This window comes from Hungatella effluvii, assembly GCF_003201875.1.
GTDB lineage: Bacteria > Bacillota > Clostridia > Lachnospirales > Lachnospiraceae > Hungatella > Hungatella effluvii.
In genome coordinates, this window is record NZ_QJKD01000003.1 from 288,357 (window position 1) to 346,027 (window position 57,671).

At 48.0% G+C, this 57,671-nt stretch carries 53 protein-coding genes and 1 riboswitch (2 of these 54 cut by a window edge); of the genes, 7 read left to right on the forward strand and 46 right to left on the reverse strand.

Annotation, left to right across the window (positions count from 1 at the left end; all coding sequences use genetic code 11):
* The 8 genes from DFR60_RS07215 to DFR60_RS07245 form a co-directional block, all read right to left on the reverse strand.
* On the reverse strand, positions 1 to 1,230 hold the 5' portion of the coding sequence (locus DFR60_RS07215; protein ID WP_110322288.1) for a glycogen/starch/alpha-glucan phosphorylase. Its footprint begins 1,236 nt before the window's first position; 1,230 of the gene's 2,466 nt are visible here — the first part of the coding sequence; the start codon lies at positions 1,228 to 1,230; its stop codon lies off the left edge, out of view.
* A 52-nt stretch (positions 1,231 to 1,282) separates the two neighbouring features.
* The gene (gene ileS, locus DFR60_RS07220; RefSeq protein ID WP_110322289.1) at positions 1,283 to 4,396 is read right to left on the reverse strand and encodes an isoleucine--tRNA ligase; all 3,114 of its coding nucleotides are present in this window, start codon (positions 4,394 to 4,396) and stop codon (positions 1,283 to 1,285) included.
* Between the two features lie 86 nt (positions 4,397 to 4,482).
* A complete protein-coding gene (locus DFR60_RS30295) occupies positions 4,483 to 4,638 on the reverse strand; it encodes a hypothetical protein (protein ID WP_167437540.1) in 156 nt (51 codons plus the stop codon).
* 138 nt (positions 4,639 to 4,776) lie between these two features.
* Positions 4,777 to 6,213: a 6-phospho-beta-glucosidase gene (locus tag DFR60_RS07225; protein WP_110322290.1), complete on the reverse strand. Its 1,437-nt coding sequence runs from the start codon at positions 6,211 to 6,213 to the stop codon at positions 4,777 to 4,779.
* A gap of 19 nt (positions 6,214 to 6,232) precedes the next feature.
* Positions 6,233 to 8,185, reverse strand: a complete 1,953-nt coding sequence (locus tag DFR60_RS07230) for a beta-glucoside-specific PTS transporter subunit IIABC (RefSeq protein ID WP_110322291.1) — start codon at positions 8,183 to 8,185, stop codon at positions 6,233 to 6,235.
* Between the two features lie 122 nt (positions 8,186 to 8,307).
* Positions 8,308 to 9,159 (reverse strand): BglG family transcription antiterminator LicT, encoded by an 852-nt coding sequence (gene licT / locus DFR60_RS07235; RefSeq protein WP_110322292.1) that lies wholly within the window; start codon positions 9,157 to 9,159, stop codon positions 8,308 to 8,310.
* A gap of 190 nt (positions 9,160 to 9,349) precedes the next feature.
* Positions 9,350 to 10,726, reverse strand: a complete 1,377-nt coding sequence (locus tag DFR60_RS07240) for an FAD-dependent oxidoreductase (protein WP_110322531.1) — start codon at positions 10,724 to 10,726, stop codon at positions 9,350 to 9,352.
* A 28-nt stretch (positions 10,727 to 10,754) separates the two neighbouring features.
* Complete coding sequence (locus DFR60_RS07245) at positions 10,755 to 11,228, reverse strand: rhodanese-like domain-containing protein (RefSeq protein WP_110322293.1); 474 nt, start codon at positions 11,226 to 11,228, stop codon at positions 10,755 to 10,757.
* 1,006 nt (positions 11,229 to 12,234) lie between these two features.
* Between DFR60_RS07245 and DFR60_RS07250 the strand changes: the two genes are divergently transcribed.
* Positions 12,235 to 13,695 carry a nicotinate phosphoribosyltransferase gene (locus DFR60_RS07250; protein ID WP_110322294.1) on the forward strand — a complete coding sequence of 487 codons (1,461 nt, stop codon included), beginning with the start codon at positions 12,235 to 12,237 and terminating at the stop codon, positions 13,693 to 13,695.
* Between the two features lie 82 nt (positions 13,696 to 13,777).
* The gene (locus DFR60_RS07255) at positions 13,778 to 14,497 is read left to right on the forward strand and encodes a type I phosphoribosyltransferase (protein ID WP_002602927.1); all 720 of its coding nucleotides are present in this window, start codon (positions 13,778 to 13,780) and stop codon (positions 14,495 to 14,497) included.
* 80 nt (positions 14,498 to 14,577) lie between these two features.
* On the opposite strand, the gene DFR60_RS07260 is transcribed toward DFR60_RS07255, so the two are convergent.
* The 4 genes from DFR60_RS07260 to DFR60_RS07275 form a co-directional block, all read right to left on the reverse strand.
* Positions 14,578 to 15,981 carry an anti-sigma-I factor RsgI family protein gene (locus tag DFR60_RS07260; RefSeq protein ID WP_110322295.1) on the reverse strand — a complete coding sequence of 468 codons (1,404 nt, stop codon included), beginning with the start codon at positions 15,979 to 15,981 and terminating at the stop codon, positions 14,578 to 14,580.
* Positions 15,982 to 15,986: 5 nt separating this feature from the next.
* Complete coding sequence (locus DFR60_RS07265; RefSeq protein WP_110322296.1) at positions 15,987 to 16,562, reverse strand: RNA polymerase sigma factor; 576 nt, start codon at positions 16,560 to 16,562, stop codon at positions 15,987 to 15,989.
* 493 nt (positions 16,563 to 17,055) lie between these two features.
* Entirely contained in the window at positions 17,056 to 18,045 is a 990-nt protein-coding gene (locus tag DFR60_RS07270; RefSeq protein WP_110322297.1) for an anti-sigma-I factor RsgI family protein, read from the reverse strand.
* A gap of 106 nt (positions 18,046 to 18,151) precedes the next feature.
* Positions 18,152 to 19,633, reverse strand: coding sequence for a GntR family transcriptional regulator (locus tag DFR60_RS07275; RefSeq protein ID WP_110322298.1), 1,482 nt, complete (start codon positions 19,631 to 19,633; stop codon positions 18,152 to 18,154).
* Positions 19,634 to 19,845: 212 nt separating this feature from the next.
* Between DFR60_RS07275 and DFR60_RS07280 the strand changes: the two genes are divergently transcribed.
* On the forward strand, positions 19,846 to 22,116 hold the full coding sequence (locus DFR60_RS07280; protein ID WP_110322299.1) for a bifunctional diguanylate cyclase/phosphodiesterase: 2,271 nt from the start codon (positions 19,846 to 19,848) through the stop codon (positions 22,114 to 22,116).
* A gap of 246 nt (positions 22,117 to 22,362) precedes the next feature.
* Here the strand turns inward: DFR60_RS07280 and DFR60_RS07285 are convergent, their stop codons facing one another.
* From DFR60_RS07285 to DFR60_RS07375, 20 genes are all read right to left on the reverse strand, one after another.
* Entirely contained in the window at positions 22,363 to 22,542 is a 180-nt protein-coding gene (locus tag DFR60_RS07285; RefSeq protein WP_110322300.1) for a DUF6472 family protein, read from the reverse strand.
* Between the two features lie 82 nt (positions 22,543 to 22,624).
* Entirely contained in the window at positions 22,625 to 23,662 is a 1,038-nt protein-coding gene (locus DFR60_RS07290) for an acyltransferase (protein WP_110322301.1), read from the reverse strand.
* Positions 23,663 to 23,827: 165 nt separating this feature from the next.
* Positions 23,828 to 24,250, reverse strand: a complete 423-nt coding sequence (locus DFR60_RS07295; protein WP_110322302.1) for a hypothetical protein — start codon at positions 24,248 to 24,250, stop codon at positions 23,828 to 23,830.
* Between the two features lie 241 nt (positions 24,251 to 24,491).
* Positions 24,492 to 24,974, reverse strand: a complete 483-nt coding sequence (locus DFR60_RS07300) for a GNAT family N-acetyltransferase (protein WP_110322303.1) — start codon at positions 24,972 to 24,974, stop codon at positions 24,492 to 24,494.
* A 101-nt stretch (positions 24,975 to 25,075) separates the two neighbouring features.
* Positions 25,076 to 25,558 carry an amidase domain-containing protein gene (locus DFR60_RS07305; RefSeq protein WP_055658250.1) on the reverse strand — a complete coding sequence of 161 codons (483 nt, stop codon included), beginning with the start codon at positions 25,556 to 25,558 and terminating at the stop codon, positions 25,076 to 25,078.
* Between the two features lie 165 nt (positions 25,559 to 25,723).
* The gene (locus tag DFR60_RS07310; RefSeq protein ID WP_110322304.1) at positions 25,724 to 26,140 is read right to left on the reverse strand and encodes a YjdF family protein; all 417 of its coding nucleotides are present in this window, start codon (positions 26,138 to 26,140) and stop codon (positions 25,724 to 25,726) included.
* Positions 26,141 to 26,292: 152 nt separating this feature from the next.
* Complete coding sequence (locus DFR60_RS30830; protein ID WP_243004998.1) at positions 26,293 to 26,457, reverse strand: hypothetical protein; 165 nt, start codon at positions 26,455 to 26,457, stop codon at positions 26,293 to 26,295.
* 67 nt (positions 26,458 to 26,524) lie between these two features.
* On the reverse strand, positions 26,525 to 26,788 hold the full coding sequence (locus DFR60_RS31390) for a glycosyltransferase (protein ID WP_432764103.1): 264 nt from the start codon (positions 26,786 to 26,788) through the stop codon (positions 26,525 to 26,527).
* A gap of 65 nt (positions 26,789 to 26,853) precedes the next feature.
* On the reverse strand, positions 26,854 to 28,143 hold the full coding sequence (locus DFR60_RS07320) for a patatin-like phospholipase family protein (protein WP_110322305.1): 1,290 nt from the start codon (positions 28,141 to 28,143) through the stop codon (positions 26,854 to 26,856).
* A 42-nt stretch (positions 28,144 to 28,185) separates the two neighbouring features.
* Positions 28,186 to 28,701, reverse strand: a complete 516-nt coding sequence (locus tag DFR60_RS07325; protein ID WP_243004999.1) for a MarR family winged helix-turn-helix transcriptional regulator — start codon at positions 28,699 to 28,701, stop codon at positions 28,186 to 28,188.
* Between the two features lie 256 nt (positions 28,702 to 28,957).
* Positions 28,958 to 30,388, reverse strand: coding sequence for an NCS2 family permease (locus DFR60_RS07330; RefSeq protein ID WP_333562852.1), 1,431 nt, complete (start codon positions 30,386 to 30,388; stop codon positions 28,958 to 28,960).
* Positions 30,389 to 30,505: 117 nt separating this feature from the next.
* Positions 30,506 to 30,602, reverse strand: a riboswitch (purine riboswitch).
* A gap of 129 nt (positions 30,603 to 30,731) precedes the next feature.
* Complete coding sequence (locus DFR60_RS07335; protein WP_110322307.1) at positions 30,732 to 31,145, reverse strand: DUF3795 domain-containing protein; 414 nt, start codon at positions 31,143 to 31,145, stop codon at positions 30,732 to 30,734.
* A 166-nt stretch (positions 31,146 to 31,311) separates the two neighbouring features.
* On the reverse strand, positions 31,312 to 32,160 hold the full coding sequence (locus DFR60_RS07340) for a DUF6179 domain-containing protein (protein ID WP_110322308.1): 849 nt from the start codon (positions 32,158 to 32,160) through the stop codon (positions 31,312 to 31,314).
* Between the two features lie 9 nt (positions 32,161 to 32,169).
* On the reverse strand, positions 32,170 to 32,709 hold the full coding sequence (locus DFR60_RS07345; RefSeq protein WP_110322309.1) for a DUF6323 family protein: 540 nt from the start codon (positions 32,707 to 32,709) through the stop codon (positions 32,170 to 32,172).
* Between the two features lie 165 nt (positions 32,710 to 32,874).
* Positions 32,875 to 33,576, reverse strand: a complete 702-nt coding sequence (locus DFR60_RS07350) for a DinB family protein (protein ID WP_110322310.1) — start codon at positions 33,574 to 33,576, stop codon at positions 32,875 to 32,877.
* Between the two features lie 69 nt (positions 33,577 to 33,645).
* Positions 33,646 to 34,398, reverse strand: coding sequence for a GNAT family N-acetyltransferase (locus DFR60_RS07355; protein WP_110322533.1), 753 nt, complete (start codon positions 34,396 to 34,398; stop codon positions 33,646 to 33,648).
* 24 nt (positions 34,399 to 34,422) lie between these two features.
* Positions 34,423 to 34,884 (reverse strand): GyrI-like domain-containing protein, encoded by a 462-nt coding sequence (locus DFR60_RS07360; protein WP_110322311.1) that lies wholly within the window; start codon positions 34,882 to 34,884, stop codon positions 34,423 to 34,425.
* 87 nt (positions 34,885 to 34,971) lie between these two features.
* Positions 34,972 to 35,877 carry a helix-turn-helix transcriptional regulator gene (locus tag DFR60_RS07365; RefSeq protein ID WP_002602907.1) on the reverse strand — a complete coding sequence of 302 codons (906 nt, stop codon included), beginning with the start codon at positions 35,875 to 35,877 and terminating at the stop codon, positions 34,972 to 34,974.
* Positions 35,878 to 35,922: 45 nt separating this feature from the next.
* Positions 35,923 to 36,321, reverse strand: coding sequence for an SRPBCC family protein (locus tag DFR60_RS07370; protein ID WP_110322312.1), 399 nt, complete (start codon positions 36,319 to 36,321; stop codon positions 35,923 to 35,925).
* Between the two features lie 102 nt (positions 36,322 to 36,423).
* On the reverse strand, positions 36,424 to 37,260 hold the full coding sequence (locus DFR60_RS07375) for a LysR family transcriptional regulator (RefSeq protein ID WP_167437541.1): 837 nt from the start codon (positions 37,258 to 37,260) through the stop codon (positions 36,424 to 36,426).
* A gap of 138 nt (positions 37,261 to 37,398) precedes the next feature.
* Between DFR60_RS07375 and DFR60_RS07380 the strand changes: the two genes are divergently transcribed.
* Both DFR60_RS07380 and DFR60_RS07385 read left to right on the forward strand, forming a co-directional pair.
* Positions 37,399 to 37,923: a DUF4865 family protein gene (locus DFR60_RS07380; RefSeq protein ID WP_110322314.1), complete on the forward strand. Its 525-nt coding sequence runs from the start codon at positions 37,399 to 37,401 to the stop codon at positions 37,921 to 37,923.
* A 105-nt stretch (positions 37,924 to 38,028) separates the two neighbouring features.
* The gene (locus tag DFR60_RS07385; protein ID WP_110322315.1) at positions 38,029 to 38,538 is read left to right on the forward strand and encodes a P-loop NTPase family protein; all 510 of its coding nucleotides are present in this window, start codon (positions 38,029 to 38,031) and stop codon (positions 38,536 to 38,538) included.
* A gap of 96 nt (positions 38,539 to 38,634) precedes the next feature.
* Here the strand turns inward: DFR60_RS07385 and DFR60_RS07390 are convergent, their stop codons facing one another.
* The 8 genes from DFR60_RS07390 to mobB all read right to left on the reverse strand — a co-directional run bounded on the left by DFR60_RS07390 (position 38,635) and on the right by mobB (position 48,282).
* Entirely contained in the window at positions 38,635 to 40,152 is a 1,518-nt protein-coding gene (locus tag DFR60_RS07390; protein WP_110322316.1) for a Na+/H+ antiporter NhaC family protein, read from the reverse strand.
* A gap of 150 nt (positions 40,153 to 40,302) precedes the next feature.
* Positions 40,303 to 41,553, reverse strand: a complete 1,251-nt coding sequence (locus tag DFR60_RS07395) for a molybdopterin molybdotransferase MoeA (protein WP_110322317.1) — start codon at positions 41,551 to 41,553, stop codon at positions 40,303 to 40,305.
* 86 nt (positions 41,554 to 41,639) lie between these two features.
* Positions 41,640 to 42,578 (reverse strand): TDT family transporter, encoded by a 939-nt coding sequence (locus tag DFR60_RS07400; protein WP_110322318.1) that lies wholly within the window; start codon positions 42,576 to 42,578, stop codon positions 41,640 to 41,642.
* Positions 42,579 to 42,581: 3 nt separating this feature from the next.
* On the reverse strand, positions 42,582 to 43,814 hold the full coding sequence (locus DFR60_RS07405) for an NAD(P)/FAD-dependent oxidoreductase (RefSeq protein ID WP_110322319.1): 1,233 nt from the start codon (positions 43,812 to 43,814) through the stop codon (positions 42,582 to 42,584).
* A complete protein-coding gene (locus DFR60_RS07410; RefSeq protein WP_110322320.1) occupies positions 43,811 to 44,233 on the reverse strand; it encodes a 4Fe-4S dicluster domain-containing protein in 423 nt (140 codons plus the stop codon). Before DFR60_RS07410 ends, DFR60_RS07405 begins: the two co-directional genes overlap by 4 nt.
* Positions 44,214 to 46,319, reverse strand: coding sequence for a molybdopterin oxidoreductase family protein (locus tag DFR60_RS07415; protein WP_110322321.1), 2,106 nt, complete (start codon positions 46,317 to 46,319; stop codon positions 44,214 to 44,216). The genes DFR60_RS07410 and DFR60_RS07415 overlap by 20 nt, the downstream gene beginning before the upstream one ends.
* A 77-nt stretch (positions 46,320 to 46,396) precedes the next feature.
* Positions 46,397 to 47,083, reverse strand: coding sequence for a Crp/Fnr family transcriptional regulator (locus tag DFR60_RS07420; RefSeq protein WP_110322322.1), 687 nt, complete (start codon positions 47,081 to 47,083; stop codon positions 46,397 to 46,399).
* The gene (mobB, locus tag DFR60_RS07425) at positions 47,080 to 48,282 is read right to left on the reverse strand and encodes a molybdopterin-guanine dinucleotide biosynthesis protein B (protein WP_110322323.1); all 1,203 of its coding nucleotides are present in this window, start codon (positions 48,280 to 48,282) and stop codon (positions 47,080 to 47,082) included. The genes DFR60_RS07420 and mobB overlap by 4 nt, the downstream gene beginning before the upstream one ends.
* Positions 48,283 to 48,361: 79 nt before the next feature.
* On the opposite strand from mobB, the gene DFR60_RS30840 reads away from it, so the two are divergent.
* Positions 48,362 to 48,481, forward strand: a complete 120-nt coding sequence (locus tag DFR60_RS30840; RefSeq protein ID WP_243005000.1) for a 4Fe-4S binding protein — start codon at positions 48,362 to 48,364, stop codon at positions 48,479 to 48,481.
* A 209-nt stretch (positions 48,482 to 48,690) separates the two neighbouring features.
* On the opposite strand, the gene DFR60_RS07435 is transcribed toward DFR60_RS30840, so the two are convergent.
* The 5 genes from DFR60_RS07435 to DFR60_RS07455 form a co-directional block, all read right to left on the reverse strand.
* Complete coding sequence (locus DFR60_RS07435; RefSeq protein ID WP_110322324.1) at positions 48,691 to 50,628, reverse strand: glycoside hydrolase family 127 protein; 1,938 nt, start codon at positions 50,626 to 50,628, stop codon at positions 48,691 to 48,693.
* 15 nt (positions 50,629 to 50,643) lie between these two features.
* The gene (locus DFR60_RS07440) at positions 50,644 to 52,308 is read right to left on the reverse strand and encodes a hypothetical protein (protein ID WP_110322325.1); all 1,665 of its coding nucleotides are present in this window, start codon (positions 52,306 to 52,308) and stop codon (positions 50,644 to 50,646) included.
* 65 nt (positions 52,309 to 52,373) lie between these two features.
* The gene (locus tag DFR60_RS07445) at positions 52,374 to 53,231 is read right to left on the reverse strand and encodes a carbohydrate ABC transporter permease (RefSeq protein WP_110322326.1); all 858 of its coding nucleotides are present in this window, start codon (positions 53,229 to 53,231) and stop codon (positions 52,374 to 52,376) included.
* A gap of 2 nt (positions 53,232 to 53,233) precedes the next feature.
* Entirely contained in the window at positions 53,234 to 54,139 is a 906-nt protein-coding gene (locus DFR60_RS07450; RefSeq protein ID WP_110322327.1) for a carbohydrate ABC transporter permease, read from the reverse strand.
* Positions 54,140 to 54,273: 134 nt separating this feature from the next.
* Complete coding sequence (locus DFR60_RS07455) at positions 54,274 to 55,632, reverse strand: ABC transporter substrate-binding protein (RefSeq protein WP_110322328.1); 1,359 nt, start codon at positions 55,630 to 55,632, stop codon at positions 54,274 to 54,276.
* 285 nt (positions 55,633 to 55,917) lie between these two features.
* On the opposite strand from DFR60_RS07455, the gene DFR60_RS07460 reads away from it, so the two are divergent.
* Positions 55,918 to 56,781 carry a helix-turn-helix transcriptional regulator gene (locus DFR60_RS07460; RefSeq protein WP_110322329.1) on the forward strand — a complete coding sequence of 288 codons (864 nt, stop codon included), beginning with the start codon at positions 55,918 to 55,920 and terminating at the stop codon, positions 56,779 to 56,781.
* Between the two features lie 160 nt (positions 56,782 to 56,941).
* Here DFR60_RS07460 and DFR60_RS07465 read toward each other — a convergent pair whose 3' ends face one another.
* Positions 56,942 to 57,671 carry the final stretch of a hypothetical protein gene (locus DFR60_RS07465; RefSeq protein ID WP_110322330.1) on the reverse strand. It continues 1,718 nt past the right edge of the window, so only the last 730 of its 2,448 coding nucleotides appear in the window; its start codon lies off the right edge, out of view — the gene reads right to left on this strand; the stop codon is at positions 56,942 to 56,944.

Below are 57,671 nucleotides of genomic sequence, written 5' to 3' on the forward strand. Positions count from 1 at the left end.
AATGATGGCCATCTTGCGGATCTTATCCTGGTTGCCCGGATACATCTGCTGAATCTGCTCCACAAAGCGGCGGTTGATCTCCTCCACGATCTGGTAGATTCTCGGCAGCAGTCTGGAGAACAGCTCGATCGGCCATTTTTCCAGAGCCTCGGACATGATGGTGTGATTCGTGTAGGCACACGTCTTCGTCGTCACTGCCCATGCCTCATCCCAGGTCAGGTTAAACTCATCCAACAGGATACGCATTAATTCCGGCACAGCCACGGTGGGATGGGTATCGTTTAACTGGAACACTGTCTTCTCGAAGAATTTATGAATATCCTCATGCTTTTCCATATACTTCTTAACCGCTCTCTGAACGCTGGCAGAAATGAAAAAGTACTGCTGTTTTAATCGGAGTTCCTTTCCTGCGTAGTGGTTGTCGTTAGGATACAGAACCTCGACAATGGTTTTCGCCAAGTTTTCCTGCTCCACTGCCTTCTGGTAGTCTCCCTTGTCGAAGGAATCCAGACTGAAGGTATTGATTGCCTCCGCATCCCAGATTCGCAGCGTATTCACCACATTGTTGCCGTAGCCGACGATCGGCATGTCGTAGGGAACGGCGCGGACGGACTGATATCCCTCCTGAACGAAATGCTCTCTGCCGTTCTCCCAGACAGTTCTCACGTAACCGCCGAATTTTACCTCCGTCGCATACTCGGCACGGCGTACCTCGAACGGATAGCCGTTCTTTAACCAGTCATCCGGAACTTCCATCTGATATCCATTTTCAATCTTCTGCTTGAACATACCGTAACGGTAACGGATGCCGCAGCCGTATGCCGGATAGCCCAGCGTCGCCAGGGAATCTAAGAAGCAGGCGGCAAGACGGCCGAGGCCGCCGTTGCCGAGAGCCGGATCCGGCTCCTGATCCTCGATGGCGTTTAAATCGAAGCCAAGTTCATCTAAAACTTCCTTCACTTCCGGCAGCGCCATGATATTGATGATATTGTTTCCAAGGGCACGGCCCATTAAAAACTCCATGGAGAGATAGTACAGGGTTTTCGCATCCTGCTTCTCATACTCCTTGTGGGTTGCAATCCACTCATCGATGATGACATCCTTTACTGCGTAGGCAACTGCCTGGAACGCCTGCTCCGGGGTAGCCTCATCGATCGTCTTGCGGAATACGTTTTTTACGTTATAAATAACGCTTTTCTTAAAGGTTTCTTTATCAAATCCCATACTCATTGTGAATGACCTCCTATCGGTTATTTCAATCTGAGAGAATCCTAGCCTCGTATTACTGAACTTTTTCAACGCCCAGAGTGACATTCTCACCATTGATGTTCCATTCCTTCGTATATCCCGCTGCCTTACCCGGTGTGATGCCTTCTGCGAGGACCTCGCTCTTTATTTCTTCGCCGTGCGCGCCAAAGATTCCGGCAATCTTCTCATTGCCTTCGCTGGTGATGAGGATATGGTCCATAACCTCAAAGCCGGCTTCCTTACGCATCGTCTGAATCTTGCTGATCAACTCGCGGACAAAGCCTTCCTCGATCAGTTTTGGTGTCAGGTTCGTGTCAAGCACAACCGTAACGGTATTATCACCTTCCGATACGTAGCCCTCCATCTGAGCCGTATCGATCAGTAAATCTTCCTTCGTCAGAACCACCTCGCTGCCGTCAAAGTCGAACGTGAGGGCGCCCTTTTCATTCAAAGTATCCATGGCGGTGTTGCCGTCCACCTCGGAAAGGGCCTTTCTGATGTTGTTTAACTGTTTTCCATATTTTGGTCCGACAGTCTTTAACTGCGGCTTAAAGCTGTAGCTGGTGAAGTCGCGGACATCGTCTGTAAAGACAACTGTCTTTACATTCAGTTCATCCTCGATGATCTCCTGATAGAATACGGAGAGCTCATGAGGCGCCTTCACGAACATCCGGCCGATCGGCTGGCGGTTCTTGATATTCGCCGTATTTCTGGCCGCACGGCCCATAACTACGATCTTTAAGACCTCGTCCATGTTGTCTTCCAGCTTCTCATCGATGCAGGATTCATCCGCTGCCGGATAATCGCATAAATGGATGCTCTCCGGCGCTGTCTTATCGATATTGCACACCAGATTCTGATAGATCTGTTCCGTCATAAACGGAATCATCGGCGCTGCCACCTTGCTGACGGTCACAAGCGCGGTATAAAGGGTCATATAGGCATTGATCTTATCCTGTTCCATGCCCTTTGCCCAGAAACGCTCACGGCTTCTTCTCACATACCAGTTGCTCATGTCATCCACAAACTCCTGAAGTGCTCTGGCCGCCTCCGGGATCTGGTAATTACCCAGATTGGCGTCCACGGTCTTGATTAAAGTATTTAACTTCGACAGAAGCCATTTATCCATAACCGGAAGCTTATCGTATTCCAGTTTGTATTTTGCTGCATCAAATTCGTCAATATTTGCATAGAGAACAAAGAAAGCGTACGTATTCCATAAAGTACCCATAAACTTGCGCTGGCCTTCCATTACGGCCTTGCCATGAAAGCGGTTCGGCAGCCACGGCGCACTGTTGATATAAAAATACCAGCGGATGGCGTCTGCGCCGAATTCATCCAGAGCCTGGAACGGATCAACCGCGTTGCCCTTGGACTTCGACATCTTCTGTCCATTCTCATCCTGTACGTGGCCCAGAACGATAACGTTCTTATATGGCGCCTTGTTAAAGATCAGCGTTGAGATAGCCAGCAGAGAATAGAACCATCCTCTCGTCTGATCCACAGCTTCGGAGATGAAATCCGCCGGGAACTGCTGCTCAAACAGCTCTTTATTCTCAAATGGATAGTGGTGCTGCGCAAATGGCATGGAACCGGAATCGAACCAGCAGTCGATTACCTCCGGAACTCTCTTCATCTGCTTCCCGCACTTCGGGCAGGTGATGGTCACCGCGTCGATGTATGGGCGGTGAAGTTCGATTGTCTCGGGGCAGTCAGGAGACATGGACTTTAATTCCTCGATGCTTCCGATAGAATGCTGGTGGCCGCACTCACACTCCCATACGTTTAAAGGAGTACCCCAGTAACGGTTCCGGCTGATGCCCCAGTCCTGAACATTCTCCAGCCAGTCGCCGAAGCGTCCCTTACCGATGCTCTCCGGGATCCAGTTGATGGTGTTATTGTTGCGGATTAAGTCTTCCTTCACCTCGGTCATCTTGATGAACCAGGATTCTCTCGCATAATAGATGAGAGGCGTGTCACATCTCCAGCAATGCGGATAGCTGTGCTCAAATACCGATGCAGAGAACAGTAAGCCCCGCTCTTCCAGATCCTTTAAAACCAGCGGATCGGCCTTCTTACAGAAGGTGCCCTCCCATTTCGTCTCCTTCGTCATCTCGCCCTTGGAATCCACCAGCTGAACGAAAGGAAGATCGTATTTCTTACCAACCTTGGAGTCGTCTTCACCGAATGCCGGAGCGATATGAACGACGCCGGTACCGTCTGTCAGCGTTACGTACGTATCGCAGGTCACATAGAATGCCTTCTTCGCCGGATGTACGAAATCAAACAGCGGCTCGTACTCCTTGAACTCCAGATCCTTTCCGGTGTAGCGCTCCAGTACAGTGTATTCACTATTCAGAACCGTATCACACAAAGCTTCCGCAAGATAGTACGTATATTCTCCGTTTTTCACCTTCACATAGGACTCGTTCGGATTCACACAGAGCGCCACGTTGGAAGGAAGCGTCCACGGTGTGGTCGTCCACGCCAGTATATAAGCGTCCTCGCCCTTCACCTTGAATCTGGCGATAGCGGAGCGTTCTTTCACATCCTTGTAGCCCTGTGCCACCTCGTGGCTGGACAGCGGCGTTCCGCAGCGCGGACAGTAGGGAACGATCTTAAAGCCTTTGTATAACAGGCCCTTTTCCCAGATCTGCTTAAGAGCCCACCACTCGGACTCGATATAGTAGTTCTCATAGGTAACGTACGGATCATCCATATCAGCCCAGAAGCCGACGGTCTTGGAGAAATCCTCCCACATGCCCTTGTACTTCCATACGCTTTCCTTGCAGTGCTTGATAAATGGCTCGAGACCGTATTCCTCGATCTGCTCCTTGCCGTCGAGCCCCAGCATCTTCTCCACTTCCAGTTCGACTGGAAGTCCGTGGGTATCCCATCCGGCCTTTCTCGGCACGTCGCATCCCTTCATGGTACGGTATCTCGGGATCATATCCTTGATGACACGGGTAAGGACATGGCCGATATGAGGTTTTCCGTTGGCGGTTGGAGGGCCGTCATAGAAGGTATAGGTTTCAGCCTTTTTTCTGTTATCGATGCTCTTCTGGAAAATCTCGTGATCTTCCCAGAATTTTTCAACTTCTTTTTCTCTCGCTACAAAATTTAGATCTGTAGGAACTTTGTTATACATCTCTTTTGACCTCCTTTATGAATAGTAAAAAAAGAAGGCCTTCGTCCCGTAATCAGGACGAAGGCCGTGCTTCGCTAAACCACCTATTACAGCATACTGACATATGCGTTCCCTGTAACGTAGGAATCACGTCCTGGCTTACTGCTTACACAGCTTTCAGCCGGAGACTCCAGAGTGATATTCGGTCCCATGACTACTCTCACCAGGCTTTCACCCTCCCTGGCTCGCTTTGGATTTCCCACGGTCCTACTGTCTCTTTCATCGTCTTTTTTCCTATAATATAATGGCAGGTTATGCCTTATATGTCCTCTCATTATAGATATTATGGGAGGAAATGTCAAGTAAAAGACGAAATTTCGGGCATCTGTGGCGTATTTTCGTCATTCTGCCCCGTAACGGGCCCACTCCCCATTGGTCCCTATTACTTTTTGATACCATTCGAACGACTTCTTCCTCATCCTCTTTCCCGTTCCATTGCCTTCGTCGTCCAGATCCACATGGATGAAGCCGTATCGCTTCTTCATCTGTCCGCTGCCGGCGCTCACCAAATCGATGGGCGCCCACGCCGTGTAGCCGAGTAAATCCACGCCGTCCAGCTCCACGGCATCCATCATGGCGCATATATGCCGCTTTAAATAATCGATCCGGCAGTCGTCTGCAACGTTTCCGTTTTCGTCTGGAAAATCCTGTGCTCCCAGACCATTTTCCACGATAAACAGCGGTTTCTCATACCTGTCATAGATCTGGTTTAAGGTGATCCGAAGTCCCAGGGGATCGATCGGCCAGCCCCATTCGCTGTACGTCAGATACGGATTTTTCGCAGAGGCAAAAAGATTGCCCTCCGCCGATTCCGCGCTGTCTGCCGTAGAGACACAGCGGCTGTTATAATAGGAAAAGGAGATAAAGTCCACCGTCCCCGTCTTCAATATCCTCTTGTCCCCGTCTTCCATCACAGGCATAAGTCCCTCCCGTTCAAGCGCTCTCGCTGCATAGGCCGGATACTCCCCTCTGGCCTGCACATCGACGAAGAAATAGTTCTCGCGGTCCTTTTTCAGTGCTTCCCACACATCCTCCGGCCTGCAGCTGTACGGATAGACGCTCCCCGCCGCAAACATACAGCCGACTCTGTTCTCCGGATTAATTTCGTGTGCCATCTGCACCGCCAGGGCGCTGGCAATCAGTTCATGATGAGCGGCCTGGTATTTCAGTTTTTCCCTCTCGTCCCCGTCCTGAAACAGAAGTCCCGCGCCCAGGAACGGAGCGTGCAGAATCATATTGATCTCGTTAAAGGTCAGCCAGTATCGCACCAGCTCCCGGTAGCGGACAAACAGCGTGCGGCAGAGTTTCAAATAGAAGCCGATCATCTCCCTGCTCCGCCATCCGCCGTACTTCTCGATTAAATGCACTGGACAGTCAAAGTGACAGATGGTCACCAGCGGCTCAATGCCGTATTCGTGACACGTCCGGAACACCTCCTCATAGAACCGCAGCCCCGCCTCGTTTGGCTCCTCTTCCTCCCCTCCGGGAAATATCCTCGTCCACGCAATACTCATGCGGTAGACTTTAAAGCCCATCTCGCCGAAGAGGCGTATGTCCTCCCGGAAATGGTGAAACATGTCAATGGCCTCGTGAGAGGGATACCGGTGCTCCCCGTCGCAGACAAGCGATACGTGCTCTCCCCGTATCACTGCTTCACGGTCCGGTCCTGCCGGGCACACGTCCACATTGGAGAGTCCTCTTCCGTCCTCCTGCCAGCCGCCCTCGCACTGGTTTGCCGCAGTGGCGCCTCCCCAGAGGAAATCTTTACTCAGTCCCATTTTCCGATCTCCTTTCCGGTTATTTAACGATCCGCAAAAGCGGTTCCTGATACTCCACCGCGTCATCGGCCTTCACAATGGCTTCCACCGACTGGTAATTCCCATAATTGCTGATCAGAACCGGCGTCTCCAGCAGGAACCCGGCCTCCCGGATCAGCTCCATATCGAACCGCATCAGCGGCTGTCCTGCCTTCACATGGTCGCCCTGCTTCGCTGCAGCCTCAAAGCCCTTTCCATCCAGCTGCACCGTATCCAGTCCGATGTGGATCAGAATCTCCGTCCCTTCGTCCGACAGAATTCCAAGCGCATGGAGCGTCGGGAAAATGGTCACAACCGTTCCGTCCACCGGTGACACCACCAGACCTTCCTCTGGAAGAACAGCAATCCCCTTTCCAAGGATTCCGGAGGCGAACGCGCTGTCTTTTACATCTTTTAAATCAATAACAGCACCCTTCATGGGACTCATAATGGTCAGGAACTCGTTAGATGCGAATTCTGGGATGTTGTCAGCCGTTCCCTGGTCTGCACTGTCACTGTAGATTCTGCTGGCCTCAGCAGAATCCTCTTTCTTCTTATCTTTATAGACAATCATCGTCATAACGAACGCGATCACCATGGTCAGAAGGGCCCCGGTCACAGCCACGATCAGGTTACCCATGGAACCGTCCGGCTCCACCATCGCCGGAAACTCAAAGATTCCCATTCCGCCCATCATAAATTTTCTAAAATTGAAGAAACCGTAGAAGCCTCCGCCGATTCCGCCTGCAATACAGCTGATGATAAATGGCTTCTTAAGCGGCAGTGTAATTCCGTAGATCGCAGGCTCCGTCACCCCGAAAATACCGGAAATAAAGTTGGGCAGTGCCATTTCCTTCAGTTTTCTGTCCTTTGTCTTGATGAAGATAGCCAGAACCACGGCCGATGTCGCAAAGGTACAGGCAAAGAACGGCATCATCACGTTGTCGTAGCCCATGGTCATGATATTGTTGATATAGACCGGAATAAATCCCCAGTGCAGGCCGAAGATAACCAGGATCTGCCAGGTAAATCCAACGATGGCTCCTGCCAGCATAGGTGAAAAGCTTCTGATTGTAAGTACTGTCTCCGCGATAATCGTGGATGCAAAGGTGGCAACCGGACCGATAACCAGAAATCCCGCCGGAAGCGCCACTAAAAGCGTCAGCATCGGCACAAAGAAAAACTTGACCAGATCGGGTACAAACTTATTGAACAGCTTCTCACATTTCGACGCAAAGTATACGATAAAAATAACAGGAATCACCGTGGAGGTATAATCCATGGAGATTACCGGAAGCCCAAAGAATGTGATATACACAGGAGATTCAAACAGCGTCCCCTCAAACAGCGTGTAGAGCGGAGCCATGGAAGCGGAAATACTTCCCCCCTGAATCGCCGGATAGCACATGATTGCGCCGATTGCCAGCCCCAGCATAGGCTTTAAGCCAAACTTCTTTGCGGAGGTATAACCCAGGAACAGCGGAAGGAAGGTAAACAGCGCGTCCCCTACCGCATTGATGATTAAGTATCCGCCGCACGTGTCGGGATATAATCCCAGCACCGCAAACAGCGTGTTCAGCCCCTTCACCATACCACAAGCCGCCATAATTCCCAGAATCGGCTGGAAAATACCGGAGATCGTATCCACAAACCGGTCAAACAGTTTCTCTTTCTTCTCCGGCTTTGCCGTCTCCTCCCGTTTCTCCAGATCGAGAAGCGGGCAGACATCCTCGTAGACCTCTCCCACGTGATTTCCGATCACCACCTGATACTGGCCGCCGCTCTTCATGACTGTGACCACGCCTTCCATGTTCTTTAACGCTTCATCATTGGCCGCAGCTTCGTCCGCCAGCTTAAAACGCAGTCTTGTGATGCAGTGGGTAAGTCCGGTAACATTGTCTCTGCCTCCCACGTGTTTGACAATCTCTCTTGCCAGTTCTTCATATTTTCCCATTACATTTCCTCCATCTTTCTATTTTTTTGTTTGAAATCTGAAGGTCGAGCCAACTGAATGTAACTGCCCTTAATGAAATATCACGCTATGTCTTATGGGCTTTCCTCCCTTCCTTTTATGAATCATACCCGCGGTTTCCGCGAGACAGAAACAATCCTTGCAATGTGAATACTCAGATAAAGAATCTCTTCTTCACTCAGCGTATAATGGTATTTATCCCCCATAAAATCGGCAATCTTCCTGCCGCACTGGTAAGCTTCCTGATACTGCGCCCGGATCACCTCCGCCAGCGCCGCCGCCTCCTGGTCCTCATACGTTTTTCCGGAAAACATCCGCTCCGCGAAAAATTTCAAATGCGTAATGAAGCGGTGGTAATAGACAGATTCCGCGTCCAGCTTGATTTTACAGGTCATGCGGACGATTGTCTCGATTTCCTGCATGACGGTGGTGATCTCATGGACCGACTTCTGCTTTAAATTCATCTGCGCGTTCACAATATGAAGGGCAATAAAGCCCGCTTCATCTTCCTCCAGCTTTACATGAAACCGCTCCTTCACACAGCGCAGCGCATAGAGTCCTGTATCATACTCCGCGGGATAATACCGCCTGATATCCCACAACAGAACATTTTTCACATCGATCCCCTGTTTCTTCCGTTCCACTGCCATGTAAATATGGTCGCACAGCGGAATGATGACGTTCGTGCTGATCTTACTGTTCACATGAACTCTTGCATAGGAGAGCACATCGTCCGCCAACTTCACGTGTTCCACAGGAATCTCCTGCAGCAGCTCCTTCAGCTGCTCCCTCTGCCCGGCGTCCTCCAGAGAAAAAATCTTTTCGATCTTCTGCTCCTCCACCTCGGAGCCTTCCTTTTTCTGAAACCCAAGCCCGCATCCCACCAGTATCTTCTCGCGCCCTTTTTCGTCCTCCGCAATGACTGCATTGTTGTTCAGTCTCTTCTTAAAGATCATCGAAATCCCCCTTCCGATTCATTTTAGAAATAAAAAAGACCTTGCATCATCAATAAGAATGGCGGCTGCCACTCAAATCCGATCATACAAGGTCAAGCTTGCCCGAAGCAATAACTATCCTTAACTCAAAGATATATGAAAAAACATAATTTGTCAAGCGCTTTTTTCAGTTTCGTCAGACCAGTTTTTGTCAGACCGCAAACAAGTCATTAAGCGCCTCGCTCATCGTCGGATGCGTATAAATCTGATCCCTCAGTACCGTGTAGTCCGCATCGAGATCCATGGCCAGCTTCACGATATTGATCATCTCATAAGATTCCTCACAGAACAGCATCGCGCCTAATATCTTATTCGTCTTTGCATCAATCACTGCCTTTAAGAGACCTTTGGTTCTGTTTAAGACAGCAGCCTTCGGAATCGCGGCCGCCGGCAGTTTGGCGATCTTCACATCCAGACCGGCCCCCCGCGCTTCCTGCTCATTCATACCGACCCTTGAGAAGGATGGTTCAATGAAAACGCTGTACGGAATATGGCTTCTCTTGCCCGCATTGGCATTATATGCCCCGCCGTGAAGACTGGACCACACGATCCTGAAATCATCCAGGGAAACGTAGGTGAACTGAAGTCCTCCGGCCACATCTCCCATGGCCCAGATATTCGGAGCCGTCGTCTTATAGCCGTCGTCTACCTTGACGCCGCCGCGGGCCGTCAATTCCACGCCTGCCGCTTCCAGATTTAATCCCGCCGTATTAGGTCTTCTTCCTGTAGCGACCAGAATCGCGTCCGCCTCCAGATCTCCCTCTTTTCCATCGACGGAGTAATGGACGTAAGACCAGTCCCCTTCTTTTCGGATCCCGGAAACAGCCGCGCCAATCACAAATTTAACGCCCTTTTCTTCCAGAACCTTCTGAATCTCGGCCGCGATATCTTCATCCTCTCTCGGAATCAGGCGTGCCTCGTTCTGAATGACCGTCACCTCAGAGCCAAATCCGGAATACATGGACGAAAACTCCAGTCCTATATAGCCGCCGCCAATGATAACCAGCTTCTTCGGAAGCTTCTCCAGATCCATAAAAGTCTCACTTAAATAAACCTGGGGATTGCCTTCTATTCCCTCAATCGGCGGTACAAACGGAGCACTTCCCGTATTGATAAAGATCTGATCTCCCTCTAAAGTAAACGCCTCCGAACCGTCTGCCGGCACTACACTTACCTGTGTATTGGAAAGGAAGCTGGCAGTTCCGTTATAAATGGTCACCGCTTCCAGATTATTCAGCTTGTCAAAATTCTTTTTTCGAAGCAGGGAAGTAACGCGTTTCTTTTCCTCAACAGCTGTCTTGTATAATTCCGCCTTTTCCTCAAAAGAGATCTCTCCCTTTGCTTCCGTCATCTGGGAACTTCTCACCAGAGACTTGGAGGGAATACATCCCACATTGATGCAGGTACCGCCATACATTTTATCCGATTTCTCAATCAGCGCTACCGCCTTTCCCTCACCAGCCAGCTTTCCCGCCAGAGTCTTACCGCCTTTGCCAAATCCTATAATAACCGCATCATACTTTTTCATCTCGAAACTTCCTTTCTTATCTCCATTTTTATTTTTCATCACCAGACACGGTCTCATAGGGCCAGTCCTTAATACCGCCTATATCAATAATATTCTTATAACCAAGGCCCAGCAGCTTCTCCGCCGCGTTTTTACTTCTCACGCCGCTTCGGCAGTAGACCATAATCTTCGCATCCGGATCCGGAAGCTCCTCCGGCATCTCCTCTCCGATGTCTTCCACCGGAATGTTAATCGCATCACCAATCCGGCTGTCCGCATACTCCTCCGGAGTTCTTACATCCACCACGATGAGTGCATCGTCCGAATCCATAACTTCCTTTGCCTCTTCCGGCTTAAACTTAACATACTGTGAAGTCTGGGCCTCCGCACCAGCCTCCGCTTTCTGCGCCGTCGTCTTCTGTGTCTCCTTGCCGGAAGCACTCCCCTGGCCGCCCGAACACGCCGTCAGTGCTAAAACCGCAGCTGCGATTCCCGCCGTAATCAAATATTTCCCTGTTATCATCTCGTCCGCTCCATTCTGTAACTTTTTTTGTTTCAGTTCTTATACTGTAATAATATCAGTTACAGTTAATTCTGTCAAGCGTTTTTCATATTTTTCCTCAATCTTTTTTTCATAACAGCGCAGTCCCACTGCGGCAGCCGTCTGCACGCAAATAGAAACGGGTACCGACTCATTCACATGAACTTCGATACCCGTTCCTAGACTACTTCATCCATTGGACTTTACCCTCACTTTTTGTTTTGTCACTGATACTTGTGTACCTGGATGCTCTATATGAAATTTTTTACCTTCGCCACTCCATTACCGGGCCTCATCTATCATCTGGTTTATCTCTGCATCGTCATTTTCATTCTTCTATATGTTAGTAAGCTACATATGTGGAAACCTTTGTTCGGACGAATCATACTTTCTCGTCATACGACTCATACGATGAATTTTCCTTTGCAGTTTATAACGAAATATAGGCATATGTAAAAGATATATAGATTTTTTCCTGCTACTTCATCCATGCTTTCGCATTTATTCATCATAGAAGGAATGGCTTTTCACTGTGGCCGAATGGTTTTTCCTATTGTCTGCTTCCTAATTGGAAATCAGACGAGACTTATGTTTTCGGTGGAATCTACCTCCTTTTCTTTCTATTTTTTATCCTTCCCGCTTCCTGTTCCCGGGAGGATTTTCTATATCTTGTATCTCTTTCTTTTGATAGCTTTATTATATAGTATCTCTCCCCATTTTGCAAGACTCTTTAGAAAAAATTAATAAATTATTTCGTAATTGTCTAATTGTATATAATTATTCGAAATATTTATTAATTTATTTGTCTTACTCCATTTGTTATGCTTATTCTTCTCCATTATTCTGATATTAAAGATTGTTATTTTTTTATCAATCACGTTGCGTTTTTGTAAAGTTATGGTATAATGTCCAAAAAGGACAGAGTCCCCGGGCCTTACGGTCCCAATTGCTCCGCCCCCCACATTAAACGTTCAGAAGGAGAACACATATGAGCCAGCGCAATTTAACCTTATTAACGGATCTATACGAGTTAACCATGATGCAGGGCTATTTTAAAGAAAAGGATGCCAATGAGACCGTAATCTTCGACGCATTTTACCGCACAAATCCGGGCGGCAACGGTTATGCGATCTGTGCCGGTCTGGAGCAGGTAATTGAATATATCAAAGATCTTCATTTCGAAGAGGACGATGTGGATTATCTGCGTTCCACGGGACTGTTCGGCGAAGACTTTCTGGAGTATTTACGCCACTTTAAATTCTCAGGCGACATTTACGCCATACCGGAAGGCACTGTCGTCTTCCCGCGTGAACCGCTGGTAAAAGTGATTGCTCCTATTATGGAAGCGCAGCTCGTTGAGACAGCGCTGTTAAACATCATCAATCATCAAAGCCTGATCGCCACAAAAGCCGCGCGCGTCGTATATGCGGCCGGCGGCGACGGTGTCATGGAATTCGGACTTCGCCGGGCTCAGGGGCCGGATGCAGGTATCTACGGCGCAAGGGCGGCCATGATTGCAGGCTGTATCGGGACCTCCAACGTTCTGTGCGGCAAGATGTTTGGCGTTCCGGTCAAGGGAACTCACGCCCACAGCTGGATCATGAGTTTTCCGGATGAGCTGACCGCATTCCGCACCTATGCCAGGCTGTATCCTTCCGCCTGCATCCTGCTGGTGGACACCTACGACACGCTGAAATCTGGTGTTCCTAACGCCATCAAGGTATTTCAGGAAATGAAGGAGGCGAAAATCCCGCTGACCTTCTATGGAATTCGTCTTGACAGCGGCGATCTGGCCTATTTATCGAAGAAAGCGAAAAAAATGCTGGATGATGCCGGATTCCCAGACGCAGTTATTTCCGCCTCCAACGATCTGGACGAGTCTCTTATCAATAGCTTAAAGATTCAGGGCGCTGCTATCAACTCCTGGGGAGTCGGCACGAATCTGATTACCTCCAAGGACTGCCCGTCCTTCGGCGGTGTATATAAGCTGGCAGCCATTTTAGATAAGAAGAGCGGAAAATTTGTGCCGAAGATCAAGTTATCCGAAAATGCCGAGAAGATTACCAACCCGGGCAATAAATGCATCAAGCGTATTTACAGCAGGGAAACCGGAAAAATCATTGCCGATTTGATCTGCCTGGAAGGCGAGAAATATGATGAAAATAATTCACTGCTGCTCTTCGATCCCATCGAGACCTGGAAAAAGACACACCTGGCTCCCAACACCTATCATCTCCGTGATCTGATGGTTCCGGTATTTAAAGATGGAAAATGCGTTTACGAATCCCCCGCAGTCATGGACATTCAGGCGTACTGCAAGAAAGAACTGGATACGCTCTGGGATGAATCCCGCCGTCTTGTGAACCCTCACGAGGTGCATGTAGACCTCTCCAATGAGCTGTGGCACATGAAAAATCAGCTTCTGGACAGCTATCATTTTTCAGAATAACGAAAAAAGTTAACCTTTGTTATAGTTTCTGTGGTTGACATCGGTTATAATAGAAGTAATATGACAAAGGAGGTTGTTTTTTATGAGTATGGGGCAGGAAACCAAAATTCGCGCCAGAGACAATGATAAGCTGGCTTTAAAAGTAACAAAAGGACATTTTTCATCCGACCGTTTTCACATTAACTACTACATTGACATGACCACATTGAAGATGCGTCAGGAGGAAGCTGAGCAGGTTGCCAAATCCATGGTGAAGAGATACGTAAACCGTGTTGATTTATCAGGGCTGATCGGCGTAGGAGCGGAAGAGCTCAAGCATTATTCCAAAGCGTTTGCTTCCAAGACTCCAATCGATACCATCATCTGTATGGATGGCTGTGAGGTAATCGGCGCCTATGTAGCAAAGGAATTATCCGAGCTCGGCGTTACCACCACGAATATCCACAAGACTACTTATATCGTGACTCCGGAATTCGATTCCGCCGGACAGATGGTCGTTCGTGACAACATCAAGCATATGCTGAAGGATAAACACGTATTAGTCGTTCTCGCTACCGCGATGTCCGGCCGTACTATTTTAAAGAGCATTCGCTGCATCGAATCCTACGGCGGCATTCTGGAGGGCATCTCCGTTATCTTCGCCGCAGTCAATGAGATCGACGGATATCCGGTTAATGCGGTATTCGATTCTTCCGATCTTCCCGACTTCCGTCTCTCCGAGCCGGAGAACTGTCCGGATTGTAAGAACGGAATCAAGCTGGATGCGATTGTAAACAGCTACGGTTATACAAAACTGGATTAATTGAAGTGAAATGAGTTAAAATAGCCCCGGGCCACGGCAGGAATATCTGCCGTGGCCCGGGGTGTTTATGGAGTGAATTCTTAATCGTCATCGCGTTCATCTTCATAATTTTGGTGTTCATCGTCATCGTCGCTGTCTTCATCATCTTTCGATTTGGAATCATCGTCGTCCGAGTCCCAATCATTTGATTTTCGGTCTTCCGAATCTTTGTCGTCGGAATTCCTATTGGCCGAATCCCCGTGGTCGGAATCTTTACCTGCTGAATTCTTATCAACGGAAGCCCGGGCATCCGAATCTTTGTCGTCGGAATCCTTATCATCTGTATCTCGGGTGTTCTTATTCTTATTGCGTGAATCTTTATTATCTGAATCATGGTCATCCGAATGTTGATCAGCCGGACTCTTATCATCTGAATCATGGTCATCCGAGTCTTTATCAGCCAAATCCTCATCGTCTGAATCATGGTCATCCGAATCTTTATCGGTCAAATCCCCATCGTCTGAATCATGGTCATCCGAGTCTTTATCGGCCAAATCCCCATCGTCTGAATCATGGTCATCCGAATCTTTATCGGTCAAATCATTATCGTCCGAATCATGATCATCTGTATCTCCATCATCAGAATCTCGATCGCCGTATTTCTCTTTTCTCATTTCTTCTTTATACTCATTCCAGTCTTCCTCGTCCATCTGGAGCCATGCCGGTTTTTCCTTTTCACGATCAAAGATAATGCGGTAAAGTTCTTCCATGGACATCTTTGACAAAGTTTTTTCATCGAGATCCGGATAAGCCGCTGTCATCATACGGATAAACTGTAGTTTACCACTGGAAATGTGATAATTTTGGGCTGTCTGATTCAATGCCTGATCCTTTTTCTTTTCCTGTGTCACTATACGGACCGTTTTTTTACTCTCCTCGGCTGTTTTTCTGATACAGTCGCTTAACTGGCTCTGGAGCTGGCTTACACGGTTCGGATTCCTATTTTCTACTGAAATTAAAACAGTTCTCCGATCATCTGTCAGATACTCTTTTTCTTCCATAATCCGGTATAAATCCTTAACCGCATCTTCAACGTTCCAATCCTTGTACGTATGTCCTTCTGCCGCCTGAGCTGCGTCCTCGTTCAGGGGGGTAAAGGAAAGGACTCTGTCTTTTTTATTTATTTTCAATTCAAAGCTTGGATTCACGTCCATGTCTACAATACTGTCTACCAGTATGTTTTCATAGGAGTATACGCCGCCGATACCCGCTGCAAAAAAGAATAGCAGGCAGCCACATACAGCTGCCACATGCCGCACCTGTGCCGGACTGCACAATTTGTGGAACCAGCTGTTTTTCAATGGCTCCTGCCTGGTGGCGGTGTCCATCTGTTTCATTTTTACCACTGGTGTATCCATTATTTTTTGCAGGGAAGGCTGAGGAAGCTGGTCTACTGCCCGGTTCAGCGATTTTTTGATTTGTGGTGTCTCCATTTTTTTACTCATCGCCCTTACTCCTTTCCTTCCAGATATCGTCTCAATTTTTTTAGCGTCCGCTGGTAGCAGGACAAGACCGTGGACAGCGGAAGCCCCAGATTTGCAGCAATCTCTCTATGTCGGATTCCCCCCACCAGGTGAAGCAAAAGAATCTGCCGCTCCCGCTCTGTTAAAATATTCATGGCTGTCTCTAAAACCAGTCTGTCTGTGATTTCTGTCACATAAGAATATTCCATCGTGTCTTCCATCTCAAATGCTTCTTCTGATAAAAAGCGGGAATTCCGCCTGAATAAGTCCATGGCGAGATTTCGGGCGATCGTAAAAAGCCACGCCATCGGCTTCCCCTGTTTCTGATACAGATGCGCGGATGCCCGTACTTTTAAATAGGTGTCCTGTACAACATCCTGAGTATCATACGGATTTTTAACGATCGCCAGGACGTAACTGTACAGTACACGCTCCGTCAGGGTATAGAATTCCTCAAGCGCGGACCGGTCATCCTGCCCAATCCGCACGATCAGATTTTCATCTATAATAAGCCGTTGTATGTGTGTCTCCGGCTCCCCTCCCACTACCATGAAAAATATCATACTCACTTCTCCTCACCGCACACCAGTATTGCAATCATGGAATACTATATCAGCCATCTGCTATTCTTAGGCTATTCCCGCGCTCCCTTTATCAGACTTTTCTGATCAAAATTGTGTCACTATTTATTTTTGAGGCCGTTGCTGCCTTCGATCTATATCACCTTTCACGAAGGTAACAGCGGTTTCTTTATCATGGCAGCTTCGCTATTATAATGGTCGTCATAAGTCTTAATAGTCATCGTCATCATATTGGTCGCTTTCAGCCTTTACGGCCAGCGTCTTCATATTGATTGCCATCAGCCTTTACGGCCAGCATTATCATATTGATTGCCATCAGCCTTTACGGCCAGCGTTTTCATAGTGATTGCCATCAACCTTCACGGCCAGCGTTTTCATAGTGATTGCCATCAACCTTTACGGCCAGCGTCTTCATAGTGATTGCCATCAACCTTTACGGCCAGCGTTATCATATTGGTCATTATCATGGTCGTCATCAACCTTCACGGCCAGTGTCTTCATGTTGGTCATGGTCGTCATCACGATCATCGTCATCTTCATGATCATCGTCATCATCACGATCATCGTCATCTTCACGATCATCATCATCGTAACGATCATCATCATCGTAACGATCATCGTCTTCTTCACGACCATCATCATCGTAACGATCATCGTCATCGTAACGATCATCGTCATCGTAACGATCATCATCATCGTAACGATCATCTTCATCGTAATGATCATCTTCATCGTAACGATCATCATCTTCATCGTAACGATCATCATACTTCCCGCCTGCCGCCTCACTCTCCGCCATCCGATCCAGCTCATCCTCCAGCCGTTCAAGCCTATCGCTTCGGTACCAGTCATTGGCGTGGTCAAGCTTATCTTCCAGAGCATCCAGAGAGATTCCCTCATCCTTTGCGTAAGCCACCAGATCGCTGATCCGCATATTCGCCAGCTGATTGGCCGTCACACTGTCATCCTTTGCCAGAATCTTTTCAATCAGGGCCATACGTCCGGCGGATATGTGGTGTTCCTCCGCCAGCTTCTTTAATTCCTTCGTCAGGCTTACATGCTGATCCAGAACACGGCCTTCGATCTGACATTCCTCCAGATAGTCTGCAAGATGGTGGTTCACATTTTTAACCGTGGTTTCTGAGGCCGAACCGGACTTTACGGTCAGCAGAATATCATTTTTGTCCTTGTTGGTAAAATATCCCGCCTGGTCCAGCAGATCGACCACGTCTTCCAGGACGTAATCGAGGTTCCTGTCCTCCATGCGATACCCCTGTAACAGTTTTTTTCCGTCTTCGTTCGTTCCCTTTAAAGAAACGACCTGATTCAGCCTGTTCGCATTCAATTCGATGCTCGGGTTAATATCAAATGCCAGATACTGGCTGGGAGCCCCCAGATAAAGCCCCAATCCTCCTAAAGTTACCGTTGCCGCTGCCGCTATGGCCGCCATAAAATTTTTCTTCATGTCCTTACTCCTTTCGTGTAAAGCTGGTTTTTTCTTCCTTTTCATCCTTACAACGGAGCAGACTTACATTTTATCGCAGCCATATGAAAAACTTTTTAAATATTTTTTATTCCCCAGTCTCTTCCCAATCTTCCGGGTTTGGCGTGACCAGATTTTTCGTTTCATAAAGTCCGCACTGAACCATGTGCTCCCGGACCACCTCCAGCACATGGCAGTAGCAAAGCGAAAGCTGACGGGCAAATGCCTCTGCCTGCCCCTCAAGCAGACAATCCATTGCCTTCCGGCACCGCCGGTTCAGTTCATTGGATTGTGTGGAACCATCGCTGTAAAAACTATAGTAATATCCCCAGTGTAGCAGCCCGCTCACCTCCTGTAATATCACCTGAAATGGTCTCAGAGAAAGGTGCTCCGTCATGGAATGCATAATCAGATCGAGTGGAACCGCTCCTGGCTGCTCTATTTTTTCCAGCAGGCCCCTGGCTTCCCCTTTCATCGATTCAGCAGTTAGCATGGCAGCAGGCCAGACCGCGACAGCCATAAACTGAAGCCCGCTCAAATAAAGCAGCGTGTCATTTTTAAAAACCTTGTCCTTCATGCACTGCACGGTTGCATCGTCATTGAACAGCGTCACCTGTGTTCCCTTGACGTTGTATGTATGGCAGAATCCACATTTGTTCAGCATGGCCACCGCTTTCCTGATCGTAGAGACAGAGACTTTGTACTCTTCGGCCAGTGCAGCCTCAGAAGGCAGAAACGTCCCTTCCCGGTAGGTGCCCACTCCAATCTTATCAATCAAATCACGGGTAATCTGCATGTAATAATGGTCTCGTCCCTTTTCCGGACTCCAGTAATAATAGCTTTTCCCCTCTTCCGCCGGAAATGGAACCATAACCGCCAGTTCTTCCATATACTGTTTAACATCGCCTGCGATCGCGTGATACATTGTCTGAAAACACCGGCGCACTTCCTTCGGATCACCTGTATTGACCGCCTCCAGCATCCACAGCGGATCCTTATACGCCCTGTATGAAGCCGAAAATGCCGGAGACTTCCGGAATTCAAGGAAAAACGGGACCCTCGCGCAGATCTCAAGGCTCGTAAACACATCCCGAAACAACAGGTTGTCCGAAGCATCCAAAAGATTATGCAGCGCCGCCGATGAAGCCTTCCAACGGACAGCAATCTCTTTTTTGCTGCTTTGTTTTAGCTGCCGAAAGCTCAGGCTCACCTTCTCCCCGCCGCAGGATACCATGGAAAATGCGAAAAGCCGCGGCATAATCAGCTCCATCGTCCTATAGACCTCCAGAATCGTATGTCTCCGCTCCAGCACGGATATTATGGCATGTTCCTTCTGCACCTCACGGTCCGGCTGATACGCCACGATTGAGGGCCGCCTCTCTTCGGTATAGATAAGCCCCTCTTTTTTCAACGCGGCCAGAACATCCTTTACCGTCCTAATCCCCACATGGTAATTTTCGCAGAGCTGACTCATGGATGGCAGCGGATCTCCATATTTTAAATATCCTGTTATGATCTGCTCTCTGAGATTTTTATATAAATATTCAAATAGTGTCCTCTTCTCTTCCATCTTATCTACCTTTCAAAATGCCTCTTCCCAGAACCGTTTTTCTTCTCCCTGGCCTTCCTCATAATTCAAAAAAACACCTTCATTATATCACATTTTCTCTCTATACTATATGCTAACGTACACAAATATTATATTGATTTCTCAAATAGGGTAAATTAAAATAAAACGGAGTATAACTATCACAATGTTCTTTATAAATGGAGACAATATAGATGAAAATACGAGAACAGAAAAAACCTGATTTTCACAATCCCTTTTTCAGGAAAGGCCTGCAAATCGGAGTCCTGTCCGTAGGGATTCTTCTGGTTTTTACAATTTTGATCGGAAATGCAGCAGATCTGCGCATAGCCTTAAATCAAAGCACACAAAAATACTTAGACGACGTAACCGTACAGACCGCCCGCGATATCCACGACGCCCTGACCAATAAAATGACGAGCCTCGTCACAATATCCGATACGGCTTCCCATCTGGATGAGGAGTGTACCGGGGAAGAACAACTGGTGGAATTTTTACACAGAAAAGCACAGATCCTGGAGTTTGACCCGTTGATTCTGCTGCACAGGGATGGCACCATCATTTCCTCTGACGGCGACTCCGCTCCTCCCTGGATCGCTTCCGCAGACTTCCTTCAGATTGACGGCGTCCTCGCCTCTTTTGAGGGGGAGGTAAAGGCGAATTACATAGGGGGACAAAGTATTTTTTACTCGGTCCCAATATCCAGGAAAGGCCAGATCGACGAAGTTCTCATCGGTGTGAGAAGCAAGGAGAATATGCAGGCCATGATTTCCACTAAGAACTTTGACGGCGAGATGCTCAGCTGCATCATCAACAGCACTGGACAGGTGGTAATTTCACCCACAGACTTAAAGCCATTTCTGCGGCTGGATGATATTTTCAGGGAGAATAAGGATAAGAAGGTCATAGATGAAATTCACCGAATGCAGGAAAACATGAAAAGCAACCAAAACGGGATCTTGAAATTTACGGCGGTTACGAAGGAGAATCTGATCCTGTCCTACAATTCACTCGGTGTGAATGACTGGTTTCTGCTGACGCTCATACCTGCGAATTTTCTGTCCAGCGGAGCGGAGCGCTATATTTTGCAGTCATTTGTCATCATTGGACTGACCATACTGCTCTTCTCCCTGTTCCTGTTTTCGGTATACCGTTTCTACCACATTCACAGGAAACAGCTGGAACGTCTGGCCTTTGTGGACCCGCTTACCGGAGGTCCCAACAATGCGGCATTTCAACTGAAATACACGGAACTGGCTAAAACTATGACTCCCGATACGTATTCCATCCTGCTGGTAAATGTCAATGGCTTTAAGCTCATCAACGAACGCCTGGGCATACCGACCGGAAACCGGATTCTGGCCTACTTATACCAGGTCCTGGAACGCCAGCTCCGGCCTGCGGACGATGAATTTGCCGCCCGTGTGGAATCAGATCACTTCTTCCTGTGTCTGAAAGAACACGAACCGAAGGAACTTCAGAACCGTCTCGATGAGATGATCCGGGAAATCAACGCCTTTCGCAGCACGGATCTGCCCGCCTGCCACATGACGTTTCGGCAGGGAGCCTGCGTGGTGGATGACCCCAGTCTGGAGATCACGCTTCTGCAGGACCGCGCCAGACTGGCATGCCAGAGTCAGACTGCCGAACACAGGGAAAAATGCGCCTTTTACGACAACAGCCTGACCGAGCGCATGAAGATGGAACAGGAACTAAATGATTTATTTGACAGTTCCATCAAAAATCATGATTTTAAAGTGTATTTACAGCCGAAGATCCGGCTGGAGACTAACCGGGCGGAAGGCGCCGAGGCGCTGGTGCGCTGGATTCATCCGGAAAAGGGTGTGATCTATCCCTCGGATTTCATACCTCTGTTCGAGATGAACGGAAAAATATGCAGCCTGGATTTCTATATTTTTACACAGGTCTGCCAAACGCTGCGCGCCTGGATCGCAAGTGGAAAAAATCCGATCCCTGTTTCCGTTAATTTATCGCGCCAGCATTTCCTGGAACATAATTTTTTGAAAAAATTTGCAGATATTGCAAAAGAATACGAGATACCGCCAGGAATGATCGAGTTTGAGCTGACGGAATCCATCTTCTTTGACAACCGCCAGATTAATGTAGTAAAGGAAATGATCCGCCAGATGCATCAGCTTGGATTTTTATGTTCCCTGGACGATTTTGGATCGGGATTCTCCTCGCTGGGTCTGCTCAAGGAATTCGATGTGGATACAATCAAGCTGGACCGCTCCTTCTTTGTTAATATGGCTGGTGAAAAGGCGAAAGATGTGATTGCATGCCTCATCGAGCTGTCTAAAAAATTAAAGGTGCACACAGTGGCAGAGGGAATTGAGACAGATGAGATGGTGGAATACCTCCGTATGATCAAATGTGACATGGTACAGGGGTATATTTTTTCCAGACCGATTCCCATTTCAGAATTTGAAGAGCGTTACATATGACGGCAGCGCAGCTTTCTGATCGGACTACCTGTCCCTTAGGATCAAATTAATATGAAGCGCGTTCTGTTCATATTCTGGTCATAATCTTTTTACATCCCGGTCAAACTATCTTCATATTTACCGGATATACTTATAACATAAGAGAAAGATGCTTATGCCTTACATCAGATAAAATTTTTTTCATAATCGCCGGTATTCTTACAGAAGGATACCGGCTCCTCCCTTTTATGGGGCTTTTTTTATGTCTTACATCTGCTTTCGGACGATTTTGTATTCATCGGCAAACTGATAATGAGAACAGCCGCCGCTGTCGCCCCTTAAAAAGCGGATCATCTCATCTTCGTCCAAATCCATCTCACATACGTAGCATTCGTAGTCCTCGTCGTATGTATAATACATACAGCTTTCACAGTTCTTTCCTGACATCTCGTGCATCTCCCCTTTATATTAATTCATCTTTATTGATTCATCTCTATTGATTCATTTTCGTTGGTCCATTTCCCCTGCTTCATCTGCCACGATCCGTCTTAATTAAATTTTGCAGCCATCGAATCACCGTACTGTCCAAGATCCATGCGGCTGCAAAGGACAGAACCGCGGTCAGCAGCGTTGCACAGACAATGCGCGGAACGTAAAAATGTCTCACCACGGTTTGATCGACCAGCAATTCGGCTGCGGCCTTTAAAATCAGATAGTGGGCCAGATAGGCCGAATAGCTGTGGCGGCTCATCCAGACAGCAGCTGTTCTGGCAGCCTTGCATTTTAAATTGCCGTAACACTCAAACAGCAAGAACACTGCCGCCGACATGGCGATCATGGTAGGCGCCAGATCGTGAATTCCCGGTACAAAGCCAGGCGTAAACCTTTTTTGCAGCAGTGTCAGAGCCAGCCCTACGATTCCTGCAAGGGCGAACCACTTAAAGTCCTCCTGTTTGAACAGCCTCTTCAGCGCATATCCCAGGACATAGTAGATCAGCCAGCCTTTAAACACCATATAATCGAGAATCTGATCCAGTCCGATGCCAAATCCGCCGGCATAGTTGGTCAGTGTCTGGACTCCAAGGATGAGCAGAATAAAATATTTCAGTTCCTTATCATTCATTGCCTTCATCATACGGGCCAGAAATGGCGTACAGAGGTAGAGCGCTATGATCACATACATAAACCACATATGGTCCGCCATAGGCACTGTACCACTGAAAAAATCCCGCAGGAATTCCACCGGATACTCCCACCAGGATAAGACCTCCTGGCTGCGGCTGACATAGAACAGATAGTAAAGGACCGAGAAAAAGAAAAACGGGATAACGATGACTTTTACCCGTTTCTTATAAAATTGCGTGATATCTCCGGTCGCCGAATCCAGAAGGAACAGACCGCTGAGCATAAAATATATTCCGACAAAACTGAGCAGAAGCGGCTGCATGACTGCTGCAAACCACCACTGTTTATCATTAACAGAGACAGCCGGTATGGCATGGACCATAATGATGGCCAGCACCGCCACCGCCCTTAGAAAATCGTATTTTATCTCGCGTTCTTTCAAACTGATTCCTCCATTTCAATATCAAGTGCTCCTAGTATACCATAAACAGTAATTTCGTAAAAGACCTCATCAAATTGTTTCCTGCATCCGGCGAGGGCCAGGCCGTGAACCGGCTCAGCCCTCCTCTCCTGTAAATGTATTGCCTGTTTAGGGAATTGCCTCTGCTCACAGCATTTCGTGAAGTCTGGTCCGCAGCGTCTCCACACGGCGTATGGCTTCACTCACGTTGTCCGACGCCTCCCTGATTTTTGACTGGACCATCCAGTCTATGATCATTCCATCAAAGAAATAGTCGGCAAAATTAAGGAATTCCCCAATATCGATTTTGAAATCTGCCGGTATATCAATATCCATCAGTTCCCTGCGCAGGCTTCTTAAGCTGCGTCTGGCATCCTCCAGAGACGTTCTCGCATCATCGATCCTGGAGTGCTTGATCCAGGTAGTAAACATTCCGCCTCCCAGCATATCCCATATTCCCCAGCTGCCTGCGCTCGATAACGCGGTTTCGGCCTGCCTCAGATTCATGAGCACCCGGTTTGCGGCGGCAATCGCCTCTTCTACTTCCTGTTTTCTTCTCTCTTCTTCCATACTGATTCTCCTTCCTGTCTGACGACAACTAAAAGTTTTCGTGCGTGGCTGGAACTTCCTTTATAAAGAAAAGAAAAAGACTCTTACCGTGGTAGTTCCTGCCACAATAAAAGTCTTGCACATTTCATTTTATACGGGTGTTTATATAAACACCAAGAAGACGATTTAAAATCCATCGGATGATGGTTCGCTACTCCCTTTTATTGAAAGATAATATATCATATTTTTACAATTTTGTCAACTAATTCACGTTTCTTTCAGCGCTTCTTTTCAGCGTTTCTTTCAAAACCATCACTTTCTCTCCATGGACATCGGTCTCTCCGTTAAATCGGAATCCGAATTTCTCATAGAGGTGGATTGCCCCCTGATTTTCTTCGACTACGCTTAAGTAAATCTTCCTTCTGTGGTATTCGCTTCTCAGCTTCTCGATCATCATCGGGAGTACGATGTGGCCATAGCCATGGCCCTGATAATCCCGGTCGATCAGCAGCCGGTCCAGCCAGACACGGCCTAATGGCAGATACTGCCAGAAATAACCGTACATGGAGAAGCCTACCAGCTGTTCTCCGTCATAGATGCCTACCGGACGCCAGCATTTCTCTTCCGCTGCCTCCTTTAAGCATTGTTCGGGACTTTCCACAAATCCCTTTTGTGTTTCGTGAATTTTGAGAGCCAGTACCGCCTCACGGTTCTTGTCATTTACCGGCTCAACATGGATATACATGATTCCCCTTCTTTCTTTATTTTGGCTTTGCCTTTTCCTATCATAAACTATCTGGTAACCCAATAGTCAATAGCTTTTGCCTGTTTTTCTGCTTTCGGTATCTACCAGCTGCGTACTCCCTGTATGTGCAGAAAGCGGGATTTCACGTATAAATAGGAATCAAGAGGGCGCATATAAGCGTCAAAGCTGTGCGCCGCCACGTAAATGCGGCCGCCCGTGACCGCGACGATTACCGGACTGTGATAAAAACCGTTGGCATTGCCCAACTGTACAAGATCTCCCGGCTGTACACCGTCCTGACCGGTTTCTGCCGCGTACGGACCAACCGACTTGTTATTTACCAGAAAATTGTAAAGATACTGCACTCCCGTCCAGCTCGGCGTCCTGTCTGTGCTGCTGTTATAATACCAACCCATCACCGGCGTATAGTTCATGACCCCGCTCCCCGCGTAAATACACTGTGAGGCGAAATTCGTGCAGTCTCCTCCAAAATGCTCAAAGTCCAAATACCGTGGATTTCTGCCCATGGCCCATTTCTTTGCATATTCCAGTGCCGCGTCCCGCCGATAGCCTGTTTCTTTCATATTTTTTTACCCGATTTTGATCTTTACAATATAATATGAAACATAATATGAAACGAGTAACGAAAAGTCCTCAAACAGGAGATTCGATTATACGGAGGACCTGGGTGTTTCCATAACGGTATTGCCTGTTATCATGAACTATAAAAAGAAACACAGGAGGCAGAATCATCTGCCCCTGTGCTTCTCCTTCCGTTTCTGCTGTTTTAATTCGAATCTGGCTTCCTTTTCCGCTTCTTTCTGCTCGCGGGTCCGGACCTTCCGTTCCTCCTTCAGCTGCTCATGCTGCAGGCTTAAGGCCTGCTGCGACTTCGTTCCGATGCCGGAGACCGCCGTCTGCATCCTGGCCTCCCGCTGCCTGCGCTTCGGGTTGGTATGTTCTTTTTTTGCCTCAGCTTTCACGGCCGGACTGAATCGCAGCCGATAATAATTCTTAAGGAGCCAGTCATATACCTCGTAATCCTTCGGCTCCATACCGAAGGTGATCTTACATACTTCCATCGTTCCGTCCGAAATCCTTTCCACGATTCCGATCCAGAACGGGTCCTCAAAAAATACCCGAAAGGTCAGCGATACTTTGTCCATAATGATATCCTCCTTACATGATTCATAATAGACAAAGAACGGACGACCTAAGGAGGAAGGTTACTGACAGCGGTTTCACGAATATTGTCCGCTGCGCCCGGACTACCTACCGGGCTGTGTTTTTATCTTTGTATTTACTTTACATTACCATTTTACCATATTGGTCCAGATATTTCCAGACCATTTAAAAGAATACGATCGGCCAACTGCATATAATGCTTATAAAGAGCTTCAAACCGTTTGGACGCAGATGTTTTCCACGGTTTGCGCTTACCGCAGAAATGCAGGATGGCCGTATTTTTCACAATCCAGTCCATGTCATAGACTCCGCTGCTTTTTAGCAAATATTCAGAATAATCCCTGGCATCATAATTCCATATGGCATCATCCACCTGCGCAGTCTGGCTCCCACAATGAGCGAAGCGGATTAATGACGAGAATATCCGGATCAAGATACAGTATCTTTTCAAGCGGTTCAGGGAGTAAATGTGGAGCAAGCAGCCGATAGTACATCTCCTGGGGATACCTTTTGGAAACCGGAGCCTTCTCGAACATCTGCCGTCCAGCCACAACTGCTGTTATGGATATTCCCAGCCGTCCGCAGTATTCTTCCAGTTTTTGTAAATCTGCCGGCAAAAACAAGCACATCAATTCTGTTACTCTGCATAAATATCCTCCTGTTTGACCTTACATCAGGTATTTTATTTAATTTTTTATAAAAAACTGCCTGCCGCCAAATAAACACCTGCCAGAAACGCCTCCGGAAGGATACTGAAGCCTGCAGGGAAAGGCTGTTCTTTCTGTGTCCGAACCGTATCTGCAATCACACGGCCTGCCAAAATTGCCCTGGAACGTCTGTCAGCCAATGACCTGGCGCTTTCATACAGAGTATCCGCGAAACATAATTCTCCCTTCTCTTCCTGTTCCGGAATCAGGAATTCCTGAACTTGTCTTTGAAGCTGCTCCTGCCAGATTCCGTATGAATAAATCGTCTCACTGCTAAGGCCGAATACTTCCCCGGCCACCTCGGCACATACCAGCGCGGTTGTTCCTTCATCCGGTTCCAGAACTCCATGCTCCTCGAAAATCTTTTCCAGCTGTCTTAAGTACAATTGATCCAGAACGAATCCTGCGCTGCCCTTTTCGAGTAATGATCTAAGCGGAAGATAACCGCCCATCTGTTCTGCCGCAGAATTTCCAAAGCCGCGCATAAAAGTGAAAGCACAGCCTTCATAAACCTGAAAACTCTTTAACGCATCCAGATAACCAAGACGGATATTTCGCTGCATTACAGTATGGTCAAATACCAGTGTAGGGCCGAGATTCCAATAACACCGGATATATGTCAGGCGTTTTGCAAGCGCAAGCGCCTCCTTCTTAACCACTCCAAAGGCTTCCAGATCTACGGCTATGATGTGGCCTGCCCCCTTTTCCAATGCCATCTTCACAGGAAGATTATCGTGATACGCGCCATCCAGATACCTTACGTCATCAATTCGATGCGGTTTAAACGCAGGATAGATGGAGGCGCTGGCAATAATATAGTCAATCAGTTTCCCACAGGGAATATCCTCTCTGAATAGTTCGCAGGGAATATTTCTATCCATATCTATGGTAACAAGTCCGTACTCGATCTCAGACTTACGTATTCGTTCTTCATCAATAAACGAGCCAAGCGTCTGCCTCAGAGGATTTGTATCCGTGCCGCCGTTCTTTACAAAATTTAAGACAAAGGTCTGATATGTCTGCCAAACTTTTTTCTTCAATGGATGTTCATCGTTGACCGGTACATCCATGACCTGAGCGGTCTCAATCTGATTCCACAGAAAAATTGCTTTCTCATAATCCCCCTGTGCGATCATTGCGCCGTTGACTGCGCCGATAGATGTACCTGTCACCACATGTATATCAATCCCCAGTTCCCGCAGGGCCTTCCATACCCCCATTTCATAGGAACCACGGGAACCTCCTCCCCCCAGTACGAAAGCCGTTTTATCACTCAAGCGCTCACCTCCATCTGATTTTTCCTGCCAATACTTCCAGCTTCATTCCAATGCCGCCAGCTCACGAAGTTCTTCCCTAAAGCATCCGATATACTTGCCTAATAAAGAAATGCATATCTGACGTTCCTGCTCCGACAGCCTGACAAAGGTCCGGTACTCCGCTGCAAATACAGGCTGTACGATGCCTTCAACATAACTTTTACCGCTGTCCGTTAATCGTAACAGCTTCCGGTTCCGTGTCCCGGGAACTGCTTCCAGTTTGACAAACTTTTTTTTCACCATATTTGCAACAGCTGAATTAACCGTCTGCTTCGGTAATGACCACATCTCACAGATATCCTGCTGCGAATATTCCTCCCCCATCACAAACAGGGTATACCACACCCAAAATTCATTATCAGAAATTCCCAGCCTGGCGGCAGCCTGATGGTAAATTCCGGTCAGTTCTTTTATCTGCTGGTTCAAAGTTTCCAACTGCTGCTTAATCTGCTGCTCCGGCTGCCAGCCTGTTTGCTGTTCTATCTGTTTCTCTGTCTCTTGTCTTATCTGTTCATTCATACACAATTTTCCCCTGTCTACTAAGTGAGCCCAAATGCTGACTGAAAAATCCATTTCTCCAGACATGAAAATTAATTAAGGCGCTTTATGTGTCCGATTTCGGATATATAAAGTATAGTCCGATTTCAGACTCTTGTCAATAGATAAATTCCATCTTTACTGTATAAGACAAAAGGCTGGACCTCAAAAAAAGTCCAGCCTGCTGCGTATTGACTGCTGATCCTGGTAAAAATGCGTTTTAAACCGCAAACCAGTCTTATCCCAACGTCATAAAAGCATATCTCACAACAAATACAACGGAGATCATTAATGTTAAAGCTCTAACTTGCCGTCTTTTCCCTGTCATGATATTCATCAGACAATAGGTAATCAATCCGAAGGCGACACCATTGGCGATCGAATATGTAAATGGCATAAATACGATTGTACAGAAGGCCGGCAGTGCGTTGCTCATGTCGCTGAAATCCACATCTCTGATGTTACCGAGCATCAGAATCCCCACGAAAATCAGTGCCGGGGCAGTGGCCGCCGCCGGAACAATGCTGACAATCGGTGCAAAAAGAATGGCTCCCAGGAACATCAGAGCGGTTACAAGGCTCGTCATACCCGTTCTTCCGCCTTCCGCGATTCCAGCGCTGGATTCCACCACAGTGGTAACGGTGGAGGTTCCTACCATTGCACCTGCCAATGTCGAAACCGCATCTGACATTAACGCCTGTTTCATCCGGATTACTTCGCCGTTTTCATCAATCATTCCAGACTGCTTAGCCGCACCGAGAAGTGTCCCAATGGAGTCAAACATATTAACCAGGGAGAAGCTGATGACTAACATCGTCACCGTAAACAGAGTTTCCACAAAGTTTGTTCCGGCAAACAGGCCCGCAAAATCCATCTTTAAAAATGATACTTCCGCGAAATCCTGAAATTTCACTCCAAGATTCATATCTAAATTTGAGAGATGCGTAATACCAAGCGGGATTCCGATCAGGGTTGCCGCTATAATTCCCAGAAGAATGGAACCTTTTACCTTTCTCGCATGCAGAATTCCCATGATGACCAGACCAACCAGTGCCACCAGCGCGCCATTGATCAAAACCATATCCGCGCCGCTTCTCCATTTGGAAAAGTCAACCAGGCTTACGAGTGTGGCAGGATTGGAAATGACGATTCCTGCATTCTTCAGTCCGATAATTGTAATAAACAGACCGATACCAGGAGTAATCGCTGTTTTAACCGCGTCCGGAATTGATCTGATTATCGCCTCTCGCAGACCGATTGCGGTAATAACGATGAAAAAAATACCGGATATAAATACGATAACCAGCGCCTGTCCATACGTATATCCCATTCCCAGCACCACGGTGTATGCAAAAAATGCATTTAATCCCATGCCCGGCGCCTGAGCAAACGGAACCCTCGCATACAATGCACAAAGGATCGTACCGATAAACGCTCCGATACAGGTACCGATAAAGACGCCGTTGGCAATCTTCTGCGCCATCGCTGCATCTCCCATAATCAAGTATGGGTCGGATAAAATCTGTGGGTTCAGAATAAGGATATAGGCTATTGTGATAAATGTTGTGATTCCTGCAAGTACTTCCGTTTTAACGCTTGAATGACTCTGGGATATCCCAAAAAACCTGTCTGCGAATCCTGTTTTTCGTTCCAATAATATGTCCTCCATCTTCCTTTAAATAAACTGCCTGTTAAGACTGCCTGCTTTGCTATCCTGTAGTCTATATTTTAAAGGTTTACGATTGTCGCTCCCTTCCACCGACAAACATGAAATTACCCAAAAAAGAGTCAACTACATAAACTATGTAGTCAACTCTTTACGGTAGTTGGTAGAGACTCTGAGCCAATTCTCAGGATATACATAATGAATAGCACCAATATTTAATCACAAAATTTATTATATACGCTAAAAGTTTTTTAGTCTATTCGCCTTTTTATCAATAAATCTTTATTTTTTTGTGCATTATGTATATTTTGTTATTCTTTTAAACCGCTTTCTTCATCATAAATAATTATTCGGAAGTTACCCGCCCGCATTCACTGCACCGATGGTCGTGGAGAGAGATTACACCTCCGCAGGCCGCACAGGTATAGCGTTTCCGCTCATTTTCCATAAATAATTCTATGCCGTTTTCCTTCACAAACAGGGACTGTTCTATGAGGCTGACGCCATAGCGTTTGCGATAGCTTCTGTCCAGATCCCGGATCCTTCTGCATGGGAAATCGCTGCATTCATAGCAGTAGGATATCTCTCTTTCCGCTGCACAGTTCTTTCGCAGACAGGTCCGGCAGTGTCCGGGCTTGCTCTCATCGGTTCCCAGGCAGCCTCCGCAGGCCTTCTTGGTACTGCAGTGTGTAAAACACACCATACAGTTCATTCCGCATGGTGCAAACAGCTGACTGCCAATTACTTCAGGCATCTTCAATAAAAACCGCCTCCTTTTCCTGAACTGCAGATTCCAATAGGATTACAGTGTCATGCCTATGATTTGTTTCAATCCACACACGATAATTTCACAGAGTGCGGCTACATCTTAAAGATGCGCGGCTTGACTTCATGTCAGTGGGGGATACCGATTTCTCTGCGAAAGTCTAATAAACAATCAAACGGTCCATGCATCCATACTCCGCGGCGTTCCTAAGTTCTGCTGCAAAATCCTTCCTGTCGCAGGACAGATAGGAAAGCATGGCTCTGTCCCCCTCCGGGCCGCCTGCCAGCTGCTCCATCAGCTGAATTATGGATTCCTCGAGTTTCTGTGGTTCACAATTCTTCACACGACTGCAAAACCGCTCCGTATCGTCTGCCGTCACCGTATCCCCGGACAGCTTTTTCCCCATCATCATATGAATCACCAGATTCCGCATAATAACAGAAGCCACATTCAGAACCAGATCCTCGTAATCCCCATGGTAGTGTTCCAGGACCGCCTTTCCGTACGCTTCCGGAAACTTGCCCAGAAATCTCTGTTCCAGGAGAACACAGGATAAATAAAAGTAGATGGCGTCTATTCCCTTTCGCTTCCCTACAGGCCGTAAAATCGGGTAATCCAGAGTAAGCAGATGATCCTGGGGCCGGAATCTGGCATCGTAATGGACAAAGAATTCCGGCATTCCTTTGATAACCGTATCCTCATAACAGCGGTTTCCGAAGGAACGAAAATTCGCAATGATCTGATCGTAGACTTTCTTGGCCCTGGCGGTCTTCTCCAGAACCACCTCATACCCCTGCTGGTAAAACCTCCATAAATCCGTGTCTGAGGCGGTGGCTACGCTGTTTTTTCCTGTCTTCACCGCTTCATATTCTGCTTCACGCAGGCAGTAAAGCACCGCTCCCATCAGCTGCTGCGCCGTCTCATAGGTGACTGAGGTGCTGGAAAGACTGGTATACTTTTCCGTAAGTTTTCCGACAACAGGCAGCAGTTCTTCCATCGTATAGTCCATGTCCGCCTCCTAACTGAGCAGGTCAAAGAGTGTCTCTAAAAAGAGCTCCCTGTCCCAACGTGCTTCCTGTGAAAATTTCTCGTACTCTCCCTTTCCACCGTTCTCCACGTAATCCCGGTATCCGGCGCGAATCGCCCTCGCAAAACGTTCCAGGCACGTTTCCTCCAGATAGGCGACGGAACCGTAACAGACGCCGTCAAACTGTTCTTTCATAAATGTCAGCAGTTCCTCATCCGTTAAGTTGTCCTCTGATTCGTTCTTATAGAGATAGAAGATTTCCTGCAGCTCCGCAATCACATCAGCATAGTTTTCCTGCTGCAAATAGGGAGAATCACAGAAAGTCTCTATGATCTCCGGCAATACCCCCTTTCCGAATTCGACCCGCATCTGCGTCCTCAGGGAATCACACCGGCCTGCCATCAGTCTCCCAGCATCTTCCTCAGTGAGTGTAAGTCCGAAGGACTTTGTCTTCTCGTTGCAAGCCAGCACTCTTTCCAGTTCCTGCTTCCGTTGTACTGTTTCCATCAGCTCATACCAGTTCTCCTGCATCTCTTTTCCTCCCCGTATTTGGTAAGTACTGATTCTACGCCTTTCAGACTTTCATTACAAGTCTTGAAAAAAAGAGATTTTTGTGGTATGATATAGGTGTGGAAAAAGCGATTTTAGTTCAGGATCGCCGGAGTCCACATTTTTTTTGCTTTTTCTGGAGACAAATTATCCCTTTAGAAAAGGTACGGCACCGCTTTTTATAAATTCTTTGATCGCAGCGCTGTCCGGCAGGTGCATCATATGATGGCGTGTCAAAGGCAGCAGTAAAAGTCCTGTCACCGTATAACTCCCCCAAAAATCCTTCAGCCAGACAGACCCCTTCCGGTCCAGTAAACCACCCTCACTGACCAGCCGGTCCAAATATTCGGACTCGGGTTTCCGTTTTAAGTCGCTCGGGGTAAGTGATTTGATCACGGCACAGGTCTGACAGCCTACCGCATTGCGGTAATTGATCAGCTCCTGTTTCTTGACGTGCCGGCTGAAACTGATTATTTCGCTGTCGCTCATAACATTACCGGTGTCTTTGACAGTCACATTCATACGATCCATCCAATCATCATCGAAAATCTGAGACTGTCTGGCAATCAGAAGATTGCTGACCAGATCTTCAATTCGGGCTATATGCCATAAATGCCAGGCTATGGTTTCATCTTTCTCAGTCGGCATCACACTGTAATCCTCATCTGCCAGGCCCTCCAGCACATGATCGCAAAACGTGGGGCTGCTGCTTCCCGAAACCACCCCCGTATGTGTGACCGCATGAAGGTCAAGTGCCAATTCAATAGCCGGTTCAAAGGTCTTTTTCGCCTTTAGCAATCTGCGCAGCCTGTCTGCCTGAAGCTCGTAATCTGCTGCAATATCAGACATATCATCGGTCTCCTTTTTCTTTTCTCAGACCAGGGAAAGTGTGAATTGATCTGCGTTTTGCGCAGCACGTTACACTTTCTTCCTGTATTTCTCGAAACTTTTCTCTGATAATATCTCGTTCGTCACAAATTTCCCGTCATAGAATAAGGAGTATGTTGTAAATGGGCTTGGCGCACACCTTGCAGCTTCCCGTGATTCCAGCTTTACTGTCTTGATCTCAATGCCCTGAGTCCTGGCGTATTCCGCCAGAATCGGAACGTATTTCGACGTGTGGGGACATTGCGCTGTGTAGTACAGAACCCATCCCTTTTCATCGGTCTCACCGGTCTTTGCACACTCTAAAAAGCGCGGCAGGGGTGTCCCGTCTTCAAATCGGAGTGCCATAAGCTCAAAGTACGGCGCGGCGGTATCGGCTGTCACAAATCCTTTATGCTTTAAGTAGGAGCCATCCGACAGAAACGGCATCTTCTTCTTAGAGGAAAGTATAACAAGCCCCTTCTTCCCGTTCGCCCTGGCCTCAGCGATACAGTGCTCCAGCAGCTGGCTGCTATAGCCCTGTCCTTTATACTGGCCGGAAACCCACAGACAATCGATATAGTAGTATCCATCTGCATCGACAGGCACCCAGGCGTACTCCGCCGGCAGGTACTCGATAAATACCTTTCCGCGCACATCCAGTTTTTCGAACACAAGTCCCTCTTTCAGACGTTCCTTCAGCCACGCCTTCTTGGAGGCCACGCAGGTCTCTCCCTTTTTATCCGATATGGCACAGCAGATGTGCTCTTCTTCGATATTCTCCAATGTAACACGTTTGAATTCCATACTCATCATTCCCTCTCCTGTTCTTCAATCCTCTTTCAATCCTATATAGACATGGATCTCCACCTCTTTGCCGGTCATCCCGTGATACTCTTCAAAATCAGCCTGAAACGCACGATTCAAGTTCATACTCCACAGTTCTATCCAGAACTGAACCAGGGCCTGCTGCACATCTCCCCTGACTACAAACTTCGCATATCTGCCTGCCGGGATCGTGCGGATCCTTAAGTTCTCCGGAAGCCCGGCATCATCCGCCACCTCACAGGCTGCCGTCATATCATAATCGCCGTTCTCATCGCTCTCGTAGTCTGAATAAATTCCGAGGACGCAGCCTCTTCTGTCTGCGGGGATACTGTCGTAAACCCCTTTCGCGTAAAAGCTTTCCCACAGCCCGCCTATGACGCTTCCCATATCAGGCGCATGGTTATTCGTCCTTGCTGTTATTCCTGCCGCCTTCTTCTCAGGCAGTGTCACGATTTCGTAATTCATCCGGTTGTCCTCTTTTCCACCACTTCTGTGGTTTTCTCATGTACGCTTACAGGATAACACTTTAATCACGACAACTGTATGTCATCATTAACGGTAAATACGACAAATTTTCTCTGCCATGGCGGCAAATTCCACCCGGAGTTCTTCCGGTTCCACCAGTTCCACACGGTCTCCCATGCTGAGCAGCCAGCTAAATACACTTCCGGGATCGGAAAAGCAGGAGCTGAATACCAGTTTTCCGTCTTCCCTCTCCTGAAAGCTCTCCAGCCCGCTCTCCTCAATCAGCCGCCACTTCATATCTGCCTCGCAGACCGCTGTGACGGAAATCCGCGGCGGAAATGCCTTGTCCGGTGACATATCATACGCAGGAACCTTCCGCTCCTCAAATCGCTCATCCAGCGCCTTCAGCTCCAGCATCCGGTTTAACTTGAACAGCCGGTAATCCTCACGATCGGTACAGTATCCCCACACATACCAGGAGGACCACTGAAAGACCAGAAGATACGGCTCCAGCTTCCTTCTGCTCTCGCCGGAAGGACCAAAGTACGCAAAGGTGATGTATTCTCTTGCGCCGATCGCCGCCTGAATCAGTTCGATCTTCGGCGCAAGACAGGATTTGTACCAGGACGATAAATCAATCAGGATATGACTGTTTGAGGTCAGAATCGAAGAATTCCCCATGGCCAGCTTGTCCATAAGCTGCTGGTATTTGTTGGTGCCGGATACGCTGTCCAGGCTGCGAAGTCCGGTTAAAATCGACTGCATCTCCGATGAAGTCAGTACAGTCCGGTCGATCCGGTACCCCTCCATGATGGAAATCCCTCCATTGGGCCCCTGTGTGGTTACGAGCGGAATGCCTGCTTTGCAGATATCTTCGATATCCCGGTTGATCGTTCGCCGTGATACTTCAAATTTCCCGGCAAGGTATGGCGCCGTCACCTTTTCCTGCTGCAAAAGGATGGACAGGATTCCGATTAGTCGGTCAATTTTCATAAACGCCTCCTGTTACTCATGATAGGTCAATCTTCCCAATTGCACTCACTCGCCCAGCGCCGCCTTCAGATCATTAAAATACTGCTCCTGCTGCTTCTTTAGGTAACCTGGGACAAACGGCTTCATAATCCACTTCTTTACGTCCACCCGCTCTGTAAAATCCGCTTCACAGCCTTCGTCCGTCCGGCGGAACAGACCGGTCCACGTACCTGTCATATTGGCGTTGTCCATGGTAAATTCATACCGGTACGGCGGCTCGAACCGGGTGATCACAAACGTGGTCGGAAAGCCCTCCTTCGTGTATTCCACAAACGTTTTCCCAGGCTCCAGTACATCGATTCTCTGAAGATCACTGCGCCAGCTGCAGTCGCTTAGATCTGTCACAACCTCCCATACCTGCTCGATCCTGCTCTTTAATACTGCCTTTTTCTTTGATTCTGTCATACCCTTCTCCTTCAAGCCTTCTTTTCGCTGCTTTTTCTCTATTATAGCAAATAAACAGGACATCTGTATGTCGTGATTATTTATTAGAAAATATTTTTTATTTTATGATTTCGCCCCATTTATGATAATTTCCCGGAGAATTTCGGAGGCCCTGCCGGTACTGTCTTTGCAGACGGACAGAAAAATCCGGACAGGATCCATTTTTAGTTCACCTGATACCGCAATATTTTGCCGTTCCGACAGGACGCTGGCGGGAAGAAGGGAAATCCCCATTCCCAGCTCGACGGAGCGGAGTATGACCTCGACCGTGTCCATTTCGATGATCCGTGGAGCAGGCACACCATGGGATTGAAACCATGCAAGCAGACGGGCGCGGAAAGGGCACGCGGCTATTTTATTTACTATGGCCGGCATCTGAATCATCTCCCGTTCCGCGCAGCCGAATGGGGCGATGATACAGAGTGTTTCCTGAAAGGAAGCCAGTGTCTCCATCTCCTCTGTCACGTACTGCGCCTCCAGAAAGGCACAGTCAGCCTTTCCTTCGGCCAGATATTGGGCCAGATGATCCTGACTGTCCGTGACCACAGAGAGATTCATTTCCGGAAGCTGTTCCTGAAATGCGGTCAGCCACAGCGGCAGTCTGGATATCGACAGCGTATGAGCCGCTCCGATCCGAAATGTTTTGCGGTCCCTGATTTGGGCCGCTGCTCTGTCGATCCGGTCAAGGATATCTTCTGAGGCGATTAACAGGCGCTCCCCTTCCGCGGTCAGAGTGACCCCTTTGCTGTGCCGGATTAGCAGAACGGCGTTTAACTCTTCCTCCAGTTTCTTGATTCTTGCCGTCACATTCGACTGTACGTATCCCAGCTGACCGGCCGCCTTCGAGATGGAGCCTGCGCGGGCAACCTCCCGGAATATTCTGAGTTCCTGACTTTCCATAGTTCCCTCCATCATTTAAAATGATACCAGACATCATTACCAACTATTATACACGACGGCGGCAGTTCTGTATAATTAAATAGTAAAAACATCACCGCCGGGCCCGGCACTGAATGATACAGAAAGAAGGAGCTTCCTATGATTGCAATGCAGTATCAAATAGCGCTGCCGGATCATTACGACATGAATCTAATACGCCAGCGCGTGAGACATAACGGGATGAAGACAGATGGTTTTGAAGATTTGCTGTTTAAGGCTTATCTGATACGGGAAAATCAAGGCGGATCAGAAGGCGGCAACGAATATTCCCCGCTGTATCTCTGGAAGGACAGTCCCGGAATGATACATTTTATATGGGATGGGTACTACGATAATATTGTGTCCTCGTTTGGGAGACAGCGCGTAAAACTGGGAATTCCCATTTTTGTGGATCTTGGAAAAGAGTTTTTAACTTCGAGGTTTATGTTGGAAACAGAACAGGTTATTCCAGCGTCCCCAAAAATGGTACGGCCGCATTTTTCCGCAGTTGGAAATAGCTGTACCGGGAAGGTGCTGCTCTGTGATCCGGAACAATGGGTGCAGAAGGAGTATTCTTTTTTCGGCAAAAAACCGGACTCGTCTATAGAGGGAACGTTTTATGAAGTGCTCCATCTGTCGGTGTGACAGCAATGCTATTATTTTTTTGCAGTCTGCCGCGGCCATTGACAACTGGAAGTCCGCTGCCTTATACTGTTAGATAATCATTGATTGATCATGGGGGATTTACGATTGGAACGAATACTGATTATCGGCGGCAATGGCTGCGGAAAAACCACCTTTTCAAATAAGATGGCGAATAAGTTAAGCCTGCCTTTGATCCATCTGGACGCACTGTATTGGAACGATAACTGGAAGCCTGTGTCAGACGAAGAATTTGACCGGCTTTTGATGTCGGAACTGGTTCAACCCAGATGGATTATCGACGGCAATATTTCGCGTACAATCCCGCTCCGGCTGCAGTACTGTGACGCTGTCATATTCATGGATTTTTCCCGGATCACATGTCTGAGCGGAGTGGTTGGACGATTCGTGAAAAACTATGGTAAAAGCCGCACGGATATGGGAGGAAACTGCCCGGAAAAACTGAATGCGGAGAAGATACGTTTTATCAAGAGTGTTTGGACTCATCACAAAGAAACCCGCAGGCGTTTTTATGATATGATGAGCGAAGCGGATGATGTGAGAATCGTCATATTAAAAAACCGGCGGGAAACAGATCAGTTTCTGTCGGAATTATAAACGTTTAGTTATGATAAATTAAAACCCCCGTATTTCCGGTTATACATGGAAATACGGGGGTTTTGCGGCTTGCGCGGCATAACTGACAGCTTCTTTTTATGCCCTTTTTCCCATCTTATCAGGCAGGCGGTTAAAAACGATCATAACCGCCACCAGCGCGGCAACCGCAAAGAGCAGCGCAGCAGGACTCTTCGTCACTCCCGCGATAATATAGGCGGCAAATGCTATGATTCCATTCACCACCGCATACGGCAGCTGCGTCCTGATGTGTTCCACCAGATCACACTCCGCGCCGGTTGAGGAGAGAATCGTAGTGTCTGAAATAGGGGAACAGTGGTCGCCGAACAGTCCGCCGGATAAGACCGCGCCCACCGCGATGGCAAACGGTATGCCGAACGCCTGCGCCATGGGAATCGCCAGCGGCATCATGATCGCAAAGGTTCCCCAGGAGCTTCCTGTGGAGAATGACACAAACGCGCCAAACAGGAAGATGCAGGCTGGTACCAGAGCCGCGGAAAAGCGCATGGCCTGGAGGAATTCCACGATAAATTCCGCGGTTCCAAGACCGCTGATCATTTTCCCCAGAGACCAGGCCAGAATCAGGGTGACCGCTACATCCGTCATGCCCTTCATGCCTTCCACATACACCTTGAAGGTATCCTTAAACCGCATAACCTTAAAAATACAGATAAATGCCATCAGCACAATTGCACCGAAGAAGTACCCCATAGTCAGGGCAACCCGGAACTCATTGCCGTCCACCTTCTTAAATGGGAACCCGGCCGGGGCCAGCGTGCCGAACAGTGTCACAAACACCACAAGTATCGGCAGAACCACCATAACCGGTTTTGCGTTCTTCCGGGAATATCCCGTTTCCGCGCTGCCCTTCTCCTCATCCTCATGCATGAAGGAAAACGTCTCGTTGGACTTCCCGGCACGGAGTTCCGCCTTCTTCATCTGGGAAAAATCCAGCTTCGTAAAGGCAACCAGCGGAATCATGATAATTGCCAGAATTGCGTAAATCTGAAATGGAATCGCCTGGACAAACGTCGTATAGTCGGAATCCATTACTCCCAGATTGTCAAACTCGGACTGGATCAGACCCATAATATAGACGCCCCATCCGATAAACGGAATCAGAATGGCTACCGGCGAGGAGGTCGAATCCAGAATCCAGGCAAGCTTTTCTCTGGAAATCTTCAGTTTGTCAAACAGGGGGCGAAACACCGGTCCTACCAGAAGCGGTGTACCCAGATCAGAGAAAAAGATTACGATGCCGCCCGCCCATGCGCAGAGCTGGGCCTTCAGCTTCGTATTCACGTAGCGGTAGACACTCTGGCTGAATGCCTGGGCGCCTCCCGATTTCTCCATCAGCTTGATGAAGCCGCCGATAAAGACGATCAGTACAATCACTCCCGCGTTATAGCTGTCCGTCAGCTGTACGAATAAATAATCTCCAATCATCGATTTCACAGCCAGAAACGGATTCCCGTGGCTGAAAATCATCACGCCTGCAAAACCGCCGCAAAAAAGGGACAGGATTACATTCTTGCTCTTAATTGCCAGTATGACCGCGATAATGGGCGGAAGCAGGCTTAAAATACCGTAATTCATTACTTTCCTCCTGAGTATCTTACGAAGGCCTAACCCGATTTCTGATGAGCCTTCGATTTATTATTATGCATTCCCATGTATAATTACCAGATAATATTATCCGATACGGAGGAATTTTACAAGCATTATCTTGCTGAACAGGTATACTTTTTATCTGTCAAGGGAAAGATCGTAGATCGTCACACTCTCTCCGGCCTCAATCCGCTCCGTTCCGGCCGAAATATCCACAAGACAGTTACAGCCCGCCATGGAACTGAGGATCCCGGAAGCGTGTTTTTTGGCCTCGGGAATCCAGACCTCCCCGTTCTCGAAACGGCCCCTTAAAAAACGGCGGGATGGGCTGGATTTTAAGAATCCCCGGGACAGGATTGCATTCCTCATCCGGGGGGCATAGAAGGAATCCCCCGTCATGGATTCAAACGCAGGCCGGCACAGGAGTTCAAAGTCTGCCAGTGCTCCGAAGGGATTTCCGGAAAGGCTGATGACCGGAGTTCCGTTTAATACGGAGCCGATGGTGGGCATTCCCGGCTTCATGAGGATTTTCCAGAACAGCCTTCTGGCCCCGGCCATGGCGAGGGCCTGGTGCATGATGTCCCGCTTTCCGACAGAAACACCGCCTGTCGTTATGACCAGATCCGCTTTTTTGCACGCATCGCCAAGCGCTTCTGCCATCTCAGCCTCGCTGTCCGGAACACGGCGGCAGACGGGGACCTCGATCCCCAGCTCTCTTAAACGGACAGCCAGGAAATATAAATTGCTGTCGTATATTTTCCCCGGCTGCAAGGGCTGGCCCGGCTCCGTCAGTTCATCGCCGGAGGCCAGCACAGCCGCCCGGATCTTCCGGTAAACCGTTACCTCGCAAAGCCCCAGCCCGGCCAGAATTCCCGCTTCCACATAGGTCAGGCGTGTGCCCCTCTTAAGGACCGCAGTGCCCGCCTGAATATCTTCACCGCGAAAGCAGTAATTGCCATGCCGCGGACAGCCCTGAAAGACCGCCACGCGCATCTCCCCATAATCGGTCTTTTCCTGATAAATACAGCAGTCCGCACCCGCAGAAATCGGAGCGCCCGTCATAATACGGGCGGCCTGGCCGGGGCCTACGGCGCGCGTGGGCCAGCTGCCGGCGTCGATCTCCTCCACCACCTCTAAGTAAACCGGATTTTCGCTTGATGCCTCCGTGATATCACAGCTCCGGCAGGCGTAGCCATCTACCGGTGAACGGTCAAAGGGCGGCTGATCCCCCTTTGCATACACATCATCTGCCAGAATCCTCCCTGTACAGTCGAGCACAGAACACCGTTCGGTCTCCGCTATGATACTGCAGTGATCCAAAAGCAGCCGGACTGCCCGTTCCAATGTCACCCGCTCTTCTCCTTCGCTTCCCGTTTTCCTGGTATCCATCTCTTCCCATCCTGTCATTCGATTTCTTTTTGTTTTCCCTTAGTTCTGACGAAAGAGGTGCGCCGGGAAGCGCGCCTCAAAACCTGTTACGCCTGCTTCTTTGCAGGGGAACAGAGCAATTTCATGAATCCGAAAAGCACCATCCCGATGATGGCCGTCGTTAAGTAAATCTGTACTCCGGCGATCTGTTTTACCACATAGCCCAGAGTCTCCTGGCCCGCTCCCGTGAAGAACGCGGCCGCCTTATTGGAAGCTACGATACCGATTGCCATAGGGAACGTGAGTCCCGCAAATCCCGGCGCAAACGGCACGGCAAAGAAGGACGGAAGCTTCACGATAATGAACACCAGGGATAAAAATACGCAGAGGAAAAGGATGCTCACCAGGACCATACTCGGCTCCGCAGCCAGATTCAAATAGCTGGCAAGGCAGAGGCTGCAGGGGGCCAGCACGATGGCCTGGGTATGCCAGACGGCCGGTTTCACTTCCTTCGCCGCCAGTCTCCAGATCATAAACGGGATAGTTACCGTATAGATACAGAGTCCCCAGATTAATACCGCTTTCGCCATAACCGGCGGAAGCATGGCGGCTCCGACCACCGTGGAAACCATGATTCCGTTAAAGGTGACAAACCAGCTGGGAACAAAGGTATCCAGCTTCACGCCATGGAAGACATTGTTGAACAGGAACACGGCGATGTGAACCGCGTGGATACAGACAGCGGCGATTAAGACCACTCTGGCCGCACCCGGAAACCAGTCCTTATAGTAGCTGCACAGAATCATGGTAACCATGGTGATACCTGCATAGAGACTGGCCGGGACCGTATTTTTATACTCTCCTTTTACTATAGAAGGATAAAGGACAATCTTTGCAATGTAAAACAGAAGCACAACGGTGGAGGCCCACATGGTCACGTGGCGGATCCAGTCGTATCCGAGTCCCTGATAGATGTTGCTTAAGGTGGCGGCGCCGAGCATGGTGGCTACAACCGGAATCGGCATATTTTTCAAACGTTCTTTCATAGATTACGTCTCCTCATAATAGAATTCAAAGTTTTCCTTTGTATGGAAGAAATCGGAATAGTCAATCTCAAACAGCGGTTTCTTTACCCGTGACACATCGATTCTTTTGGCAATCAGCTGGGTCAGTACGCCGCCGTAGGACAAGTCTCCCTGAAGAATTGCGCCGTATATTTTCCCATTTTTATGAATGATTTTCCGGTACTGCTCTCCGTTGTCTTCCATGACTACGGTATACGTCTCATCCGGTATCTCCGAAACTCCCAGGGACATGGTGGGAATTCCCAGGAAATTCATCGTGGCTTTGCTTGCAAAGAAGTCATCCATGGAGGTCTGAACGCCTGCCATGTTATCCGCTGCGGTCATGCCCTGCTTCACTGCAGCCGGCCAGATGGGGGAACGCCCCGTCACGTCGCCCGCGCCGTAAATGTCCGGTACGCTGGTCTGACCGTGATGGTCGATCACCAGTCCGAACCGGTCCATTTCCACTCCGGTATCCTTTAGAAATTCGACGTTGGGACGCACGCCGGCGGTGACCACAACCATGTCACAGGGGATTTCCGTCCCACTGGTCAGCAGCAGGGAAGTGACTTCTCCGCCGTCTCCCATGCGCACTTCCTTTACGCCCCGGCCCAGATAAAACTGGATGCCTTCTTTCTCCATGGCCTCCTCGTACGTTTTCGCACTGCGGCGGTCCAGCTGCTTCGCCAGTATATGGTCCTCCATCTCTACCAGCGTCACCCGTCTGCCGCTATGGAGAAATCCCACCGCTGCGTCGATACCTGCCAGGCCGCCGCCCATGACAACGATGTGCTCCGCCTTCGCCGCCTCGTCCCGAATCTGCTCCACCTCGTCTAAATTATGAAATCCAAAGACGCCCTTTGCCTCTCTCAAGCCTTCTACAGGCGGAAAGAAGGTATGGGAACCGGTCGCAATTAAAAGACTGTCGTAGGAAAGCTCCGTTCCGTCGGACAGAACCACCTTTTTTTCTGCTTCCCGAAGCGCAGAACAGACAACGCCCTTTCTCCATTCCACCCGGTACTTTGTCTCAAAATCGGACTCTGCGAAGCAAAGCTCCTCCTTCGTCCTGATTCCTCCCAAATAATGGTGAAGAATGCATCTGGAGTAAACGGCATCATCCTTTGACACCAGCACGATCTCCGCCTCCGGACAGTGTTTTCTAAGCTGCCGCACGCCGTTGACTCCGGCTGCGGAAGCGCCTAATACCACGTATCTCATCCCTTCACCTCCTCCAGAGTAATCGCTCCCATGGGACAGATTTCCACGCACATCGGCGCGGGGGAACCAGCCTGGGTACGGTGGACACACATGTTGCATTTCATGATTTCCTTATGTTCGACCCGGTCGCTCTTCAGCACGCCGTAGGGACAGGCCATGATGCACATGTAACAGCTGGCGCATTTTTCCTTATCGTATTCCACAAACCCGGTATCGGGATTCTTGTGCATGGCTCCCGTCATACAGGTGTATACACATTCCGGCTTTTCGCAGTGGCGGCAGAAAATGGGTGCGCATTTTGACTCGCTGTCGATCACCACCCGGTTTCTGGCGTCGCAGCTCTCATGGCTGACGACACAGGCTGTCACACACGTCAGACAGCCGATGCAGCGGCTTCTGTCAATTTTTATCCGGTACATCCGCGTTACCTCCTTCCATTTTCTCAAACCAGACTGGCGTCGCCTTGTAGGATGGCTCCTTCGAATACGTGTCGTAGACGGAAGGCGTCAGCTTATTGCACTCAATATAGTGGATCGGGGCGTACAGCTCTTTTTCCCGCACCTGATCCGAGATCCGCACCTGAAAACCGGCCTTTTCTCCGTTGACGGAGTGGACCAGGATGCGGTCATTTTCCTCCAGACCATACGCAGCAGCCGTCCCGGGATTCATAAAGAGATACGCTTCCCTGGCCGATACGTCGCCGATGAACTGAACCTCACTGGTTCTCGATTGGGTATGCCACTGGCCGACCGAGCCTCTTCCGGTGTTGAACAGGTACGGATACTCCTCCGTGAGCGGCAGAGGATTTTCCATGGGCGCCTCAAACTTGAACTGGGCTTTCCTGCTGGGAGTGAAGAAATTGCCGTCCTCATACAGGCGTCGTTCATCGTCCTCCAGCGTCTCTCCCTCCCGAAATGGCCACTGGACTCCGTTGGAATTCTCCAGCATCTCCCATGTGACGCCGGTGATGTCGCCCGGCATTCCTTTGGAACACTTCTTCATCAGTTCGAAACAGTCCTTCGGCGTCTCCCAGCCCTTCAGCAGACCGCCCATTCCCAGCGCCTTACCCACGCCTAATATGGCTTCGTAGTCCGTGATCTCATTCTCCTTCTTCGCAAGGCAGGGGCGCATGGCGGAAAGGCGGCGCTCCAGATTGATATAGGTGCCTTCCTTCTTGATTCCCGGAACTACAGGGAAGAAGACCGTGCACTCCTCGGCGCTCTCGATGGTGTCGTAGATATCCTGAACCACAAACAGCTCCAGCTTCTTCACCGCGCTTGCAAATGTCTCGTTGTTGGTCCAGCTGTGGCGCGGATTGGTGCAGAGAATCCACAGCCCCTTGATCCGTCCTTCATTGATGCCTTCGATGATCTGGTTATAGGTCGCCGTCGGCTTCTCAGCCAGCACACTCTCGTCCACGCCAAGCGCTTCCGCCACCTTAGCCCGTCTGGCCGGATTCGTGAAATCACCGCCGGCGTAGAGAACCGCCGTATTGCTGTAGGACCTGGAGCCCATGGCGTTGCACTGGCCCGTGATGGAATTGGCCCCGGTTCCCGGACGGCCGATATTGCCTGTCATCAGCGCCAGATTGATGATGGCCTGCGCGGTGCGGACCGCCTCATAGCCCTGGTTCACGCCCATGGTCCACCAGAAGGAGACCCGCTTTCCTTCGTGAATCAGCTGCGCCAGCTTAAGAATCTGCTCCGGGGAAAGTCCTGAGTTCTCCTGAGCCTGGTCCGGGGTAAATGGTTTCACAAATTCTTTGAATTCCCCGTAGCCTTCCGTGTGTGCCTCGATGTAGTTCTGATCGATCCAGCCTTTTTCGATGAGAACGTTGGCCAGCGTATAGAGAAGATATAAGTCTCCCCTGCATTTTACCGGGTACCAGTAATCCGCGTTCATGGCTGTCTCCGATCTTCTCGGGTCGATGACAATCACCTTTTTATCGGGATTCTGGCGCACCCGTTTCCAGAGGATGGGATGGGCAACGACCGGATTGGCCCCGATGAAGATAATCGTATCGGAAAGCTCCAGATCCTTAAGTGTGTATCCCGGGGCATCGAAGCCGTAGCTCTGCTTGTGGGCCACGACCGCGGTCGCCATGCAGAGACGGGTATTGCCGTCCACATTGGTCTTTAAGTAATTTCTCATGACGTGGCCGAAAATGGCAAATTCCTCCATGGTCAGCTGTCCGGTACTGATGCCCGCCACGCTTTCCCGGCCGTATTTTGCCTGAAGTTCCTGTAGCTGATCCGCCACATACTGAAATCCCTCGTCCCAGGAAACTTCCTTCATGGAACCGTCCGCCTGCCGAATCTTTGGAAGCGGCGAGGTCTTCACCACAGTCTGCTGTTTATCCAGGGACAGTCCCTTGATGCAGCAGAAGCCGTCGTTGACCGGGTACCCCTTTGTCGGAAGCACCCTGACGATCTTTTCGTCCTCCACGTAAAAATCCAGGTTGCAGTCCAGGGCACAGTAGTTGCAGGTTGATTGTACTTTTTTCATGCGTTCCTTCCTTCCCGTACTCTTTTCGTTAATATTTTAACTATAGCAGAAATGTACAAAAAACGCCGTGATTTTCATCACGGCTGTTTAAAATAATTGCTCAAATTCTCCAGGTTGGGAATCCAGAAATGATTCTTTTCCATAAGGATCAGACCCGAGTCGCAGAGTTTCTTCACCTGCCTCGATACCGTTTCCCGCTTGGAGCCCAGCATTTCGGAAAGATAGGTGATGCTTAACTGCATTTCGATGGAAATCCCTCTCTCTGTCTCCTTTCCGTAATCCCTGGCCAGCATGTAGAGCTTGGCGGCGAGGCGTTTTTCTCCCTTCAGCGCGTTGGTGGTGTTCTTCATCTGGCGGTACAGACGGCGGATTCTTATGGCCATGGAATTGAAGGCGGCCTTTGTCAGCTCGCCATCCCGCGCCATCACATGCCACAGCCTGTCCTTCGGAAGGACGAGAACCCGGGAGTCCTCCCGGACCTCGCAGTTGATGGAAGCCGGAATATCCTCGAACAGGACTTCATTCAGAAGGTTTCCCGGGCCGTAGACAAATACCACTTTCTTCTCCCCCAGGGTGTTCAGCTTATAGAGCGAAACCATGCCCTCCAGAAGGATATAGAAGCAGGTCAGGTCTTCCCGGTCGTAGAAAACGTGCTGTCCCTTCTCATACCGCCTCATATAGGCGAAGGAAGCGATCTCCGCCCGGCTGGCAGGGCTGGCAAATCTCAGAATGTTGGATATTTCAAATGCTTCTCCCATGGTCATATGGCATGTCCTCCGCTGTTGTGATGGGTTTTTGCAGCTTTGGGGCTGCCGCTGTTATCCAGGTCTGCGGAGTCGAGAAGATGAATGATTACTTCTAATATAGCATCCAGATTGTTCGAAGCGATCGTTTCTGGTATTTTGAAATGTTCTGGTGTTTCTGTCCTGGCCGCAGTTTCATCCATTTCCGGTTCCCAGCCGCCGTCTGTCACATAGGCCAGCACGGTCGAACGGTCACAGACGGGCTTTCTCGAGACCTCCTGCCGCAGCACTTCGATCTTTGGATAATCCGACTGCTTCTGCCCCTCCAGAAAAATTAAATCCGCCTCCGGAAAGAAGGAAAAGAAGGCGTCTGCCTGTAAACCCGGCTGTTCCTTTACCATGGAAAACTTACTGCCGGAGTACACCACCGTGCCATACGCGCCGGCCTGCTTCATGCGAAAGCTGTCCGTTCCCGGCACATCCGCCTCAAACTCGTGACCATCGTGTTTGATTACCGCAGCACGGATTCCCCTGGAAGCCAGCGCCGAAACCAGCCGCTCGAGAAGCGTTGTCTTTCCTGTATTCTTGCTTCCGCTCACCGCCAGCACGGGACAGACTGTCCGTTCCAGTCTTCCGTAGGCATCACGGTCGTTGACGTTTAAAAACCAGCGGTCCGGGAGGTGCTCCCGGCCGGTTTCCAGAACGAGGCACGAGATTCGGGAGAGGAATTCCATCATGCGGTAGTTTCCTTCTCCGATGCATCCGTCAAGCACAGTCAGACACGTTCTGGAGTAAAAACCACAAAGCGGCTGGATCCGGCCATCGCGCGTCTTCCAGATCACCGCATCGTATTCCGGCGTCCACCGTTCCATCAGGCGGCGTCCCATCTCAGCCCGGATCAGAGGCATGTCGCACGGCACAAACAGAAGGCCGTCCGCGTCCGTCTCTAAAAAGCAGGAACGGATGCCGCCCATGGGACCGATGTGTCCCTGTTGTCCATCGACCGGAAGATCCAAAATTGCAGTGCAGTTATCAGGAATTTCGGTTGGATTCCCGTAAATTCCCGTGGACAGGAAAAATGGCAGCCTCAGGCCTGACAGCTCCTCCATAATCTGCCCGGCAAAGCTCCTTCCGTGATAGTCCAGATCGGCCTTATTGACGTACCCCATGCGGCGGCCGGAGCCGCCGGAGAGGATGACGATACCACAGTTCTCTTTCATCCGCTGCCACCTCGTTTACTTAATCGTATTTTTTTATCATATCACAGAATAAAACGGGTTGCAAATGAGAAAAAGGCAGATGGAAGCCAAACGAGGAGGCTTCTCCTATGGAGGGGCATATGAGGAAGTGAGCGGATTTTCTATCACTGACGGCTGTATCAAATGCGGGCGGTGCACGGAGGCATGTCCGCAAAAATGAATTACGCCGGGGGAGCCTTATCAGATTGCTGGAAACCATTGTCTCCGGTGCGGGTTATATCAAGAGATCTGCCCTGTGGAGGCGGTAGATTCTCTTAATCCATTATATGGCAAAGAATCAGAGAGAAAACACAGGGGCAAATTACCACTAAGTTCTCTCTCTTAAATTGTTTCCTGTCAAATGTCAATAATTTTATCTCTTAATAGCTGTCAGCGTTTCCTTACCCAGACTACCATCTCTCCTGCTTTACGATTAGCCCAACTATAATAAGGTATCCATAAAAGATCCTTCTCCTCGTAACGCTCCCAGCCGTCTTCCAAATAAAGTGGACTCGCTTCCTCCAGCATCACTTTCCGTCCGATAGATTTAATCGTAACCACACCACCCAAAAGGTCAGGTCTGTACGTTTCTTCAAACTGCGCATGGGATGGAATTTCTACACAGTGTAAATCAGCCCCATTATCTTCCTCCTCCAGGCAATACACCACTGGCCCTCTCATCACTGCGACCTTTCCGATATTATCCCGCACCTTCGGATTAGAACACACTTCTCGTACTTCCATTTTCATGTTAAAAGATATTTCGTGCCTTCCTCTCCAGCACTGCCTCAAATAAAGGTAACCTTCACTCTGCATATAATGGGCTGATTCTCCATCTACATACAGTTCAAATTCCCGACACCAGTCCGGCAGATGAAGAGCCACATCCCATTCTTGGCCGCTTTCACATTCCATAATCAGCTTTACCTTTCCATTCCATGGATATCCGGTTTCCAGAGTAATATGCGCAGCATTCTCTCCGTAAAACACCTCAGCCTCACTCCCTATAAACAGATTGATAAAGAGCTGCTTTTCACGCTGTGTGTAAATATAAGAACCCACAGATTCCACCAGCCTCGCCAGATTCGGTGGACAGCAGGCGCAGGCAAACCATTTTTGCCGCTCTACCTTTACATGACGAAACGCCTGTACCTCTTCATTCTTTTTCGGGTAAACTTCCAGCGGATTCACATAGAAAAAACTCTTTCCATCCAATGCCATACCACTGATTGTGCCATTATACAACAGACGTTCCATAATATCAGCGTACTCGCCGCGTTGGCTTAATTTCAACATTCGATGGGCGAAGAACACCATCCCTACAGAGGCACACGTTTCTCCGTATACCAGATCCCCCGGCAGGTCGTAATCAATGGTAAACGCTTCTCCATAGGCCGAAGCCCCGATGGAACCCGTAATGTACATGCGCCTTTCCACGATACTGTCCCACATAGCCTGACAAGCTTCATAAAGTGAATCATCCAGCGTTTCTCTTGCGACATCCGCCATTCCCGAGTATAGATAGACAGCTCGCACCGCATGACCAACGGCTTCTTTCATCTCTCTTACCGGAGCTCCCGCCTGATAATAGTGAAATTGAAAAAAACTGTCCTTCCAGGGATATTCATTATGATATGTCTCTATCTCATTTTCAAAATAACAGGGCTGTTTCCCCCGCTCATCGATAAAATACCTGGCCAGTCGAAAATGCTTCTCCTCCTTTGTAATTTCGTATAACCGCATCAAAGCCATTTCAATCACTTCATGGCCAGGATAAGCATGAATTTTCCCTTCTTCTGGACCAAAAACACTGTCAATATAATCTACAAAACGGATCATAGCCTGTAAAAGTTTGTCTTTTCCAGTAACATGGTAATAAGCTACTGCCGCTTCCAGCATATGTCCTGCACAGTAAAGTTCATGATGCCTCATGATATTGGTCCACCGTTTTTCCAGTCCATTGATCGAATAATATGTTCCAATATAACCATCTGGCTGCTGTGACTGTATAATTAATTCTACCGTGTCATCAATTTCTTTTTCTAAAGTTTCATCCGGATGCCATTTCAGCGAATAAGATGCAGCTTCAATCCATTTTGCCACATCACTGTCCTGAAAGACTCTCCCATCAAATTCTGCCTCTATAAGTCCGGCTGCAACCTTAAAATTCCGAATACAGTGGCTAGGTTCTATATCAGGAAGTTCATCATTCAGTGCCTTCCACTGGTATGGAATCATCTGAGTTCTGGTCACCTCCATTACCGGATCCCAAAAGGTATCCCTTACTGTAACCGATGATACGGCTTCTGAAAATTGTTTCTGATTCATAATTTTGTCCATCCTTTATCGTATGTTTATACTGAAATTGGATCTGCATTCCTCTATAAAAGATTCAATATGATCTATCGAAAACAAATAACAGTCTCGAATTTCTCCATTTCTGATTTTTTTCGTCTTTTCTTCCAGACTGATCAGTGCACATTCCGCCAGTTTTCGGTTGCGCTCTGTGGGATTTTTTCTTTGAATCAGAAGCCGGATATAAGACTCATATTCATCCTGATGCAGTAGAACCCAAATTCTCATATCTTCGTAACGGCGAACTACATCCTCGTAGTCTTTCCATCGCATACAGCCTTCCAGTGATTTAATCTGTTCCAATGCATGTTCAATCAGTTCCAGCGATTCTTCATGTAATTCCCTGTGCAGCCTGAGTATCTTATCTCCCGGACGAATCAAAAGGTCATAAATATTCTGTTTGTTTTCCGGCGTAGGGGACCATTTAATCAATGCTTTTCCATAATTAAAGAGTCTGGACTCCAAATGCGCAAAATCAGGTATATGAGAATGATCATTGGCTCTCACTCCAAATTCAAAAAACACATTCTGTACTACCTTATACGATTTTCGGAGTGCAGAGGCCAAAATTGCCGCCAACGCCTCATCACAGAGATTGTATTTCACCTGAATCCATTCCATCCAGATTTCTTCAGAATCAATATCCGGCTTATTCGCCATCTTGAGCAGGTAATAGAGGTTTATCTCGTTGGGTGACCCAAGAAGGCTTTGGCCGTCCCAAATGGGCCTTACTGTAATACGCTTCAAATTTAATGTTGATTCCATAGCATCATGAACCGTGGCCTCCATTGCCTCCGGGAAACAACACGGAACCAGGGATAATCCATGGTACTCCATTCCACAACAGAAACAAATACCATGATTCAAATGAGGCAGTTTTTTAATCAGCCCTGGTGACGGCAGCGCCGGATTAAAATCTCCTGTCGTGTAATTATGTTCCAGCAGGAGAGGCAGATCAGTAGGAAAATCCCTCAGTGCTTCGTAGAGTATCTCTTCCTGATATGGAAACCAGACATGAGTAAGTAGTGTAAAACTCTTTCCGCAATCTCTGCACGCCTTTGCCACTGCCTGAAGCATCATACGCAGATGGTCTCCGAAACTTAAATATGGGAAAGATTTTCCCTCCTGCTCCATAACAAGTTCCTGATGCCCGGTAAGAGTATCCTCATTAAAATCCAGTCCATAATTCATACAGCCAAAAAAATTATTATAATGCAGCAGATTCTTGGATTCAAAAAAATACATGGCCAGTTCATCTAAATCGGGAAAACGTTTCAATATACCACATGCTGCATCGTACATAAGGTCCCAGAAAAGACCATTATTTAAATTACGGACCTGAGGATATCTTTCCAGCAAGCATTCCAACGGGGAATAATCTCCCATCATATAGGAAACTTTCTTACCATTTCGCTTACAAATTTGAATTGCCTTATCAAGAAACGCATTCGTTCTCTCATCTATTTCAATTCCGGAGTCCGGATAGTTCTCAAATGGCGCATGGTTAAAAAAGTAACCGCTGTGGAGCTGCACCCAATCAAAGCTGCTTCCTGCCGCTTCTGCGAAAGAAAAGTATTTTTCCAGTTCCTCTGTATCACCTGCTGCTGCATGCGCTTTTCTGGTATCTGCAAACAGCAGGAGCATTTTTTCCATTGATCTGTCTCCAAAGGAATTCCATTTAGGATAGATATTATTTGTTATAGTATCGTTCATCGTTCTTATCCTTTCAGTCCTGTGGTCGCTACACCTTCCACGAAGTATTTCTGGGCAGCAAAGAAAATTATGACACACGGCAGGATTGCAATCAGGGACAGTGCCATGATTGGTCCCCATGAAATGCCGCTGGAACTGTCCATACACATCCGAAGTCCCTGCATAACCGTATATTTATTTACACTATTTATAAAAATCAAAGGATTAAAATAATCATTCCAGGTCCAGATAAACTGGAATATTGCCATGGAAAACAGACATGGTTTTGCCAAAGGAAGTATCATATAAACAAATATTCCAAAGGTAGAACAGCCATCCATAAATGCTGATTCGTCGATATCCTTTGGTATCCCTCTGATAAATTGTACCATTGAAAAGATAAAGAAGGGATAGCAGGCAAACAGCGACAGTGCGTAAAACGGCACATATGTATTTAACCAGCCCATTTGTCGAAACATAATATAGCGTGGAACAATAACGACCGCGTTCGGAAGCATCATGGTGGACAGCATCGCACCAAACAGAAGACTGTGTCCTTTAAATTTAAACCTAGCAAATCCATAGGCCACCAAAGAGGAGGACATCACGGTAAAGAGCACCACTGGAACCACTAAGAGTCCTGAGTTTTTCATAAAATGTCCGAAAGTATAGGATCCAACTCCATTCCAGCCGGACACATAGCTGTCAAAAGAAATACTCTTTGGAATAAGGCTCATAGAAGTCATCAGCTCCTGATTCGATTTAAATGATGCAGATACCATAAACAGAAGCGGATATAGAAAAACAATCCCCAGTGAAATTAATATCAGATACGACATAGCCTTCAAGACTATTTTTCGAATCTTTTCTTTCTTTTTATGCATGATCAGCCCTCCTCATCTCCATAAAACGTCCATTTCGCACTGGTTGAAAAAATAAATACTGTAAATATAATAATGATAATAAACATGATCCAGGAAATAGCAGATGCATACCCCATTTTCCTATATGTAAAGGCATTCTGATAAAGAGTCATTGCCAGTACCTGCGTCTTTTTCACCGGGCCTCCTCCTGTTATTACCGCCGGCGCTGTATACTCCTGAAACGCGTTGATCATCTGCATGATAATATTAAACAGCGTCATGGGGCTGATCATGGGTATGGTAATTTTAAAGAAGGACCGAACCGGGCCCGCCCCGTCGATCTTTGCAGCTTCATAAAGTGATTGTGGAACCTGTTTTAATGCAGCCAGGAAAAACAGCATGGAAGAACCAAACTGCCAGACTGACAGCATACTGATGGTGGTCAAAGCTATTTTCGGATCGGTCAGAAAACCAATACTCCTGATTCCAAATTTGTTTAAAAAAACATTAACCACTCCATTTAAATCAAACAAGTGTCGCCAAAGAATGGCTATCGCCACGCTTCCGCCCAGAATAGACGGAAGATAGTAAATAGTTCGAAACAGTCCGATTCCCTTTAAAGTCTGGTTCAGAATCATGGCAATCAAGAGAGCGCTGAGCAGTTTCATCGGTACTGACATGAAGACAAATTTGAAAGTGACAGCAAGGGAATTTTTCACTTCCCGGTCTTTCGTAAATATCTGTAAATAATTGGCCAGTCCGACAAAGTCATACTGGCTGCCAAAGCTGTAATCCGTAAACGAATAATACAGTGACATGGCTATCGGATACAATTGAAAAATAAGGAATCCGATGATCCAGGGCAGCAGATATAAATACCCAAGGTTATTTCTTTTCTCCAGCATCGTTGTATGTCTCTTTTTATTCATCCGTTGTCTTCTCCCCCTCATAAATCCGGATTCTGAAAAACGCGTTTCCGCAAGCAGTCCTTTTCGAATCAGGCCGCCATAACAGGCGGCCCAATTTACTGCTGAGAATCACGAAGTAATTCTCCCTGCTTTATTTATGGCTTTAATGTTTCTACGATCTCTGCAAGATTAGCAATCAGCTCGTCTGCAGCCTCTTCTGGAGTAATTGTATCGTAACAAAGCTCCTGCATGAGAGGAAACAGATAACCATAGACCTCCGAATTTTCATTGACCGGCGGAACCGCACCATCAGTCTTTTCCAAAGCCAGTGAAACAGCCTTATTGACAACCGGGTTCAACAAATTCTCTTTTTCCAGCTGGTTACGTCCCATCTCTGTCGGAGGAACACCACGACAGTCGCTTAAGATACGGATTGCTTCTTCATCGGTATACATCCACTGCATAAATTTCAAAGCTTCTTCTTTGTTCGGGCTATCCGATACCATAAACAGCTGAGACGGCTGAGTAATGATACCACTTTCTTTTGCCTCCGGATCAACTGGTATATTGACTACATCAAGAACCATACCTCCGCTTGTATCAAGATTAATAATTGACGATGACGCTCTGTAAGAACAGGCAATTTCATTATTTAATAGTTTTTTATTAGCATCTTTGTCTCCATTATAAGCAAATGCTGTATCCATTGGCTCAGCAATTCCGTCTTTATAAAGGCTCTGAAGAAGTGTAAATGCCTTTACCAGAGCCTCTTTATCTGTAATAACTTCATACTTATCAGAAATTGTCCATTTGCCGCATAACTGGCGAACATAGGAACGCATGAGATGATTACAATCGTCATCTGACAATGTAACTAAGTAATAATCAGGATTTGATTCATGCACCTTTTTTCCATACTCCATGAACTCGTCCCATGTCATATTATCCTTTAGTTCCACTCCCGCAGCATCAGTAACTGTTTTATTCACCACAAAGTTATAGGAACTGACACCGGATGGCACTGCAACAGTACTTCCATCATTGGATTTACAGAAGCTGTCCAGGAAATTCTGATCGAATACACTTAACTGGAAAATATCCTGCTGATCCAATCGTACAAATGATTCCGGGAATGCCGCCTGATATTCTGCTGCTGCGGTTGCTATGGTCTGCATAATTTCCGGCTGAGTTCCTCCTGCCAGCTGAGTTAATAACTTATCATTGTATCCATCATATCCCTGATATTCTGCCTCAATTTTTACATTTGGATTTAGTTTTTCATACGCTTCAATTGCTTTTAATGTGGCCGTATGGCGGTCATCCCCACCCCACCATGCGAATCGCAAAGTGATCTGATCACCCTGAGAAGACTTTGTGCTCTCCGTCGTTTGATCGACAGAAGTCTTCGCAGATGTCTCTTCTTTCGGAGCTTCTGTTTCTGCTGTTTTTGCACTGCATCCAGCTAATGCGAGAACCATACATGCAGCCGTAAACATCCATTTCATTTTCTTCATAGCATTCTCTCCTTTTTTGTTTTTAACACTCACATGCCATTGTTCTGGTATAAATTTCCAATCGCGCGTGTTTGGAAATATGTCCTCCCGTGCATATTTTCCAGATTTTTCCAAATAAAATGCACAAGTTTTATGATCTAATTATATATTTTATATGCTTTATGCACAACTGTTTTTACTCTATATAAGGTGTAAATATCTTATATCATACTTTCATTGCATTTGAATTTCAGCTGAAATCTGTTATACTGAAGAAGTAAAAACTTCACGAACAGGAGGATTGTTATGCGCCATCTCATGCTTCCTTGCGGCCAGCCCCTTACGTTCTTATCCAGTGGACAACTGGTGAAAAATAAGAATTTTCTACACCCAAAACGCTGTCTGGATTCATTTGTATTAATTTATGTCTTAAAAGGCACTCTGAATATTGCACAGTATGGTATTCAGTATGAACTGGGGCCTACTCAGTTTATTCTTCTTCACGCGGATACCGAACATTATGGCTGGCAGGAATCCTCTGAATACCTGCACTACTACTGGGTACACTTTCACATTCCTGTTTCCCCAGTCTACATAAGCAAGGAACAGTATCCGACAGATATCAGTCAGGCGCTTCCGGAAAAATACATTGTTCCCGAAACAGGAACATTAACGCATGGAAAACGGGTCCCTGTACTTTTTTCACAACTGCTTGATATTTCCATGCGTCGCTATCCGGCTTCCGAATATCTGCTCCACTATTCACTAACGGCCCTCCTTTTAGAACTTGCTGGAGAATTCTCTTCCAGGCTTCTGGATCCCAAAGAAGATCCGCTTCATATTTACAAAATACAGGATTGGATACGCAGAAATTTTCAGCAGTCTCTTACGGTTGGACAGATTGCAGAAATTTTTCATTATAATCCAGACTATCTTTCCAGTAATTACAGAAAACTGACTGGGAAAACGCTGACACAGTATATTAATTCTGTAAGGATAGAATCTGCAAAGAATTTGCTGACTACAACAGACTTTAATTTGAAGGAAATAGCGTTTTACTGTGGATTTTCGGATGAGAAGTACTTTTTCAAAGTGTTTAAGCAATATGAAGATATGACCCCTTCAGAGTTTAAGGGGGCATTTTTTAAGAAGAAAGAAGTATCTCAATAGAATGGCTCCATACCCCCAGACATACCGAGACACTGTTACGGCTAGGTGACAGAATCCGAAAGAAAGGGTTTCCCCAAAAATAGCTGCCCCGTCAGGCAGAATATCTGCACGGAGACAAATAAATAAGGAAGGCCAACCGCTCCGGCTGGCCTTCCACTTTCTATACATACTGCGTCCTGTCCTCTTTCTTTTCATATTTCATGAAAAATCCACCAGCTGCCGATAATACGCTTTCTTCGCACTCATACTCCGGCTCCTGTTTCAGACAGTAATCCATAAACGCCTCCAGACTTCCCGCCTCCTCCTTTGAACTGCATACTGCAAAGTAGGCCATTTGATCCCCGTACACGCGGTATTCGCAGTCGAACAGCTGATCTGTGAATGCCTCCGTCTCTCCGCTGCTCCACACGCCCACATATCCGTTTCCCTTCTGCCCAAACAGCCAGCCTCCCCTCTTCTCTGCCGTCTCAAAGCGAATCGTCGGGAAGAACAGATGGGTAAAATGAATCGGATGGCTCTCCGGTATTTCATATATAATTCCGATCCGGCTGCGCTCCTGCTTCACCGCCGGAATCACACCGTTGCCGTACCAGTATCCGGGGCGCATACTGCTGGACTCGCAGGTACCGCCTGGATGACTGGTAAATACAAAGGTATCGTTATCCACAGCTCCATACCATAAATGCTGCTGATAGCCGTATACTCCCGGTTCAAAACAGGTGGTGCCGTGGAACCGTTCGTTCAGGGAACGCGTATACTCATGGGATGACTGGCCGTTTCCATCCTGGAGCGTTAAATTCTGCCACCGCTCATTCCCATCCTCCCGCCCAGACTGGACCGATGTCAGACAGTAGTCTTTTTTCTTGTGCAGCCGGATCAGTGCATTTCCC

Coding starts and splice junctions, on each gene's coding strand:
- DFR60_RS07295 (WP_110322302.1), bottom strand. CDS start 24,250: ATGGAAGAAGAGAGAAGAAAACAGGAAGTAGAAGAGGCGATTGCCGCC.
- DFR60_RS07450 (WP_110322327.1), bottom strand. CDS start 54,139: ATGAATAAAAAGAGACATACAACGATGCTGGAGAAAAGAAATAACCTT.
- DFR60_RS07415 (WP_110322321.1), bottom strand. CDS start 46,319: ATGAAAAAAGTACAATCAACCTGCAACTACTGTGCCCTGGACTGCAAC.
- DFR60_RS07390 (WP_110322316.1), bottom strand. CDS start 40,152: ATGAATTACGGTATTTTAAGCCTGCTTCCGCCCATTATCGCGGTCATA.
- DFR60_RS07420 (WP_110322322.1), bottom strand. CDS start 47,083: ATGACCATGGGAGAAGCATTTGAAATATCCAACATTCTGAGATTTGCC.
- DFR60_RS07350 (WP_110322310.1), bottom strand. CDS start 33,576: ATGTCTGATATTGCAGCAGATTACGAGCTTCAGGCAGACAGGCTGCGC.
- DFR60_RS30830 (WP_243004998.1), bottom strand. CDS start 26,457: ATGGACTGGATTGTGAAAAATACGGCCATCCTGCATTTCTGCGGTAAG.
- DFR60_RS07405 (WP_110322319.1), bottom strand. CDS start 43,814: ATGAGATACGTGGTATTAGGCGCTTCCGCAGCCGGAGTCAACGGCGTG.
- DFR60_RS07250 (WP_110322294.1), top strand. CDS start 12,235: ATGAGCCAGCGCAATTTAACCTTATTAACGGATCTATACGAGTTAACC.
- DFR60_RS07435 (WP_110322324.1), bottom strand. CDS start 50,628: ATGAATCAGAAACAATTTTCAGAAGCCGTATCATCGGTTACAGTAAGG.
- licT (WP_110322292.1), bottom strand. CDS start 9,159: ATGATCTTTAAGAAGAGACTGAACAACAATGCAGTCATTGCGGAGGAC.
- DFR60_RS07340 (WP_110322308.1), bottom strand. CDS start 32,160: ATGGACTATACGATGGAAGAACTGCTGCCTGTTGTCGGAAAACTTACG.
- DFR60_RS07265 (WP_110322296.1), bottom strand. CDS start 16,562: ATGATATTTTTCATGGTAGTGGGAGGGGAGCCGGAGACACACATACAA.
- DFR60_RS07275 (WP_110322298.1), bottom strand. CDS start 19,633: ATGGAAGAGAAGAGGACACTATTTGAATATTTATATAAAAATCTCAGA.
- DFR60_RS07345 (WP_110322309.1), bottom strand. CDS start 32,709: ATGCAGGAGAACTGGTATGAGCTGATGGAAACAGTACAACGGAAGCAG.
- DFR60_RS31390 (WP_432764103.1), bottom strand. CDS start 26,788: ATGTGCTTGTTTTTGCCGGCAGATTTACAAAAACTGGAAGAATACTGC.
- DFR60_RS07260 (WP_110322295.1), bottom strand. CDS start 15,981: ATGAGTAAAAAAATGGAGACACCACAAATCAAAAAATCGCTGAACCGG.
- DFR60_RS07325 (WP_243004999.1), bottom strand. CDS start 28,701: ATGAATGAACAGATAAGACAAGAGACAGAGAAACAGATAGAACAGCAA.
- DFR60_RS07330 (WP_333562852.1), bottom strand. CDS start 30,388: ATGGAGGACATATTATTGGAACGAAAAACAGGATTCGCAGACAGGTTT.
- DFR60_RS07225 (WP_110322290.1), bottom strand. CDS start 6,213: ATGGGACTGAGTAAAGATTTCCTCTGGGGAGGCGCCACTGCGGCAAAC.
- DFR60_RS07445 (WP_110322326.1), bottom strand. CDS start 53,231: ATGCATAAAAAGAAAGAAAAGATTCGAAAAATAGTCTTGAAGGCTATG.
- DFR60_RS07255 (WP_002602927.1), top strand. CDS start 13,778: ATGAGTATGGGGCAGGAAACCAAAATTCGCGCCAGAGACAATGATAAG.
- DFR60_RS07300 (WP_110322303.1), bottom strand. CDS start 24,974: ATGTATATCCATGTTGAGCCGGTAAATGACAAGAACCGTGAGGCGGTA.
- DFR60_RS07395 (WP_110322317.1), bottom strand. CDS start 41,553: ATGGATACCAGGAAAACGGGAAGCGAAGGAGAAGAGCGGGTGACATTG.
- DFR60_RS07460 (WP_110322329.1), top strand. CDS start 55,918: ATGCGCCATCTCATGCTTCCTTGCGGCCAGCCCCTTACGTTCTTATCC.
- DFR60_RS07370 (WP_110322312.1), bottom strand. CDS start 36,321: ATGACAGAATCAAAGAAAAAGGCAGTATTAAAGAGCAGGATCGAGCAG.
- DFR60_RS07270 (WP_110322297.1), bottom strand. CDS start 18,045: ATGAAGAAAAATTTTATGGCGGCCATAGCGGCAGCGGCAACGGTAACT.
- DFR60_RS07365 (WP_002602907.1), bottom strand. CDS start 35,877: ATGAAAATTGACCGACTAATCGGAATCCTGTCCATCCTTTTGCAGCAG.
- mobB (WP_110322323.1), bottom strand. CDS start 48,282: ATGAAAGAGAACTGTGGTATCGTCATCCTCTCCGGCGGCTCCGGCCGC.
- DFR60_RS07440 (WP_110322325.1), bottom strand. CDS start 52,308: ATGGAAAAAATGCTCCTGCTGTTTGCAGATACCAGAAAAGCGCATGCA.
- DFR60_RS07455 (WP_110322328.1), bottom strand. CDS start 55,632: ATGAAGAAAATGAAATGGATGTTTACGGCTGCATGTATGGTTCTCGCA.
- DFR60_RS30840 (WP_243005000.1), top strand. CDS start 48,362: ATGGAAGCCAAACGAGGAGGCTTCTCCTATGGAGGGGCATATGAGGAA.
- DFR60_RS07305 (WP_055658250.1), bottom strand. CDS start 25,558: ATGAAAGAAACAGGCTATCGGCGGGACGCGGCACTGGAATATGCAAAG.
- DFR60_RS07230 (WP_110322291.1), bottom strand. CDS start 8,185: ATGGGAAAATATGAAGAACTGGCAAGAGAGATTGTCAAACACGTGGGA.
- DFR60_RS07375 (WP_167437541.1), bottom strand. CDS start 37,260: ATGGAAAGTCAGGAACTCAGAATATTCCGGGAGGTTGCCCGCGCAGGC.
- DFR60_RS07245 (WP_110322293.1), bottom strand. CDS start 11,228: ATGATAACAGGGAAATATTTGATTACGGCGGGAATCGCAGCTGCGGTT.
- DFR60_RS07360 (WP_110322311.1), bottom strand. CDS start 34,884: ATGAATTACGAAATCGTGACACTGCCTGAGAAGAAGGCGGCAGGAATA.
- DFR60_RS07310 (WP_110322304.1), bottom strand. CDS start 26,140: ATGGACAAAGTATCGCTGACCTTTCGGGTATTTTTTGAGGACCCGTTC.
- DFR60_RS07355 (WP_110322533.1), bottom strand. CDS start 34,398: ATGGAATTCAAACGTGTTACATTGGAGAATATCGAAGAAGAGCACATC.
- DFR60_RS07380 (WP_110322314.1), top strand. CDS start 37,399: ATGATTGCAATGCAGTATCAAATAGCGCTGCCGGATCATTACGACATG.
- DFR60_RS07410 (WP_110322320.1), bottom strand. CDS start 44,233: ATGTACCGGATAAAAATTGACAGAAGCCGCTGCATCGGCTGTCTGACG.
- DFR60_RS07400 (WP_110322318.1), bottom strand. CDS start 42,578: ATGAAAGAACGTTTGAAAAATATGCCGATTCCGGTTGTAGCCACCATG.
- DFR60_RS07280 (WP_110322299.1), top strand. CDS start 19,846: ATGAAAATACGAGAACAGAAAAAACCTGATTTTCACAATCCCTTTTTC.
- DFR60_RS07285 (WP_110322300.1), bottom strand. CDS start 22,542: ATGTCAGGAAAGAACTGTGAAAGCTGTATGTATTATACATACGACGAG.
- ileS (WP_110322289.1), bottom strand. CDS start 4,396: ATGTATAACAAAGTTCCTACAGATCTAAATTTTGTAGCGAGAGAAAAA.
- DFR60_RS07240 (WP_110322531.1), bottom strand. CDS start 10,726: ATGAAAAAGTATGATGCGGTTATTATAGGATTTGGCAAAGGCGGTAAG.